The 57671-nt window shown below is 39.6% G+C and carries 47 protein-coding genes (1 of these 47 running past the window's edge); 11 read left to right on the forward strand and 36 right to left on the reverse strand.

Annotation, left to right across the window (positions count from 1 at the left end; genetic code table 11):
- Positions 1–388 precede the first annotated feature (388 nt).
- From yycI to GF867_RS07315, 8 genes are all read right to left on the reverse strand, one after another.
- Positions 389–1237, reverse strand: a complete 849-nt coding sequence (yycI, locus tag GF867_RS07280; RefSeq protein ID WP_153832447.1) for a two-component system regulatory protein YycI — start codon at positions 1235–1237, stop codon at positions 389–391.
- Positions 1227–2885: a two-component system activity regulator YycH gene (locus GF867_RS07285; RefSeq protein WP_153832448.1), complete on the reverse strand. Its 1659-nt coding sequence runs from the start codon at positions 2883–2885 to the stop codon at positions 1227–1229. The genes yycI and GF867_RS07285 overlap by 11 nt, the downstream gene beginning before the upstream one ends.
- Positions 2882–4744, reverse strand: a complete 1863-nt coding sequence (gene walK / locus GF867_RS07290) for a cell wall metabolism sensor histidine kinase WalK (protein ID WP_153832449.1) — start codon at positions 4742–4744, stop codon at positions 2882–2884. Before walK ends, GF867_RS07285 begins: the two co-directional genes overlap by 4 nt.
- 116 nt (positions 4745–4860) lie before the next feature.
- Entirely contained in the window at positions 4861–5562 is a 702-nt protein-coding gene (gene yycF / locus GF867_RS07295) for a response regulator YycF (RefSeq protein WP_153832450.1), read from the reverse strand.
- Positions 5563–6010: 448 nt separating this feature from the next.
- Positions 6011–7399 carry a L,D-transpeptidase family protein gene (locus tag GF867_RS07300; protein ID WP_153832451.1) on the reverse strand — a complete coding sequence of 463 codons (1389 nt, stop codon included), beginning with the start codon at positions 7397–7399 and terminating at the stop codon, positions 6011–6013.
- Between the two features lie 80 nt (positions 7400–7479).
- Positions 7480–8331 (reverse strand): Cof-type HAD-IIB family hydrolase, encoded by an 852-nt coding sequence (locus GF867_RS07305; RefSeq protein ID WP_153832452.1) that lies wholly within the window; start codon positions 8329–8331, stop codon positions 7480–7482.
- Positions 8331–9005, reverse strand: a complete 675-nt coding sequence (locus tag GF867_RS07310) for an O-methyltransferase (RefSeq protein ID WP_153832453.1) — start codon at positions 9003–9005, stop codon at positions 8331–8333. The genes GF867_RS07305 and GF867_RS07310 overlap by 1 nt, the downstream gene beginning before the upstream one ends.
- A 163-nt stretch (positions 9006–9168) precedes the next feature.
- Positions 9169–10563 carry a hemolysin family protein gene (locus GF867_RS07315; protein WP_153832454.1) on the reverse strand — a complete coding sequence of 465 codons (1395 nt, stop codon included), beginning with the start codon at positions 10561–10563 and terminating at the stop codon, positions 9169–9171.
- A gap of 260 nt (positions 10564–10823) precedes the next feature.
- On the opposite strand from GF867_RS07315, the gene cbpA reads away from it, so the two are divergent.
- Positions 10824–11459 (forward strand): cyclic di-AMP binding protein CbpA, encoded by a 636-nt coding sequence (gene cbpA, locus GF867_RS07320; protein ID WP_153832455.1) that lies wholly within the window; start codon positions 10824–10826, stop codon positions 11457–11459.
- A gap of 389 nt (positions 11460–11848) precedes the next feature.
- Here the strand turns inward: cbpA and GF867_RS07325 are convergent, their stop codons facing one another.
- The 10 genes from GF867_RS07325 to GF867_RS07370 form a co-directional block, all read right to left on the reverse strand.
- Positions 11849–12499, reverse strand: coding sequence for an MBL fold metallo-hydrolase (locus GF867_RS07325; protein ID WP_153832456.1), 651 nt, complete (start codon positions 12497–12499; stop codon positions 11849–11851).
- 198 nt (positions 12500–12697) lie between these two features.
- Positions 12698–13855: an alanine racemase gene (gene alr / locus GF867_RS07330; protein WP_153832457.1), complete on the reverse strand. Its 1158-nt coding sequence runs from the start codon at positions 13853–13855 to the stop codon at positions 12698–12700.
- A gap of 114 nt (positions 13856–13969) precedes the next feature.
- Positions 13970–14368 carry a holo-ACP synthase gene (gene acpS / locus GF867_RS07335; RefSeq protein WP_153832458.1) on the reverse strand — a complete coding sequence of 133 codons (399 nt, stop codon included), beginning with the start codon at positions 14366–14368 and terminating at the stop codon, positions 13970–13972.
- Between the two features lie 27 nt (positions 14369–14395).
- The gene (gene cshA / locus GF867_RS07340; protein ID WP_153832459.1) at positions 14396–16018 is read right to left on the reverse strand and encodes a degradosome RNA helicase CshA; all 1623 of its coding nucleotides are present in this window, start codon (positions 16016–16018) and stop codon (positions 14396–14398) included.
- A 408-nt stretch (positions 16019–16426) separates the two neighbouring features.
- Complete coding sequence (locus tag GF867_RS07345) at positions 16427–17830, reverse strand: UDP-N-acetylmuramoyl-tripeptide--D-alanyl-D-alanine ligase (protein ID WP_153832460.1); 1404 nt, start codon at positions 17828–17830, stop codon at positions 16427–16429.
- Positions 17831–17928: 98 nt separating this feature from the next.
- Complete coding sequence (locus GF867_RS07350; protein WP_153832461.1) at positions 17929–19011, reverse strand: D-alanine--D-alanine ligase; 1083 nt, start codon at positions 19009–19011, stop codon at positions 17929–17931.
- A gap of 18 nt (positions 19012–19029) precedes the next feature.
- Positions 19030–19791: a hypothetical protein gene (locus GF867_RS07355; RefSeq protein ID WP_153832462.1), complete on the reverse strand. Its 762-nt coding sequence runs from the start codon at positions 19789–19791 to the stop codon at positions 19030–19032.
- 595 nt (positions 19792–20386) lie between these two features.
- Positions 20387–20539: a hypothetical protein gene (locus tag GF867_RS07360; protein WP_153832463.1), complete on the reverse strand. Its 153-nt coding sequence runs from the start codon at positions 20537–20539 to the stop codon at positions 20387–20389.
- 644 nt (positions 20540–21183) lie between these two features.
- Complete coding sequence (locus GF867_RS07365; protein WP_153832464.1) at positions 21184–21744, reverse strand: LemA family protein; 561 nt, start codon at positions 21742–21744, stop codon at positions 21184–21186.
- Positions 21745–21814: 70 nt separating this feature from the next.
- Positions 21815–23296, reverse strand: a complete 1482-nt coding sequence (locus GF867_RS07370; protein ID WP_153832465.1) for an FAD/NAD(P)-binding protein — start codon at positions 23294–23296, stop codon at positions 21815–21817.
- A 261-nt stretch (positions 23297–23557) separates the two neighbouring features.
- Here GF867_RS07370 and GF867_RS07375 point away from each other — a divergent pair, with 261 nt between their 5' ends.
- Positions 23558–24877, forward strand: coding sequence for an IS1380 family transposase (locus tag GF867_RS07375; RefSeq protein WP_153832466.1), 1320 nt, complete (start codon positions 23558–23560; stop codon positions 24875–24877).
- Between the two features lie 282 nt (positions 24878–25159).
- Entirely contained in the window at positions 25160–26029 is an 870-nt protein-coding gene (locus tag GF867_RS07380; protein ID WP_153832467.1) for a hypothetical protein, read from the forward strand.
- Positions 26030–26077: 48 nt separating this feature from the next.
- On the opposite strand, the gene abc-f is transcribed toward GF867_RS07380, so the two are convergent.
- Positions 26078–27550, reverse strand: a complete 1473-nt coding sequence (gene abc-f / locus GF867_RS07385) for a ribosomal protection-like ABC-F family protein (RefSeq protein WP_153832468.1) — start codon at positions 27548–27550, stop codon at positions 26078–26080.
- Positions 27551–28320: 770 nt separating this feature from the next.
- Here abc-f and GF867_RS07390 point away from each other — a divergent pair.
- Together GF867_RS07390 and GF867_RS07395 are read left to right on the forward strand one after the other, a co-directional pair.
- A complete protein-coding gene (locus GF867_RS07390) occupies positions 28321–29181 on the forward strand; it encodes a VOC family protein (protein ID WP_153832469.1) in 861 nt (286 codons plus the stop codon).
- A gap of 239 nt (positions 29182–29420) precedes the next feature.
- Positions 29421–30248, forward strand: coding sequence for a VOC family protein (locus tag GF867_RS07395; protein ID WP_172973982.1), 828 nt, complete (start codon positions 29421–29423; stop codon positions 30246–30248).
- Positions 30249–31338: 1090 nt separating this feature from the next.
- Here GF867_RS07395 and GF867_RS07400 read toward each other — a convergent pair.
- Genes GF867_RS07400 through GF867_RS07410 form a run of 3 tightly spaced genes read right to left on the reverse strand, consistent with a single transcriptional unit; the run spans position 31339 to position 33440 of the window.
- Complete coding sequence (locus GF867_RS07400) at positions 31339–32088, reverse strand: SDR family NAD(P)-dependent oxidoreductase (RefSeq protein WP_153832471.1); 750 nt, start codon at positions 32086–32088, stop codon at positions 31339–31341.
- A gap of 5 nt (positions 32089–32093) precedes the next feature.
- Complete coding sequence (locus tag GF867_RS07405; RefSeq protein ID WP_153832472.1) at positions 32094–32933, reverse strand: MetQ/NlpA family ABC transporter substrate-binding protein; 840 nt, start codon at positions 32931–32933, stop codon at positions 32094–32096.
- 33 nt (positions 32934–32966) lie between these two features.
- Positions 32967–33440, reverse strand: coding sequence for an S-ribosylhomocysteine lyase (locus GF867_RS07410; RefSeq protein WP_153832473.1), 474 nt, complete (start codon positions 33438–33440; stop codon positions 32967–32969).
- 448 nt (positions 33441–33888) lie between these two features.
- On the opposite strand from GF867_RS07410, the gene GF867_RS07415 reads away from it, so the two are divergent.
- The gene (locus GF867_RS07415) at positions 33889–34671 is read left to right on the forward strand and encodes a thermonuclease family protein (RefSeq protein ID WP_153832474.1); all 783 of its coding nucleotides are present in this window, start codon (positions 33889–33891) and stop codon (positions 34669–34671) included.
- A gap of 310 nt (positions 34672–34981) precedes the next feature.
- On the opposite strand, the gene GF867_RS07420 is transcribed toward GF867_RS07415, so the two are convergent.
- The 3 genes from GF867_RS07420 to GF867_RS07430 all read right to left on the reverse strand — a co-directional run bounded on the left by GF867_RS07420 (position 34982) and on the right by GF867_RS07430 (position 38072).
- Positions 34982–35605, reverse strand: coding sequence for an ABC transporter ATP-binding protein (locus tag GF867_RS07420; protein WP_153832475.1), 624 nt, complete (start codon positions 35603–35605; stop codon positions 34982–34984).
- Entirely contained in the window at positions 35599–37602 is a 2004-nt protein-coding gene (locus GF867_RS07425; RefSeq protein WP_153832476.1) for a bacteriocin-associated integral membrane family protein, read from the reverse strand. Before GF867_RS07425 ends, GF867_RS07420 begins: the two co-directional genes overlap by 7 nt.
- Positions 37603–37676: 74 nt before the next feature.
- On the reverse strand, positions 37677–38072 hold the full coding sequence (locus GF867_RS07430) for a lactococcin 972 family bacteriocin (protein ID WP_153832477.1): 396 nt from the start codon (positions 38070–38072) through the stop codon (positions 37677–37679).
- A gap of 684 nt (positions 38073–38756) precedes the next feature.
- Here GF867_RS07430 and GF867_RS07435 point away from each other — a divergent pair.
- Entirely contained in the window at positions 38757–39269 is a 513-nt protein-coding gene (locus GF867_RS07435) for a helix-turn-helix transcriptional regulator (protein ID WP_172973983.1), read from the forward strand.
- A gap of 1397 nt (positions 39270–40666) precedes the next feature.
- Here GF867_RS07435 and GF867_RS14365 read toward each other — a convergent pair.
- Both GF867_RS14365 and GF867_RS07445 read right to left on the reverse strand, forming a co-directional pair.
- Entirely contained in the window at positions 40667–41656 is a 990-nt protein-coding gene (locus tag GF867_RS14365; protein ID WP_153832479.1) for an aromatic acid exporter family protein, read from the reverse strand.
- The gene (locus tag GF867_RS07445) at positions 41656–42486 is read right to left on the reverse strand and encodes an NRDE family protein (protein ID WP_172973984.1); all 831 of its coding nucleotides are present in this window, start codon (positions 42484–42486) and stop codon (positions 41656–41658) included. The genes GF867_RS14365 and GF867_RS07445 overlap by 1 nt, the downstream gene beginning before the upstream one ends.
- A gap of 202 nt (positions 42487–42688) precedes the next feature.
- Here GF867_RS07445 and GF867_RS07450 point away from each other — a divergent pair, with 202 nt between their 5' ends.
- Entirely contained in the window at positions 42689–43600 is a 912-nt protein-coding gene (locus GF867_RS07450) for an acyl-CoA thioesterase (protein ID WP_153832481.1), read from the forward strand.
- 62 nt (positions 43601–43662) lie between these two features.
- Here the strand turns inward: GF867_RS07450 and GF867_RS07455 are convergent, their stop codons facing one another.
- Positions 43663–44652, reverse strand: coding sequence for an NADPH:quinone reductase (locus GF867_RS07455; RefSeq protein ID WP_153832482.1), 990 nt, complete (start codon positions 44650–44652; stop codon positions 43663–43665).
- Positions 44653–45531: 879 nt separating this feature from the next.
- Positions 45532–46257, reverse strand: coding sequence for a purine nucleoside phosphorylase YfiH/LACC1 family protein (locus GF867_RS07460; RefSeq protein ID WP_153832483.1), 726 nt, complete (start codon positions 46255–46257; stop codon positions 45532–45534).
- 154 nt (positions 46258–46411) lie between these two features.
- Here GF867_RS07460 and GF867_RS07465 point away from each other — a divergent pair, with 154 nt between their 5' ends.
- On the forward strand, positions 46412–47029 hold the full coding sequence (locus GF867_RS07465) for an NUDIX hydrolase (RefSeq protein WP_153832484.1): 618 nt from the start codon (positions 46412–46414) through the stop codon (positions 47027–47029).
- A gap of 56 nt (positions 47030–47085) precedes the next feature.
- Entirely contained in the window at positions 47086–48165 is a 1080-nt protein-coding gene (locus GF867_RS07470; protein ID WP_153832485.1) for an AbrB family transcriptional regulator, read from the forward strand.
- A gap of 62 nt (positions 48166–48227) precedes the next feature.
- Here the strand turns inward: GF867_RS07470 and epsC are convergent, their stop codons facing one another.
- Together epsC and cysK are read right to left on the reverse strand one after the other, a co-directional pair.
- On the reverse strand, positions 48228–48806 hold the full coding sequence (epsC, locus tag GF867_RS07475) for a serine O-acetyltransferase EpsC (protein ID WP_153832486.1): 579 nt from the start codon (positions 48804–48806) through the stop codon (positions 48228–48230).
- A complete protein-coding gene (gene cysK / locus GF867_RS07480) occupies positions 48793–49710 on the reverse strand; it encodes a cysteine synthase A (RefSeq protein WP_153832487.1) in 918 nt (305 codons plus the stop codon). The genes epsC and cysK overlap by 14 nt, the downstream gene beginning before the upstream one ends.
- A 531-nt stretch (positions 49711–50241) precedes the next feature.
- Between cysK and GF867_RS07485 the strand changes: the two genes are divergently transcribed.
- Entirely contained in the window at positions 50242–50754 is a 513-nt protein-coding gene (locus tag GF867_RS07485) for a hypothetical protein (protein ID WP_153832488.1), read from the forward strand.
- Between the two features lie 563 nt (positions 50755–51317).
- Here GF867_RS07485 and GF867_RS07490 read toward each other — a convergent pair.
- From GF867_RS07490 to murA, 5 genes are all read right to left on the reverse strand, one after another.
- A complete protein-coding gene (locus tag GF867_RS07490; RefSeq protein ID WP_153832489.1) occupies positions 51318–51581 on the reverse strand; it encodes a type B 50S ribosomal protein L31 in 264 nt (87 codons plus the stop codon).
- 121 nt (positions 51582–51702) lie between these two features.
- Positions 51703–54141, reverse strand: coding sequence for a zinc ribbon domain-containing protein (locus tag GF867_RS07495; protein WP_153832490.1), 2439 nt, complete (start codon positions 54139–54141; stop codon positions 51703–51705).
- Between the two features lie 67 nt (positions 54142–54208).
- On the reverse strand, positions 54209–54685 hold the full coding sequence (ybaK, locus tag GF867_RS07500; protein ID WP_366927790.1) for a Cys-tRNA(Pro) deacylase: 477 nt from the start codon (positions 54683–54685) through the stop codon (positions 54209–54211).
- 620 nt (positions 54686–55305) lie between these two features.
- Complete coding sequence (gene rho, locus GF867_RS07505; RefSeq protein ID WP_153832492.1) at positions 55306–56571, reverse strand: transcription termination factor Rho; 1266 nt, start codon at positions 56569–56571, stop codon at positions 55306–55308.
- Between the two features lie 78 nt (positions 56572–56649).
- Positions 56650–57671: the 3' portion of a UDP-N-acetylglucosamine 1-carboxyvinyltransferase gene (gene murA, locus GF867_RS07510; protein ID WP_153832493.1), read on the reverse strand. It continues 250 nt past the right edge of the window; 1022 of the gene's 1272 nt are visible here — the last part of the coding sequence; the start codon falls outside the window, past its right edge; the stop codon is at positions 56650–56652.

The raw sequence follows: 57671 nt of genomic DNA on the forward strand, positions 1-57671 counted from the left end.
TAAAACAATCAAGCGAAGTGGTTTTGGTTATCGAAACTTTGAACATTTACGTGCGCGTGTCTTTCTAAGTCAAAAGTTACTCGCTAGATCTAACAAACCGATTCGCCCCTTATACTTTTCAGATGAAGTAACCGCAGCTTAATATCTAATGATTATTCGACTATAAGACTCCATGAAAAAAAGCCAAAGTGATGACTCACTTTGACTTTTTAGGTCACCAACACTCAAAATTTTACAGCCCTTATAGTTAGCACAGTTGCTGCTCAATCCATCGCACATAAACAGATACCAGCTCACCTTCCCAATGGGCAAGCGACCTGGTATCTATCTAATTATTAATTTTCTTTTAATTTCATCTACTCGGCTGACTAAAGCTTACTAGCAAACTTTACTGGCTGGTTTTAGAATCTGCCACAAAGCCTCGCACCGCATCCACAATAACGGACTGGGTGATGGTGCCTTCATGACGATAGTAAATGATTTCCCAAGCTGGCGTGTATACATTAAAATAGTCCGTGCTCAATGATTGGTAATAGCTCAAGTTGGCCGACACGATTTCAGAATCACTCGGCAAGTAAGTTTCAATCCGACGTTCCAGAATATTGATGGCTTCCTGTGAAGAAATCAACGCTTTCGGTTCTTCCAACACAGTATAATCCGATTGGAACGTTTGCGTATAGCCAATCATGTTGAAATTTTCATCAAAGACAATCCGTATTTCAGCACTACCGTCAACAATTGGTGTACCATCAACCGCCGTCATACGACAGAATAGGATCCCCTCTTGATTGGAGTACCAATAATTACTATAAGCTTCTCCATTAATAAACATGGTTTCATCTAATAAGTATTTATTACGAAAAATTTGGGCATTTTCTTTACTTAAGCCTTTTGTCGAATCGTCAATATCAAACTCAAGCGTTACTGGTTCAATAAACGTACTTGTCAACAATCCTTCACGGTTCAGACTATAACGTTGATTTTTCAACTGTGTTTGATTTTCACGTAAAAAATTATTCGGTTCGGTTTTAATCAGCGGTAACTCTTCTGATTCCGCACTCAAATCGGGGCGAATAATCACACCACGGTTTTTCATATCTTGGACTACACTAACCGCTGATGAATTTTTAGGCTGAGTCGAGTGAATCGGCATTCGATCAATTAATAAGAATATTAAGTAAACGTTGAAGGTCAAGAAGAATACAATTAACAACTTTTGAATGCGATTAAAGTCCATTTGACCAACCTCCTAACTTAAAGCGACTGGCTTGTTCTAACTCAACCTCTACTTGTACGAGACTCTCCCATTGCGTTGTACGAGAACGGTAATTTTGATGCTTAAAGTCACCAACGCTTAGCCCTTCAAGGACTCCAGCATCAACCACTGCTACAATATTCAAGTTCTCTGACAACTGAGCGTTTTCCGTTTCGATTTGCACAGAAGCTTGCGAAATACTATTCTCAGACACATCTGTAGCCTGAGTTTGTCCTGAATTCTGGACGATTAGATTTGTGACCGTTCCATCACGCACTTGATCGATTGAATAATACGTGTTGTTCACATGGAAAAACCACTTAGGTACTAACGTCGCTGTCTTAAAGTTTTCCATTTCACTTTGCCATTCATAACCTAATACAATATTCGTGAAGTGTTCGAAACTTAGACCTTGTTCAGTTAATAAAGCAGCGATTTGTGCTCCTGACTCAATATCATAGACACGACTCATATCATGAATATGTGTGCCAATTGTAATTAAAGGCATCTGATAACGCGACACTTCAATATTTGGATTTGTTCGCAACGTCACACGTGTCGCACCGTAATCCGCTAAGCCTGGTGCAGAATAAATTGGCAAGCCATTTAAGAAACGTCGGTAAGTAATTGTATTATTATTCTCTGAATATAAGCGAATGTCGCTTGGCCAATACTCATATGTTTGAACATAGGGATAGCTGTAACGCACCTTTTCTTCAGGCAAGACCATATCACGAATAATATTATTGCTGCCGGTTGTTGATGAAATCGAATGGTTAATCGACATAATATTCGTTAAATCATTAATTTGGAAAGTCGTTAATAAGGTATGGTAGCTACGTACCGAATTCGCATCTGGCTCCGCAATATCATAATTATTACTTGGGAAAATATCATCCAAGAAAAGACTGTCCGGTAATTTCTCCAATGTATAAATTTGTGATAATGAAATAGTTTCGTAAGTCGGTAAATATACTGCGCCACCCTCCACTTCAAAACGCGTCACAGGTAACCACTGGTCGTCACGCACCGCATCAACTACCGCAAAAATCTCTTTGGCAATCGTAGGATCCGTCAATTCCGCTTCCATATAAGCTTGACTCTTCGTGTCAACTAAATAAACAGTCCCTTCCAAATGGCGCGGAAATACAAGACGGCTCATTTCAAACTGAGTAGAGAGTTCTGCAGGCGTTGCAATCAAGCCTCTCAATGATGGCACCGAAAAACTAGTCGGATACAACAACTGTAAATATTCTCCTGAAGTGAGCGCTTCATACATATCCGGATGTGTCTCGACACTGTTTGTGTTCAACTCAATCGTCTGACTCCCCAACAACTCAAGCACCGACTGCAACGTTGCATAATTATTGACGTCATACATATCACTTGATTCATTAATAATCAATTTTGTTGGTGTAATGAGTTGATCAAGCGTCAAAGTCGTTACTTCATAGTAATCTTCCACATCTTCAATCGGCTCGCTAGTTGAGGTCGTAATGACCGTTTCACCTTCAAATTGGTTCAACCAACGGTTCAATAAGTTGGTATCAAATAACAGTAAATAAACTAAAAACAAATTAATTGTCAGTAAAATAAACACAATAATTGAAGTTAAGGATAGCTTTTTCATTCGAAATCATCCCACCCTTCATCATCTAAGTCAAAGACTGTAAAAGGCAATTCAAAACTAAAGGTTGAGCCTTTGCCTTCGATACTATCGACCCAAATCCGGCCGCCATGCATCTCAATGACTTCCTTCGAAATTGCCAAACCAAGTCCAGTCCCGCCCTGTTCACGCGAACGCGCTTTATCTACACGGTAGAAACGTTCAAACAAATGCGGTAAATCCTTTTGCGGAATCCCCAACCCTTGATCTGTGACACTTAAAATAACGCTATTCTGCGTATCAATCAAGCGTACCGTCACGAGGCCACCATCTGGTGAATATTTAATCGCATTATTCATTAAGTTATCAATCACTTGCGTCATACGGTCCTGATCAATCTCTACATAAATATCCCGCGTCGTTAATTCACGCTTAATCGTATATTTCTTCGGCACATCACCACTGGCTAACGTAAAGTCAAACCTATCCAAAATATGATTCACAATCCGCTTGAAATCAATATACTCACGATTCGTTTGCAATTGCCCGCCATCCATTTTAGATAAGTCCAACAAGTTCGCAATCATACGAATCATACGGTTACTTTCAGATTGAATCACTTCTAAAAATTGAGGGGCAATATTAGGATCTTGCCAAGCACCATCAGCTAAAGCTTCTGAATAAGACTTAATCGAAGTTAAAGGTGTACGCAATTCATGCGAAACATTCGACACAAAATCGCGACGCTCTTGATCCGTTTTTTCTTGTTCTGTAACGTCGGTTAAGACGGCTACTAGACCTGTGACAAAACCAGTTTCACGACGAATAACTGAAAACTCTACTTTAAGAATCGTATCAATATCATCTTCGTAGCGTGTGATCATAATCTCTTTATCCCCGCCCAATAAATTCTTGAGCGTATAAGTATCTTCAATTTCCAAAAGTTTCAAGAGCGACATACCAACCGCTGCTTCTTGAGGAATCCCTAGTAAATATAGCGCGCGCTCATTGACTAACAGGACGTTTCCTCTTTGGTCCGTTCCGATAACCCCGTCCGTCATGTGGCGCAAGACCCCATCCAAACGTTGTCTTTCTGATTCGGTTAATTCTTGGGCATCTTTAACTTTAATCGCTAAGTCATTTAACGTTAAAGCAAGTTCCCCTAACTCATCTTGTCCATAAACTTTAGCGGGATAATTGTAAATCCCGTCGGATATTCGAATGGCCTGTTGGCGCATGTCCTCAATTGGACGCGTTAAGCCCGAAGACAAGACGATGGAAACGACAAAGGATCCAATAACCGCAAAGACCGCGGCTCTTAAGAACAATTCCATGACATTGTCGCGTTGTTCATAAATACGCATCATATCCGCTTCAACTGCTACCGCACCTAAAAGCTTAGGCGTTTCCTCAAAAGACATAATGGGTTTATAAATATTATAGTTACGTTGTGATGTTTCTTGATTTAAAGTCTCGTTGTCAAAGGACCGCTGATTAATCAGTACATTCATCACAAACTCGTTATTGGTACGTGTTCCAACTAAGCCTCTTTGCGACACATCACTGGTCGCCAGCACATAGTCTTGTGGGTTAACGATTTGAATTGACGCTGGGTAAGTAGAACTGAAAGAATCCAGCGCTTGATTTAAGCGCCGGTCCCTTTCGCCATCGCTCTGATCCGTATCGGATAAAATCGGGCTTACGTTATTAATTAAGAAGTCTACTTGCGTATTAATCTGATCTTTCAAGGTCGTCACGGATTGAGTTTCTAATTGGTCAATAAAGAAGACGCCTATAAATTGAAAAGATATCGTTAAAATGAAGATGATTAATAGGGGTATTTTGATATAGATCGATTGAAAAATGTTAAATGATCGTTTCATGATACGCTCCTAAGTTTTATCGCCCGCTTGTGGGCTGGATTTGTTATGTGTTGAGTTAAAAGACAAACTGCACCTTTCCGGAGAAACTCCATCTGTGTGCAGTTATCATCAAGTTATTAATCTTGTTCAGGGTTTTTCAGGAAGTAACCTACCCCGCGACGTGTCACAATATACGTTGGATGGCTTGGTTGATCTTCAATTTTTTCACGTAGACGACGAATCGTTACGTCAACCGTACGTACATCACCGAAATAATCGTAGCCCCATACGGTTTCAAGTAAATGTTCGCGGGTCATTACTTGGCCAATGTGTTTCGCTAAGTAATGGATTAATTCAAATTCACGGTGTGTTAATTCAACTTCTTCGCCACGTTTCGATACAACATACGCATCTTGGTGAACAATTAAGTCACCAACGACAATCTCGTTAGGTGTTTCATCTTGGCTCGTATCGCGTAAGGCATTGCGACGCAAGTTGGCTTTCACACGTGCAACTAATTCACGGTTTGAGAATGGTTTCGTAACATAGTCATCGGCACCTAATTCTAAACCTAATACTTTATCGATTTCTGAATCTTTGGCTGTTAACATAATAATGGGAACAGCGCTTGTTTTACGGATTTCACGACAAACTTCTAAGCCGTCCATTTTCGGTAACATCAAGTCAAGAATCACTAAATCTGGTTCTACCTTTGTATATTGCTCGATGGCTTCTTCACCATCAAAAGCTGTTGTTACTTCGTAACCTTCATTTTTTAAGTTAAAGACAATAATATCTGAGATTGGTTTTTCATCATCCACCACTAAAATGTGTTTCATTCTTAAATCTCTCCTTTTCGCTCGAATGCGAGCAAACTCGCTAGCTGTTTAATTTGCTAGCAGACTATTTTCACAATAAATTTATTCATTATTGACAGCTAGGCTGCCTCCTGAACAAGTCATCACGTGCTTGTTCTTTCGTCTAGTAATTGGAGCGCGGTTTGAAAGCGACATGCTCTCATTTCGCATCATAATATAAGGACTTTAGCTGCTTGTTCAATAATAATATCTATATCATTCATATTATACCGTTTACAAGCCAATAGTCAAAGTCTCCCTTTATTTTAATCTTTTCTTTAAGAGATGGCTAGCCAAATCTTGCGACTCGCTTCTCGAAATTTATGGGCTTTAATACTTAAAAACAGAGGTCGGCTAAGTCTGTTTGAGACTTAGCTCGGACCTCTGTCACGTTTTCAATGTATTTACTTACTTTTAAGTTCATATTTTGTTAAGCGAAAACTATTACCGGCATGCCAAGTTGTACATGTTCGAACACTTGAGGCATAATGCCTGGCGGTGTATTAATACAACCTAATGAACCGTTTGTTAAGTAAGTATCGCCACCAAATGATGGTTGCCAGTTGGCATCATGGATACCTTGGCCTGTATCATCAAATGGAATCCAATAAGAAACTGGTTGAACATAGTCAACACCTGTATGTTGGTTGTAACCTTTTAAGTCTGTATCGGTTTCTTTGTTCCAAACTGAGTAGGCACCTGTTACGGTCGCTGTCCCAATTTGACCCGTTACGATATCTGTATCAATCACTTTTACACCATCAACGTAAACAAACATCTTCTGGTTCGTCACATCAACCTCAACATAACTATTCCCAATGTCGCTTTCGCCCGCTAAAGAGTTTTGATAGCCTGTTCCGACAATTGCAGGTTCGCGCGTTACATCCACGCCCGCATATAAATCATCAGCGATATTCTGAGTTTCTGTATCACGGTCGATTGACCAACCTAGCGTTCCAGCAGGCACTTCAACAGTTCCTTGCATAGTACTTGAGAATTGACGTACGTCATCATAGGTTGCGTACTTCTCATTCATTGTGCCTAACCATTCATAAATCAAGTTTTGATCAAAGACCACTTGATTATTATCATCAAAATACATCCACTCAAGCACAGTTTCCTTTGGAATAACTTCCTCATTCCCTGCAATTGTTAACGTAATTTGAGTGTTTGAGACTGTTTCAATTTGATTCATCACACTTGTGATTTTTTCATCTTCTGTGGTAACTTCTGGCGCTAAGTAAGCCTGGTTCACTTCAATCGATGATGTGCCGTTTTGAATTCCGGCCACGACTAATTCTTTGACTTTTTCTACATCTAACTGAGTACCATTCTCTTCAGGCACTACGAAGTAACCGCGCCCCTCACCGTAATCGATGTAAGCATCTTTTGCTTGGATTCGGCCTTCATTTGAAATGTTAATACTTGCAAGTGCATTCTCAATGGCTTGGTCATCAATTTGGATATGATTCATCAAGACATTATCGTATTCTACTGAATCAAAGAAGCCAATTAACCATTGAGTTGGATCTTGATTATTATAAGATGCTTCTAAAAATGCTTGTGTATTTACTTGTGCATTCAAGTCAGCCATTGTAAAAGTGCCGAGTTCTTGTCCGTTTTCTGTAATTGTGACTGTTTGTTGGTTGATGTCAGCTTCGATTTTTTCTTGAGCTTCCTCTAAAGATAAATTACTAATATCAATATTTCCGAAACTTGTGTTCGCTTGGAATTTCTCAGCATAATAGCCGATTCCTGCGCCATAAGCCAATCCTAGGACGATAAACGTGATCAATCCTATAATGATTGTTTTTTTCATTTTTCCACCACCATGTGTAAATTTTTCCTATTCAAATAAGCATTTTAGCATAAAAATATGAAGAATCTATAAATATTCTATTAAAGTTTCTTCTCAGACAGAATATAACGTTCGATTGCATGCGCAACCCCCGCTTCATCATTGTGTGTTGTCACCGCATCGGCAACTGCTTTAATCGCCTCAACTGCATTTCCCATCGCCACACCTAAACCGGCCCATTTAATCATTTCTAGGTCATTCATTTCGTCACCTATCGCCATCACATTCGCAGCTTCAAGGCCTAAATGTTTCGTTAAAGCCTTCAAGCCACTGGCTTTTGAAACACCTTTAACTAAAAATTCTGCAATAATTGGTTGGCTACGTACGGGCGAATAATGCGTTAATAAACTTTCGGATAAGCGTTCACGAATACCATCTAGTACATGTGGCTCACCTAGTACCATCGCTTTATTGAAGGCTTCATAGGCTAAAAACTCTTCATTAGAGAATACCGTAATCGGCGTGCTCAATACTTTAGAATCATTTTCAACAATGGGACTAGCTGGCAGCTGACTCATCAGCATCATGTTTTCTTGATCAAAGGCAACTAATTGTGCACCTTCTTCGTCGAAATCACGGGCAAAGTCTAATAAAACTTCACGGGCTTCGCGCGTTAAAACCGTCTGGCTCACAATGCTTAAATCATGTAAGCGATGTGTTACCGCTCCGTTTTGTAAAATAAGAAACTCATCCTCACCTTCAAACGGTAATTGAGCAATCACATCACGCACACCTGGTAAAGTACGTCCTGTACAAATGACCACTTGGACACCTGCTTGAATTGCTTGATGAACCGCATCAATATTCGCTTGTGGTAAGGTCTTTTCATTCGTTAACATCGTACCGTCTAAATCGATTGCGACTAACTTAATCTCTGCATGTCTATTCGTCATTATTCCGCTTCCTTTCTAACCATTAGAATTCCATCACCCAAAGGTACTAAACATGAACGATGAATTGGATCATTTAAAACAGTATCCATTAATTCATTTAATTTACGATGAATTTTACGAACGCGCTTAGGAATGTTGGCTTCATCTTCTAATATCGTGCCCGCTTGGAAGACGTCATCAATTATTAAAACGCCACCTTTTCTTAATACACGCATACATTCTGGGTAAAATTCGATATATTTGGCTTTAGCGCTATCCATAAAAACTAAATCATACGCATTCGCTTCTAATGTTGGCAACACATTAGCTGCATCCCCTTCGATGAGTGTCACTCGCTCTTCTAAGCCCATTTTCTTGAAATTTTCTTTCGCACGGTCATACATTAAAGCATAGCGGTCAATTGTCGTTAAGTGACCATCGGTTTGAAGATGTTGCGCCATTAAACTCGCTGAAAAACCGATCGCTGTTCCAATTTCGAGAATGTCTGTTGGTTGAACGCTGGCACAAAAAAAGTCAATAAATTTAGCTGTTTCGTGTGGGACAACTGGAATTCCTCGTTCATTGGCATAGGCTTCAATTTCACCTAGCACTCCTGGAAAGCCTTGTTGAGCTTTACGCATGAATTCAACTATTTCTGGCATAACAACGGGACGATGCATCATTTCATTTAACATAATACTGGATTCTCCTTTAATCTCTGGTTTTCGCCAAGTCTAGCGCAGTTCAATTTGAATCTGCTTTATTTCAGCAAAAAAGTGAACATTAGAGACTATGCTACTGATGTTCACTCTATCATTCTTCTATTAAATTACGGTGTAGGAATGATTACAATTCTCTTCAATCTTCTGCTTCTTCCAACAAATTGTTCAGTTGATCATAGATTGTCGAGTCCTCTTCATTGAAATCAAACGCTGTTTCAACATGACGTTCTGCATCTAATTGGACATGAATACCACGGATACGTCCATTTTCAACATGGCTCGTCGTTAAAACATAGTCTTCCGCACGAACCGATACTTTCTCGTCATCATCTGGCATATAACCGATTCGTTCAATAATCAGGCCGGCCATTGTATCGACTTCGTCTGATGCCAATTCAACTTGGAAATATTGGCTAAACTTATCGATGGGTGTACCACCTTTAATATAGTAGTTATTATCGTCAATCTTACGAACTGAGCTTGAGGAATTAATGTCTGTTTCGTCTTCAATATCTCCGACGATTTCTTCAATTAAGTCTTCTAACGTTACGATTCCTTCCACTCCACCATATTCATCACGCAGGATGGCCATATGGGTTTGTTCACGTTTAAACTCGACTAGTAAGTCGTCAATATAAATCGTTGAGGGCACGAATAGCGGTTCGCTCGAAATACCTAATAAGTCAATATTCTCAAAGCCTTGTTCACGGGCTGCTTTTAATAAGCTTTTAACATGAATCACGCTAATAACATTATCTTTGTCTTCTTTATAAATCGGAATACGTGAGAATGGACTAGATAATAATTCCTGCATAATATCTTCATAGTCATCTTCGATATCCACCATTTGGGTATCGGTACGTGGCACCATTACTTCACGGGCTAATTTTGAATCTAGCGATAGAACACCTTGTAACATCGTAAATTCTGCGACATCAATCGCACCACTTTTGCGAGTTTCTGCTAATAACACTTTCATTTCATCACGTGTAAAGCTTTCTTCTCTCGCTGTAAAATCAATCGGTGTGGCTTTCTTTAATAGGCCGGTTGAAAATGATAACAAGCTAACAAACGGTTTAAATAACTTTTGTACAATTGTGATAACACCACTTGTTGCCATCGCGATTTCATCTGGCATTTGTAGAGCTAATTGTTTTGGGTATAACTCCCCAAAAACTAGTGTAACGTAAGATAGGATTAACGTTACAATAACAATCGCAGCTTGTTGAGCTCCTGGAAAGGTCGGTAACCAGTCTGCAATTAAACTAGCGAAACTTGCTGAAGCAGAAGCACTTGATAAGAAACCAGCCAAAGTAATCGCTACTTGGATCGTTGATAAGAAATCGTCTGATTTTCCAAGTAGTCTCAATACTCTGTTAGCTTTTTTATTGCCTTCTTCAGCTAAACCGCGCATCTTAGATTGATTGACAGAAACAAACGCCATCTCCGCCGCTGCGAAAAACGCGTTAATTAAGGTTAGTATAATAATAATTAATAATTGACCAAATAATGAATTCCCCGAGGAGTCCATAATATTTTTCTCTCCCTTGTGTATATAGTTCTAGTTAAAAAAAGTTACTACTCTAAATATAAAAAATATATGTTAAAAAAGCAATAAGATTGTGCAAATTCTTTCAATTTATTCTGACTTTAATTGGTTTCGTATTTTGGCTGATGGATTCGGCTGAGTTTTTCATTAAAATTAAATGAGAAAACATTGCTTATCGGTGAAGAGTCTGTTAAAATAGGTTAGCTAGAAGAATAGAGAGATTAAAGGAGCAGTTTTATTAAATGATTAATGAACTCTTAATCCATAAGAATCATTTAACATGCATCCCAGAAACAATGAATTGTGAAGAAGCTTTAACAATTCTTGAAGGAGATGGTGCACGTTTAGCACCGGTTCTTGATGGGAGCAATACATTATTCCGCGGAAATATTTACCGCTATCACATTTATCAGTACAAATCTAAACATCCTGAGGCAGACTTGAGTCAAATTCCTGTGACGCGTTTTTTAAAGAACACGACAAAAATTGTTCACGACACAGATTCACTTTATCGTCTGTTTTTTGCCATGTCGGATTTACCTTATATTGCCGTATTAAACGAACAAAATTCTTTCCTAGGAATTGTTCGTCATAATACAATGACCCGTTATTTTGCTCAAGCTTGGGCGATGCAAACTGCCGGTTTTGTATTAAATGTGCGCATCATTGGTAAAAAAGGTGAATACGAACGGTTGATTAAAATCATCCATCGTTATTCAGAAATCAATTCGATGATGACTCTGGAAGAAGCCGATACTAACACGTTTGCAAGTATCAACTTTGTGTTACCTGCAGGCTTAGATCAAATCAAACTCAATGCCTTAGTGCGTGACTTAGAAAAGCGTGGCTATCAAACCCGTTCCTATAAAGTCAAATAATTCATGCATTTCACCCTACTCCGCTATTCGGCGTGGCTCTCTGAGCGACAACGAGTCGCGGTTTTTGTGTTAGTGGATGGGATTGGGATTTCCTGTATTGTTCCTTAGCTTATTTTATGTGTCATTTAAATCGTCGTGCTGATTTGGCACGACTCCTTTGGGTTTTCTTGCGAACTAAGATTGGCGTTGATTGCTGATTGTGCGAGTTTGATGGCAGGTGAGTACCAGGGAGCTTCCGATGAAGTCTATCGGAAGCTAGTGGAGGAAACACGTGCCATTGAACTCCCAGTAGTACAAAGCTTGATAAATCAACATAAAACTTATAAACCCTTATATGATCAAAAAGCCCCAATCCTACACGCAAGCAGAATTGGGGGGAATATTTTGGCTTAACGACGGAATACGTCAAAGAATGGATTGCTGGCCATTTCGGCACCGACCGTTGTTGCGCCACCATGTCCTGGATATAATTGATACTCAGCAGGTAGTACCAAGATTTCACGTGCAATTGCACCCATTAAAGTCGCATAGTCGCCAGCTGGTAAATCTGTACGTCCAATTGAGCCTTGGAAGACCGCATCGCCTACTACGACAAATTGCGCATCGTCAAAGATATAAATGACATGACCTGGGCTATGGCCTGGGACATGCGCTAAACGGAAAGTAAAGTCACCGACCGTCTGCTCACCTAAATCATCAGTTGTCCAAATATGCTCCGCCTCACGTAAACTCACCAGCCCGAAAGGTTGCATAGCCGATAAATTTTTATTCGGGTCCACTAACCAATCAGCCTCTAATTCATGGACATAAACCTCAATATCAAAGGCATCGCGTACTTCATCAACTGCACCGATATGATCAGAATGTGTGTGCGTTAACAAGATAGCCTGTGGTTCCCAGCCATTCTCTTTAATCCAATTGATAAAACGCGCCCCTTCTTCGCCCGGATCAAAAATCAAGGCTTTGCGCGTTTCACTATTTACCACTACATAGCCATTTTCCTGAATCGGCCCTAGCGTCATTCCATAAATCTCTAACATAAATTGCACCTCATTTATTTTCTCTCGTCTTTCCAACTATTATACACCACTTTACAAAATATGACCCCAATCGCAAGCGTTTTAGAAAATTAGATCCTTACTGTTCGGCTACAACATCTTGTCAAAAATCAGGATGATACGTCGTATTTTGGAATAAGAAAAGCACTGGCCAGTGGATGCTGACTCAGTGCTTAGCGTTTAGATGTCGTCTGTTAGGTAGATGCGAGGCACGCGCTTGCCGATGCCACATAGGATTTCATAACCAATTGTGTCAGTGCTAGCCGCAATCATCGAAACGTGGTTTTCTAATTGACCATCTTGGCCGAGCAGTGTCACAGTCGTACCCACTGGATATTCTTGAGGTAATTGAATCATCAGTTGATCCATGTTAATCGTCCCCACAATCGGACAAGCATTCCCATCAACTAGGACAGGAATTTCGTTGAAACGGCGTAACCAACCGTCCGCATAACCGATTGGAACAGTCGCAATCCATTGGTCGTCAGCGGCTTCATAAGTTGCGCCATAGCTAATGTGAGTACCTGCTGGTACGTGTTTAACATGCACAATTTCTGAAACAATGGACATTGCTGGTTTTAAAGGCGATTTCGTTGCAGATGGCAATTGGTCTTTAGGATCCACACCGTATAAAGCAATTCCGTAACGAACGATATCTGACTTAGGCTCACGTGGATACCATAGCCCCATCGCTGAGTTCGCATAATGACGGAGGCGAACACTTTCTGGTACAGCGGTTGTCAATTCCAACCAATTGTTCCATTGGTAATCAATGTAGCTTTCCGGACCGCCACCTGCCGTCGAGAAGTGAGTGAATACACCTTCCCAGTCAACCCAATTGAAGTCTTCAACAGCTTTCGCAAATTCAGCTACTTCGGCAGCACTCGTTAGGCCTATGCGTCCCATACCTGTATCTAATTTCAAGTGGAATCGTAATTTAGCATCCTCTAGAATTGCTAGGTGATGCGTATCTTCTAATTGTTGGTAAGCTTTAGCGAAGAAATCCAAACCACTTACTGTAATCGTTAAGTTGTAGTAGATAATCTCAGCAATACCACGTGGGTCCGTTAAGCCTAACACTAAAATCGGCACAAAACGGTGACCGCTCTGACGTAATTCAATCGCTTCGTCAACAGTAGAAACAGCTAAACCTTTAGCTCCTGCCGCAAGGGCTGCTTCAGCAACTTGGACCGCTCCGTGACCGTACCCATCTGCTTTTATCACTGCATATAATTTTTGTTCATCGTCCATTTGTTCTAACATAACACGGACATTATGTTGAATGGCATTTAAATCGACAATCGCCTCTGTTGGGCGGTGTTCACTAGGTTCAAACATGAAAAATCTCCTTATCGTTCCATCTATGATGTTTACAAGTTTACAGTTTTCATTCTACAACTTTTGGACAAAATAATAAAGCAGTCACCGTTAAGTGACTGCTTTAAAAATAGTTTAACCATATTTACGTTCGAAAAACTGAGCTAAACCAGCTGCCAATTCTTCATCCGTTAAATTGACGATGACTGTCGCAGTCGCATATTCACGACTATGACTGATGGATAAATGCACATTGTCAACAATTGGGGCAACTGTTAGAACAGGCACTCCCATGTCACCAGGTAAAATTGAAATATCAGTGAAGCTAATGCGACCAATTCCGGTTCCCATAGCTTTACCATAAGCTTCTTTCACACTAAAGCGACCTGCCAGAAAACTCATGCGGCGTTCTTCGTTGTAGCCATGATAAATGACTAACTCAGCTGCCGACAAGACTTTTTCCGGAAAACGCGGTTGACGTTCAACCGCTTGACGAATGCGATCAATTTCAATAATATCCGTTCCTACACGCATGGACTGTCACCTTCCTTGAATGGTTAATTAGTTACTTTTATTTTTTTTGATTGAAAAGTTTTTGTTCGTTTTTCCTGCGTTTCCGCCTTTAGAGCGGTTGTCACGATTTGAACGTTCGCCACGTTTCTCACGGTCTGGACGTCCATCTTGGCGATCTTGACGATCACGGCCACCACGACGTTCGCCATCGCGACCTTCACGTTTTCCACGTCCATCGCGTCCGCCACGGCCTTCACGATCACCGTAACGTTTGCCGCCACTGAACTTACCGCCACCTTTACCGCGGTTGTTACGACCACGAGAACGGTTTTGGTTGCCGCCTTTAGCGTTTGGTAAAGGACGTTGTGGTGAAATTTGAACATCAACTGTTGAGTTGTCTGTAATAATCTCGCTTAATAAAGCAGCTACTAAGTCGTTTACTTCGTAATGTTGTAATAATAATTTAGCAGAGTTACGGTATGTATCGATATCGTCAGCTTCTAATTTATCATTTAATTGGCTAATTAATTGTTCTAATTGACCTTGACGCGCTTCTTTATCAGTTGGTGGCGCTAATGGTGTCATTTGTTTTGTTGTCATTGTTTCGATTGAACGTAAGTATGACATTTCATTTGGTGTGACGAAAGTAACTGACATACCTTCTTTACCAGCACGACCAGTACGACCAATACGGTGAACATAGCTCTCTGGATCTTGAGTAATATCATAGTTATAAACGTGAGTTACACCTGAAATATCTAATCCACGCGCTGCAACGTCAGTCGCCACTAAGATTTCAACTTCACCACGACGGAATGCGTTAATAACACTTGTACGTTTTTGTTGTGTAATGTCACCGTGAATCAATTCAGCATTGAAACCACGTAATGATAATCCATGTCCAACTTCGTCAACACGTTTTTTCGTACGACAGAATACAATCGCTTGAGTTGGGTTTTGAACATCTAAAAAGCGCGTGAAGATATCGAATTTTTCGTCATCACGACATTTTACAAAATACTGTTCAATCAATTCAGCAGTCATTGTTTTCGCTTCAATTTTAACATGTGTTGGTTCTTTTAAGAATTGTTTACCTAAAGCTTTAATTGCTGGAGGCATTGTTGCTGAGAATAGTAAAGTTTGACGTGTCTCAGGCGTTTCTTCAACAATTGCTTTGATGTCATCGATGAAGCCCATGTTTAACATTTCGTCAGCTTCGTCTAATACTAATGTTTGTAGTTGGTCTAATTTCAACACTTTACGTTTGATTAAGTCTAAGATACGACCTGGTGTTCCTACAATAATTTGGGGTTGGTTACGTTTAATACGTTCAATTTGTTTACCGATTGGTGATCCACCGTAAACAACATATACACGAGCTCTTTGCTCTTTACCAATACGGAATAGTTCTTCTTGAACTTGAATGGCTAATTCACGTGTTGGTGCAACAACTAAACCTTGAACAGTTTTCACGCTGTTGTCTAATTTGTTCAACATTGGTAAACCAAAGGCTGCTGTTTTACCAGTACCTGTTTGTGCTTGACCAATTAAGTCTTTACCTTCTAAAGCTACAGGTACAGATTGTTGTTGGATAGGGGTTGGCTCTTCAAAGCCCATGTCTGTTAATGACTTTAGTAACTCTTTGTTTAAATCTAATTCTGAAAATTTCAATATATTATTCTTCCTCTTCTGTTTTTTCTTTGATTTCCGACATAAAAGTTATTAGAAGTGTAATTCAGTCCGACTATATCTCTCACAAGGAAAGTGATGCATCGTGTCGTGATTATGCTCTGGCATAATTCAGTGTACTAGATGCAGCCTCAACCCCTGTGCGCTTCTAATACAAATATCATCCCGCTAGAATACTTCCTCAAAACACTCGAGGCAAGCTTTAGTGGGCAATCGTTCTCAACGAAAAAACCGCGATGACAGTAACCTACTTAGCGAATAGCTAGGTAGCGTGTCATGCGGTCAAAGTGCAATTTTAATAATTGGATGACTAAATGATACTTTGTTAACTTCTATAGTAGTGTAACATGTTTGAAAACTTGCTTCAAACATAGAACTCTATCTTAACAATTATTTAGTCACTTGTCCAGTCAAAGCTGTAACAACTTGTAGTAAATCAACACCAAAGCTTGATTTCACTAATAAAACATCGGTCGCAAGAATATCTGCTTGTAAAGTCGCAATTAATTCTGCGTGGTCCGCTTCGATATGTACTAAATCTTCTGCAGCAAACTTTCCTTTTAATTCATCATATAAATAAGTCATTTGTGAACCGAATAAGTAAACTTTATCAATGATAGTCGGGTCAATTGAATGACTTAACTCTCGGTGTAATTGTTCACTCATATTACCTAATTCGCGAATATCACCTAGTACCGCAATTTTTCTATCCACGCCTTCTAATTCAATGTTAGATAACGTTGTTAAAACAGCATTCATTGAAGTTGGGCTAGCATTATACGCATCATTTAATAAACGCGCTCCTTGATGTGTTTTCAACCATTGTAGTCGGTTGGCAGTTAATTTAAATTGTGCTAATTGGAAAATTGCTTGTTCACTTGGCACATCTAACACTTCAGCAATACTCAAAGCAACTAATGCATTCGACACATTGTAAGCGCCGATAACAGGAATCATGCTAATGACATTGTCATCAATATTCGTTTTGAAGTATGTCTTATCAGGTTCTTCGGCTAAGTCATAAGCGAAAACATCAGCTTGATCATCAAAGCCAAAACTACGCATATAAATTGGATAGTTAATTTCAGGCATTTCAGTCTCAATTAATGGTTCATTAGCTGGATAAATGAAGATACCATTTTCTTTCAAACCTTTTAAAATTTCTAATTTAGCTTGCGCAATGCCTGCACGGCTACCTAAAAATTCTAAATGGCTTTCACCAATTAAAGTAATGACCGCAATATCCGGACGCGCAATTTTAGACAATTGTTCAATTTCACCAAAGCCACTCATACCCATTTCAACCACACATACTTGCGTGTCTTCTGGCATATGTAACAATGTATAAGGTAAGCCGATTTCATTATTGTAATTACCTTCTGTTTTATGCACATTATATTTGGCCTTTAATGTAGAAGCTGTCATATCTTTAGCGGTTGTTTTACCATTACTTCCAGTAATCCCTATAACGACTGGATTAATTTCATTGCGGTAAAAGTGAGCTAATTTCTGGAAAGCTTCTAATGTATCATCTACAAAAACTACCGCTAGTTGATCTGAGGGTGCTTCAGATTGATCGCGTGACCATAAAGTTGCTGTTGCACCATTATCAATGGCTTGTTGAATATAGCTATGCCCATCCGTTGAGCCGCCGACTAACGGAATAAATAAGCCGCCAGGTTGAATTTTACGCGCATCGAATTCAACATTCGTCACTGAAATTGTGCGGTCAATTGCTGTGTAGTCAATTGCGTTAACATGTTTAACCACGTCCATTAATTTGATTGCTTTCATTTTTCCACCTTATTTCTTTCTGTATTTCGCCAAAAGCGCCCGTCGTTCAAGGACAGGCGCCGGATCTTTGAAGTTCGATTGTTAAATCGCTTAACTAATTAATTCAGTTCTTGCTTGGCATTGAAACGACGTAATGCTAATTGTAAAAGTTCTTCAATTAAATCGCGCGTATTTAATCCAGTGGCTTTCCATAAATTTGGATACATACTGTAAGGTGTGAAGCCTGGCATTGTATTAATTTCGTTGATATATACGTCGTAACTGCTTGTCACGAAAAAGTCAACACGTGATAAGCCACTACCATCAATCGCACGATAAGCTTTCAAGGCATAATCTTGAATTTTCTCAGAAACTGCTTCTGGTAAGTCAGCTGGAATTTGCATTATAACTTGATTGTTAATGTATTTCTCATCATAATCATAAAACTCTGATTCTTTTAAGAGTTTTCCAACTTCACTGACATGTGCATCGTCATTCCCAAGAACTGCCACTTCACACTCATCTGCAGTAATACCTTGTTCAACAACAATCCGACGGTCGTATTTCAACGCGACTTCAATTGCTTCAGCTAGTTCTTGACGATCAGAAACTTTACTAATCCCAACACTTGAACCCATGTTAGCGGGTTTAACAAATAATGGGTAAAGTAAACTCCCTTCACATTTCTGAATAAGCTCTTCTGAACTTTCACGCCATTCGCGCTTATCAAAAGCCTCATAAGGTACTTGAGGAATATTGCTATTATCAAATAGACGTTTACTAATAATCTTATCCATGCCGTTCGCACTCGCAGTCACGCCCGCACCGACATACGGTAAACCAAGCACTTCTAAGAAGCCTTGAATCGTTCCATCTTCACCATTCGGACCGTGTAATACTGGAAAGACAATCGTTTCTTCGCCTTCGACTTTTATTTCGCCCGGATTAATAACGACTCCGCTCGATACTTCGTCAGGTACTGAGGCCCAATGAGCTGTATCGCCAGCTGTTAGTGTTAATTGTTCTGGACTTGTGCTGGGCCCTTCAAGTAAAGGTGCTTTTAACCATTGCCCTGTTTTCGTAATATAAATCGGTTGTACTTGATAGTAATTGTACATAATGGCTTGGCAAATACTGTGTGCAGATATAATTGATATATCATGTTCTGCACTTTGCCCTCCGTATAATAGCGTGATTTTCATTCTGTAATCCTCCCGGTTCTAACTTTCCAAATCTATTAATAGTTCTAATTGCCAAGTTTGTCCTTGTGTGTCATATATTAACACACCTACAGACTCATTTAAGGCTTGATTTTGCGACAATAACGTCAATTCATCTTCAATAATCATCAGCGGAATGCGCCAAGTATGTTCGCGCTGTTCTGCCTGTGAATAGTTAATTTTAATGCCACTCGCAAATAAAGGACTTAGTTGTTCCACAATTACTGTTGGTAAACTTGCTACGACAAGTTTCTTACCAAAGAAACGTGATTTACCTTCATTAACAAGTTTCGATGTTTCTTCTTGAATCACTCGTTGGAAACGAAGATAGAAATGAGTCACATGACGATAATACATCTTATTTAAGCCATTCGGCAAAGTTAAAAAGACATAGTTATTCTGTAACTTGTAGAAAAATGCCGATCTTAAGGTTTTATGCGCATGAAATAAATACAATAATTCCGAAATTTCTGTCGGCGATAACTGATGCATTAACTCGATACTTTCAAAGTCAATCCAATTTGACATTCGAATATTTTCTTTACGACACATTTCCATATAATCGTAAACTTCTGTATGACCACGTAAAATTTTAAAGTTCGTCTGAGCATCAAAGCGTCCAAACTCAGGGGGCGCTTCGCCTAGAATCAAGTTCGTCGGCATATACTGTTCATTAAAATCTGAACTTCGCAACGAAATCGCACGTGTCATAATGTGGTTCGTTACCGAATCGTAGTGGACATACAAATTAATTCGACCCATTTCTTTCCTCCTTTCATCAAATCATTGTGCTGACTGCTAACCAAATATTCGATTAATAAATTATGTCAACACTTATACTTAAAAAATAAAAAAATTCAGTGTACTTTTTATCATTAGACCCCATTTTACTCTTTTTAAGTCTTAATTTAAAGACTTAGCTGATTGAAATTTATTACATTTCTACTACAGATTTTAGGACGTTAATTTTAGCTAACTTTACGCCAACTGTGTCCTTTAAAATCTAGACACTAAAAATCACGATGCTTGGTACTTATAAATGGTTGGTAGCATATTGTAGTCTAGTCTTTACGTTCTCTAATCCTATTATACGCTAGTTTAGACTGCTTGGGGGAATTATCGGACATTGTTACACAAATTAAGATAATGCCACAATATTATTCAACAAATCAGCGCCTAGCAGATTGACAGGAAAAATCTAAGAGATAATCACAAGACAATCGTGCTCCACTTCTTCAAACTGGAACATGATTAACACTGAATCGTGCTCCACTTTTCCATACTGGGACATGATTACCACTGAATCGTGCTCCACTTTTTCAAACTAGAACATGATTACCACTGAATCGTGCTCCACTTATTCTAACTGGAACATGATTAACACTGAATCGTGCTCCACTTTTTCAAACTGGGACATGATTACCACTGAATCGTGCTCCACTTTTTCAAACTGGGACATGATTACCACTGAATCGTGCTCCACTTTTCCATACTGAGACATGATTACCACTGAATCGTGCTCCACTTTTTCTAACTAGAACACGATACCGTAAAATAACTAGCATCCAACTCATCCTTTTACAAAAAAAACCAGGCAGTGGCGTATCTCACGGTCCACGACGATTATATTAGAACCTCAAGACATTTAAAGCGTGTTGGTCGGTTAGCCGACACTCCTTTTACTCTCCTCCTTAGTTCAAGCAAGAACTTAAACCCAAGACCGCTAATAACACACTCTCTAGCTATATCAAGCCTAACAATTAGGCATTTAAGATTTGCTTTCTTCTATAATATTTCAAGACTTTTATTTACACCAACTAGTTTCGCTCACAGAGTAGGTTTGCCCATAGCGGTACAAAGGGCAATCCATCGCTACTAATAGAATGGCTTGCTCTGACTATGAGCAAAGCGCAGTAGACAGAGCCTAGCCGATTGAGCTGTAAAGGCCTGAGCAACAGCGAAGGCTTCGGAAGCGACCACCGACATGGCAAAACCACACGGCGAACGAAGCCCTATGCCAATTAAACCATCTATAAGCAGACAATTGCTTATAACAACACAAAAACTCCAGCCCACTCGCAAGATGCGCGTAGACTGGAGCCTTGACAAAATTTCTCATTCAATCAATCGACCTTTGACAATAGTGTCAAAGAATTAAAACTGAACTTGTGGTGCTTGGCGAGCCGTTTCTGGCGTTTCCAAGTAAGGTTTAACCGTAAAACCATGGACACCCGCCACAATGTTAGTTGGGATTGTTTGAACACGTTGGTTGTATTGTTGAATACTTGAGTTGTACAACTGACGTGCTGTTGCGATTTTATTCTCAGTGTCTTCCAACGTACGTTGTAATTCTTGGAAGTTTGTATTAGCTTTTAAATCTGGGTAAGCTTCCGCCACTGCTAATAAGCGTGACAAAGCACCAGATAACTGGTTTGACATTGCATTGATTTGTTCAGGCGTAGCATCTGCCGGTAAATTCATAATTTGTTGGCGTGCTGCTGTTACAGCTTCGAGTGTTTCACGTTCATGACTCGCATAACCTTTGACAGTCTCAACAATATTAGGGATTAAATCATTACGTCTTTGCAATTGTACGTCAATTTGGCTAAAACTTCCTTCAGCCCATGTGCGTAACTTAATTAAACTGTTATAAATCGAAATCCATACAAATGCGATTACCACAAGGACTCCAAGAATGATAAGTGCAGTTAACATGATATTTCACCTTCCTTACATTTAGTTACTTCAATTATAAGCTATTGCCTGCCAGATGTGAAATATAACGCTATTGGTCCGCTAACAATCGTTTGACCAAGCGATGCGCTTGGGCTTGTATTTTGAAAGTGGAATTGTTTTGATAAATGGCTCCACCGACCAGCACACCATGCCCATGCAAGGTCGGCCACTCACCGAAACGCGGTGACAGCAGGTTCAGCGTCTCGAAGTTCAGACTCAAGCCACCTGCCGAATCCACTTGCACCATACGCTGATAGAGTAAATGCTGCAACAAAGGAGATTCACTGACATCGCGCAAACTCATATCCATCCCAGTCGCATTGACCACCCAATCAACCATTACTTCCAAACCTTCACCCCTCAGGACAAAATACGGCCCCACACCAGCTGGCGATGGCTCCAGCGCTTCAATCTCCTCCACGCCATCCAAGACGCGAATTTCTGATTGTTTGACTCCCTTCAATAGTTCAACGGCGGAATCATTGGGCATTGGATTGCGTAAATTGACTAATAATTTATGGTAAGTTTCATTAAATTCACGGCGATCCGGTTCATTCATGGCTGGCCAAGCTTCAGTCAAAATAGACGAGGCCTGTAACATGACATGCTGCATCAACGTCACAAGATCTGGATTATGATAAGAAACCAGCACACCTTTAATGCCCGGTTGAAAAAACCGTTCCTTATATAACTGAAAATCTATCCCTACTTCTGCTAATTCCTTTGACAACATCTCGTCGAAATTGTCCAAAGTAAAATTACCGTTTTGTTGCGCCATTAGCTGTTTGGCACTTTCTTTCGTCAGATGTTGACACTTGTAAGCTTGGTCTTCTTGACCGCGGACCGTTGGAAAATAATTTGAACGTGAAAACAGCTCCAGCTCGCGTACCCCACATTCATCGTAGAGATATTTATAAACGTCTAAGGCTGACAAACCAGTTCCGATGACCGCCACATGGTCGCCGGCCTTGGGGCCTTGCTCTGAAAACTGCTGCAAAGGATACGGTTCATGAATATAACGTACGTGTCCTTTTAGATTATATATATCCGTCGATGGTAACTCGCCACAGCATAAATGCACGCGATCATAGTAATAAAAAGCTACCTCACCGTTGGACTCTTTAATTTGAACCTGCCATTGCTGGAGATCCTGCAGCCAGTCGAGTGCCACTACACTCGTTTCAATAACTTGTACTTGTAACTCTTTCACTAGAGCTTGCGTTCGGTCGTACAAGTAATCACCGAATAGACGGCGACTCGCATATTCGGGAACCATCAGTCCTTGTGCTTGTAGCCATTCCACAAAATCTTCTTCATGAGAATAATCATAACTAATCGTGTGACTACGCGAATTATTTAAGGCATGTTCAGATTTTTCCCGAAAAGGTTTGCCGCGCCCAAAACTTTCCGGCACGTCAAAGCAAGTAATTTCAATTTGTACCTCTGGATGCTGAGGCAGTTCTTTTTGATAAGCGAGCAATACGCCAGCCCCACTAACCCCCATCCCAATTACCGCAACTTTTTCTTTCATATGGTAGCTCCTTTAATAAATATCCATGGATATATTTAAGCAAAAGTTCTTGCTTACTTCAGGATAATCATACCCTTTTTTAAGATTATTTACACAATAAATTAATACCTGAATAATTCATAGTTCTTCTAAAAATCTTTGTCAACGTTGACTTTATCGCTTTTACATTTATTTGCTTCATCACCCATTAGGTGATGAAAAAAGAACCCCTTTCTGATATGGTTACTTCACTACAAACAACCACAGAAAGGGGCTCTCTCAATGGTTACTTTACAAGAAAATACCATAAAATTCAACAATAGTTTAATCGTTTCTCATGATGGTGGTCAGTTATCCAGTGATTCTGGTTTAACCCTCATGGATGAGTTGATGGATGCTTTCCATTTTACTCAGCTCTCTGAAGAAATAATTACTTTTAATGATGATCGAAAATACTGTACACATACGAATCCTAAAATCCTAAAACAGCTCATTCTTCAACTAAATGCAGGTTATAAAGCAGACACCTCTGCAGATATTTTACAGTATGATCCCGTTCTATTAACGTTCGCCTCAGACGAGCCTTTGGCTTCACAACCGACGATCTCTCGATTCTGGAATCGGATATTTGAAGAGACAATTGAAGATTTACAGAAATTCAATCAAGTTTTAATTGATCAAGCCCGTTTAGTTCGCAACGATACAAATCTGATCATTGATTTAGACTCAACGCATTCAGATACCTTCGGTAACCAAGAGCTATCCGATTATAATGCCCACTATGGAACAACGGGTTACCATCCTATAGTCGCATTTGATGGCTTAACGGGTGATTTCTTAAAAGCTAAGCTTCGTCCAGGCAATCAATATACTTCGAATGGCGTTAAAGAATTTCTTGAACCGTTGTTAGATCACTATAGCCAAGCGGTTCCAACGACTGATATTTTAGTTCGTGGCGATAGTGGCTTCGCCACTCCTGATATTTATGAATTGTGTGAGAAGTCTAATAATCAGTATGTCATTCGTTTGAAAATCAATCGAAATTTAGCTCGTTTAGCCGAAGAATTTTTATTTTATGACGATAACCATCCTTGGGAAGAAAAAGAAGTTTATTTTCATTCTGTTTCATACCAAGCCGCTTCTTGGTCTAAACCGCGTCGAGTGTGTATTCGTTCAACTCGAGAAGCAGGTGAATTACTTTTCAGTCACGCTTTTATTGTCACAAGTTTTTCAGAAAGTATCTCCGCAAAAAGAGTATTTGAAACGTACAAGAAACGCGGCACAATGGAGAACTATATTAAAGAAGCAAAAAATAGCTTCTTCTTTGATAAAACAGATAGTCCACATTTCATTGAGAATTACGCTCGTATGATGGTAAGTGTTCTAGCGTATAATCTTTTCAACTTCCTAAAGACTTGTTGTTTTGATAAAAAGTGGCGAGGACTCCAAGTGAATACCATTCGATTTCGATTATTTAAAGTCGCTGGTAAATTAGTACGAACCGCCAGACAAATGTATTTAAAGTTGTCTAGCTCCCATGTTTATCAAGAAGAGTTCTATAATATCTTTAGGCGAATCCGACGGATTCGACAATATATTTAACAACTTCTAATATTTTGAAAAGTTATACGTACCTAGGGAGAAGTGTGCGCAAAATTAGGAATCATAAAGTAAAAAGTCACATTTGAAATAACTAGATTGTAAAAATTGAACGAATTAAGTTACAAAGTTAAAAAAATACTCAACACACAGATTAATTTTGTAAAATAGCCTCTTAAATTAGAGGTATGAGTTATTCAGGTTCTTTAGGCTGATGTAAAAAAGCGCTTCCTGTGAGATAATAAAGTATACATAAAAACGGATAAAAATTATTGGAGGGATCATATGCTACAAAAGTACGAACAATTGGATATCGAACTCAAAAGTTTATTAAAGAAAAGGTTAACTGCAGCTGATCACCTTTTGGAAAAATACCGCAACTATGAGTTTGCGCTAGACCAATTTCACAAAGAAAAGAAAGATGTTGCTCGGTTAGAAAAGCAGTCTCTTTCGACATTTGTTCAAAATATTTTAGGTACATATGATGAGAAGTTGGAAAAAGAAAAGAAAGAAGAAGTCAACGCAAAAGTTGAATTGGATAGAGCTGCGACTCTATTAGAGTCTGCACATGAGCTGCTTGATATACTGGATGAAGAAGTTTTTCGTCGTGAGGAAGAGTTAAACCTATTACGTGAAGACTTAATGCAATCGAATCCGTCTTTCAGAGAACAAGTGACGAAGCAAGAGAAAGAAAAGCTTGAGTTAGAGCAAGAAGAAAAAGAAATCAATGAAGCGATTGAAGCTGGTGAACGAGTTCTTGATGAAATTAACGGTGTTTTAAAAGAATTAGATTCCGCGAACTCAATGGCTACTTGGGATATGTTTACAGATAGCTTTTTTATTGACTTGATGAAATATGACAAAATCGATAAAGCAGAAAAAGAGTTGGCTTATTTAGAACGTGCTTTGGAGCGTTATCAAAAAGAGTTAAAAGATGTTGATTTAGAGACATCTCTCGCTTATGAAGAATTAAGCCAAATGTCGCGTGCATTTGATATTTTCTTCGATAATATTTTTTCTGATTGGAATACTCGCGATACCATCCGTAGAAATATTGCCATGCTCGAAGACATGAATAATGAAGTAGATGACGTTCAAAATATATTACGTAAACGTAAAAGTGAAACCATTAAAAAAATTCAATTATTAGGTTAATACTAACCTCTAAAAAAGTCTCCCTCGATACGAAGGAGACTTCTTTGTTTAATATTCGATTAATTCTAATTTCTGATTGTTAATTTCCCATATCTGTTCAGCGATATTTTTCGTAAAGTATTGATCATGTGACGTAAATAAAATTGTTCCATTATAGCTCTTCATTAGGTTTTCTAGAGCTTCAATTGTTTGCACATCTATAAAATTGGTTGGCTCATCCAAGATCATGACATTACTTGGATCCGTGAAGAGTTTTGCGATAACTAAACGGGTCGCTTCCCCACCACTTAAATCGCTAATCGCTTTTGTGGATACTTCCCCTTGATTAAATCCTAAATTATTTAATACACTCCGAACAATTGGTTCTGTAAACTCGGTATCCTCCATCAAATAATCTACCATTGATTTTTCTCCACTCAATTGATAAGCCATCTGTTTATAAGTTGAAAAGACGACTTTCTTAGAGAGCGTTATCCCACTACCTTCTTCTAGAATATGTTGAAGCAGTGTCGATTTCCCAGATCCATTTGGTCCCACGATACCAATTCGTTTTCCAAGCGGAAACTGGAAATTCATTTCATGAAAGAGAACTTTGTCACTTTTTTTAATGGTCACATCCTGCCCCATAATCGGAAAGTCATTATGGATTTCAAGTAGTTTAGGTGTTGGAAACTGAATTATTTTGTCCGTTTGTAGCTGATCGACCTCATCTAATTGCTCAACTCTTTTTTCAATTGCTTTTGCGGCTTTATGTGCTGCCTTTTGTACCGTATCTTTTTGTTTGGAAGAGCCTAGTCTACCTGGGTTGACGGCTTTGTTTTTCTGTTTTGTACTGACTTGATTCAGCTTATCCGCTTGAGCCTGTTTAACTTTCGCGGCTTTTTCTAAGCGGTTCTTTTCTTTTAAAAAATTCTCATAGGCATTTTCTTGCTCAATTCGTTCTTGTTCTTTCTGTACCTGATAATCTGAATAATTACCGTTATACACTGTGATTTTACCCTCATGAATTTCCCAAATTATATCAACAACTTCATCTAAAAAGTAGCGGTCGTGACTCACTACGATTAAGGTGCCATAGTAGTATTTCAACTGGTCCACCAGAAACTGAATCCCTTCTCGATCCAAATGTGTTGTTGGCTCATCCATCATCAAGCCAAAGTGATAGATAGAGAAATACTCGGCTAACCGCATTCTTGTCTGTTCGCCTCCACTAAAATGTTGAATATTATGTTCCGGCACATTCAGTCGTGAAAGATATTCCGCATCTATTTTTGTGAAATCTGGTTGGATTTCGGATTCGATTTGACGGTAATATTGAAAATCTATTTTGGTGTTTATTTCACCGATATCTGGTTTTATTTCACCTGAAATTAGTTTTAATAAGGTGCTCTTGCCTTCACCATTTCGACCGACTATTCCGATTTTTTGATTTTCATATACTTTTAGATTCTCTATTTGTAAAATGTCTTTATTCTGATAACTTTTTTCTATATTTTTGAGTTCAATAACTAATTGGTTCATTTACTCATCTCCTGTATTTTATTTGTCCATTTGTATTAACTTGATTTTGGGCAATAAAAAATACAGGTCGAAGTCTAGCCGGCTTCAATCTGCATGGTTTGTCTTATTTTAAGCGTACTGAAAAGAGACCCCTCCTGTGTTCAGATGGGTATTCTTTTATAGGTTTCGCACGATAAGATTGTTACGCATGACAAAGAAGCCAATTTCATTTAGAAAATTGAGCCTGTTTTCTATTGCCATTTATTTGCGTAATTTCATGGATGCTATCACCTGTACACTTCCTTTTGTATCTATAGCTTTAAAATAACATGCATAAAAGTCATTGTCAATTTTTATGAAAATTATCTTGTTGAAGCAGATAGTATGGAAAGTATAACTGATAATCATAATTTTATTAAAAATTTCTTTATTGTTTTTTGTGGTGTCTAGCTTAAGTTTGAGCGGTAATTAGTATAAATTTCGTTTTTTGGATCTATATCTATACTTTATGTAAGTTTCAATAATACGATCCAAAATTGAAAAATAACGACTAAAATAACTCAATATTTAAAAGTATGAATTATTCAGGTAATAAATAATTGATAAAGGCGATTATTCAAATTTTCGCTAGAATAATATTCCAATAGAATGAAACCTGATATTCCAAAATCAAATAGACTTAATTTGGAATAAAGTGTTGACACTCATTCAAATTCACGTTATTATTATGATATTCATTTGAATGATAACTCAAATTAAAAAAATAATCATACTATTTGGAGGAATTTATTATGACAGTCAATCCTATTACACAATCAAAAACAAACTTAGTGACTTCAGCAGTCCAAATCAACGCGCTAGATTCAGCAAACTTAGCGGGCTACTACCAAGACGTGATCGGTTTAACTTTAATCAGCGAGGATAATGGCCATTACGTATTAGGAACACCTAACCAAAAAGTGTTATTAGAAATCTTCCCAACAACAACACGCGAAGAAGTACGCTCTACTGGACTTTACCACATGGCTTTCTTGCTACCAACTAAAGCAGACTTAGGCACCATCCTATTACACTTCGTTCGTAACCAAGTTCCTTTAACGGGTGCATCAAACCACGGTTACAGTAACGCATTGTACATGGACGACCCTGAAGGAAACGGAATCGAAATCTACGCTGACAAAGACCAAAGCGAGTGGGATATCCACGAAGACGGCCTAATCGGTGGCATCGTTGAACAAATGGACGTTGAAGACGTTGTTAAAAACGCTAGCCAAACATTCGACGGCATGCCAAATGGTACAACAATGGAGCATTTACACTTACACGTTGGTAACCTAGACGAAACACGCGACTTCTATTTAGACGTATTAGGCTTAGGCTTCAAATACCCAATGGGACAAGCAATCTTTATGGCATCTGGCGACTACCACCATCACTTAGGCGCAAACCTATGGAAAGGTAGCAACTTACCAGGACCCGCATCATTAGACCAACAAGGCTTACGCGCATCAGTATGGGAAGGTAACCAAACAGACTACGACTATGTAGTAGAACGCCTAACAGCACACAACATCCCGTTCGAAAATTCAGGTTCACAATTAGTCTTCAAGGACAACTCAGGCCTACAAACAATCGTAAACCTGACAAAATAGGACCTCAAAACTCCACGCATTTAGCCGACCTATAAACTAGGCCGGCTATGTGCCTTTTAATATAGAAAGGAACCCACATGACTAATCTCAAAAAAGTACTGCTTAGCCTACTCGTGCTAGCAGCTCTACCGATGATGCCCGCCTCTGTCTCGGCGCAAAGTAGCGACGCCGCTGAAGCGTCAACGCTACTCGACTTAAGTCCTGAAGAACACGCCCAGCGACAAGCCCAAGAAACAGGCTTGACGCCTGTCGGCTACCAACTGAACGCACTCGATCCGACAAGCTTAGCTGATTTCTACATGGATTTAATGGGCATGAGCTTGATTGACAGTAACGAGGACGATGGTTATTACGCTTTAGGTACACCAGATGGCGACATTCTCTTGGAGCTCTTCCAGGCGACGAGCCCGCGCCGCGAATCGACGACCGGCTTGTACCACGGTGCTTTCCTTTATGATTCTGAAGTTGAATTCGGTACAGTGCTCGCTCATTTATTGGAAAATCGCGCTCCAATGCAAGGTTACTCGCACCATAACTATAGTCAAGCGGCCTATCTTGGTGACACAGAAGGCAATAATATCGAAATCTATCTCGACACGGCCCCTACCATCTGGCGCGTAGACGAAAATGGCTATAAAAATGGCGGTAGCGAACCTTTAGATATCACGAAATTTTTATTACAACGCGAGAGCGAATTCAGTGGCATGAGCGATAGTGTCAAAATGGGACACTTCCATTTGAGCGTTAACAACATTACCGATACGGAATGGTTTTATGGCGAAGTGTTAGGTCTCGGCCAAACTGCCGCACCCGCTACCGATACAGCTTTCTTTGCGACAGGCGACTACCATCACTATCTTGGTACGAACATCTGGGTCAGTGAAGGTGCCCTTGCACCAACAGAAGAACAACAAGGCTTGCGCGCGACTATTTGGCAAGCAGCTAGTCCTGAAGATATTTCTTACATTACCGAGCAACTCGATAGCTACGAACTCGCGTATGAAGAAACAGACGACGCATTGACCATGTATGACAATTCTGGTCTTAAAGTGATTGTCTTAAAATAAGCCTATACTATCACGCAAAAATGCGAAAGCCCAGTCACTTAATTGATGACTGGGCTTATTTCTGTTTGCTGAAAATTATGCAAGCAGCATTTGTGTGATTCAAGGCCTATAATCGTGCCGACTCTTGGGCGGCACACCTTACGTGTTTGGATGCTGTGTGACTTTAGATGATAGATTGCGCTAAGATTGTAGCTCCTTAAATATTTCGGTCAGTGGGCTTCTGCTGCTTGGCAGAAGCCGACAAACATTAAAGGCTAGTGGAGGCTAGATGCTTGTTTGATTTAAACAGTCTAATGTGCCAACTCAAACTTTGAGTCGACTGGTTAGACTGCCAATGTGTCGACTCAATTCGCCAGTTGACACATTGGCGCAGTAATCATAGCTAATCATTAGATTTTTCAGTAAATACAGGCATATTTTGTAATTATTCTGAGCGTTAACCATCATTTTTATGCTTTTTCAAGTCTAATGTGCCAACTCAATATTTGAGTCGACTGGTTAGACTGCCAATGTGTCGACTCAATTCGCCAGTTGACACATTGACGCAGTAATCATAGCTAATCATTAGAATTCCTGGTAAATACAGGCATATTTTGTAATTATTCTGAGCGTTAACCATCATTTTTATGCTTTTTCAAGTCTAATGTGCCAACTCAATATTTGAGTCGACTGGTTAGACTGCCAATGTGTCGACTCAATTCGCCAGTTGACACATTGACGCAGTAATCATAGCTAATCATTAGAATTCCTGGTAAATACAGGCATATTTTGTAATTATTCTGAGCGTTAACCATCATTTTTATGCTTTTTCAAGTCTAATGTGCCAACTCAATATTTGAGTCGACTGGTTAGACTGCCAATGTGTCGACTCAATTCGCCAGTTGACACATTGGGACAGTGATCATAGCTAATCATTAGAATTCCTAGTAAATACAGGCATATTTTGTAATTATTCTAATTGTTAACCATCATTTTTATGCTTTTCCAAGTCCAATGTGCCAACTCAATATTTGAGTCGACTGGTTAGACTGCCAATGTGTCGACTCAATTCGCCAGTCGACACATTGGAGCCTCCAGCCTCTCGATTAAGTTAATGCATGGTCATGCCGCCTGTAACATTGATGGCTTGGCCAGTCATGTAGTCAGCAGCTTGGGACGCCAGGAAATGCACAACGTTGGCAACATCACTTGGTTGGGCTGTACGGCCCAGTGGGACTTGAGAAATATCCTCAGCTAGGATTTCGTCAGCCGTCAAGCCACGCAAAGCCCCGCCATCAATACGTTCGCGATGCTTCATGGGCGTTTCAACAATACCTGGGCAAACGGCATTGACCAGAATATTATGATGTGCCAATTCAACTGCTGCTGTTTTCGTGAGCCCGATTACCGCATGCTTAGAGGCCACATAAGCTCCCAAGCCACGGTAACCATTCTTGCCTGCCTGAGAAGCAATGTTGATAATACGGCCAGGTGAACCGATCCCCAGCCAAGCGTTCGCAAATGCACGGCTCAGTTGCGCTACCGCAAACACATTTAGCTTAAAGATCGCCTCCCATTCATCGACTGGACTATCGATGAGAAAATTCATGCGCGAGATACCTGCACTATTGACAATCACATCCGGCAAGCCATAACGCTCGACTAGCGAAGACACCCAAGATACTATTTCATCCAATTGTGTCAAATCAAAGACTTCTTGAAAGACTTGCGGATTTACTGAAGTCATTTCATGCTGCAAATCTACACTAATTACGTGGTCACCGTCCGCTGAAAAACGCTCTACACATGCTTTCCCAATTCCTGAAGCACCACCTGTTACAAGAATTAATCGTTGAGTCATGGCGCTCACTCTTTCACTTCGAAAACAGGAATATTGACTTGTTCGTAATGTTCAAGAATGAAGTCCGCCACATTCTGCTGGTGATAAGCCGCTACGATTTCTTGATAGACTGCATTATCCTGATCTTCTGTACGTGCTACAATAATGTTCACGTAAGGTAAAATGTCTTCCGATTGAGGATCTAATTCTAAAGAGAAAATCGCATCTTCAACCGGATTCAAACCAAAGTCTAAAGCTAAGTTACTATTGGTGATTCCCGCCGCTACATCAGGTAAAGCCTGTAGTATAATCGCTGGATCTGATTCAACAATTTCCAGTCCTAGTGGATTATCAATAATATCCGTTACATCCGGAGAATTGCCTTTTTCCGGATCAACCGTCAGTAAACCGGCACGGTCCAACACAATTAAAGCTCGCCCACGATTGGTCGCGTTGTCTGGAATTAGAATGGTGTCGCCTGCTTTCAACTCTGAAATATCCGTAATATTCTCTGAGTAAATATTGAGCGGACTTACATAAGTATCCGCAATGGCTTCGAACGCATAACCTTTATCTGAAATTTCTTGTTGTAGAAAAGCGTTATGTTGAAAGGCTGTCAAATCTAAATCACCATCTGCCAAAGCACTATTGGCAAAGATGCCATCTGAAAAACTGACCAATTCAATCTCGATCTCTTCACCTAAGTTTTCTTGCACAACGTCCCAGATAACATTCTCAGAATCGCCTACAACACCAATCTTTACCAACGTTTGAGCAGCCGCACTTGTCGCACCTACACCTATACTAATGACCGCCGATAAACTCACACTCGCTAGAACAACTTTCTTGAACCATTTTTTCAACATGATCACTCCTCATATTTTGTCAATTTGTGTCGTTTACTCATAACTAAAACTCAAATCCTCGATTTTGCTTAAGACACGGTGATAACGCTTCGCGAAATACTTGGCCATCGGTAAATTCTGATCCAAATAATTGCCACAATCACGCGCTGTTGCCCCAGGAATCTCACCTTCGTAATCCGCAATAAACGCAAAGGTTCTCTCAAGCAAAGCTAAGAAATCCTCAGCTGGAATCCCATCTTTAACGATTAAGTAAAACCCAGTACGACAGCCCATCGGTCCGAAATAGATAATGTCATCTTTAAACTCAGGGTCATTGCGTAAAAATGTTGCCCCAAGATGTTCAATTGTATGCATCTCAGATGTGTTCATGACCGGTTCAATGTTCGGTGCTGTAAAACGCAAATCATAAGAAATTAACTCACGATCCCCCACCTGATCACGGCGCGATATGTACACCCCCGGATTTAATGTTAAATGATTAATTGTAAAACTTGGTATCTTTTCCATTTGCTTAAACTCCTTCTACTATTAATTTTCAACTCGCAGCAACACAAAAAGCCCCTCCGTCATATTCCATTGAATACAACAAAGGGACGATTCATTCGTGTTACCACCCTAGTTTAGACTGCTCTCACAAACAGTCACTCACTTACTTCACAAGAAGTATGCAATATATCGGTTGCTACCGTCTAGAAAGCGTGAACCTTCTAGAGCGCATGAGTTCATCTTCAGCAAGCTCCCTTGACCTCTTTTCACCAACCGAGGCTCTCTACTCAATTTCGCTTGCATCTCTTCTCATCACTATGCAATATTTAACTCTCTCACCAAATTCATTATAACTCAATGAGAATAAATGAGAAGTTTCTCATTCCGAATGCCCGCATTGAGTTTTTCCCAATACCCACTTTGCCATTCGAACTGAAAAAGGTTAGGATAGTTCTATAGGAGGAGATCCATGAAACATTTATTCACCACTCTCATTATCAGTTTTTTCATTGGGCCATTCAGCACCGTCCAAGCCCACCCCAGCCAAAATACGACCCCACCCGCAGTTGGTGATTACACTTGGCTCGCCCAACCACTCACAGCTTCCGACCTAATCGAAGTAGAACTCAGCAAAGTCGTCGACGGCGATACCGCCTACTTTATAAATCCAGAGGGGAGCGACCAAGAAATAAAAGGCCGCTTCTTGTTAATCGATACACCCGAATTGCGTCACCCACAAACTGGAAAGCAACCTTTTGCGGATGAAGCTAAAGAAAGACTGGCCGAAATTTTAGACGAAGCCGACCAACTTTACATCGAATATGATATCGGCTCCCGTAAAGATAAATACCAACGCGATCTAATTTATATTTGGGCAGACGACATCCTCGTCCAAGAAATATTAGTCGCAGAAGGCTTAGCCGACGTTGCCTATGTCTACCCGCCCAATACCCGTTATCTCGATAGCCTTGAAAAAGCACGTGACTATGCGTTAAGCGAAGGCTTAGGAATTTGGAGTTTACCGAGCGCCTTTGAAACAGCTAATGAAACTGAACAGAATGTTACAACAGAGGCTGGTCAAGCTGATACTAAGATTAATGCTGAAGCCACAGTCTATATCGCACCCTTATCTGGTAGCAAGTACCACCTCGATGACGATTGTCGTGGCTTACGAAAAGCCAATCATATCGAGTCAATGACACTTAAAGCCGCTATCAAACAAGGCTACGAACTCTGCGGTTATGAAAAATAATCAAGCTTTATCCCACCTGCATTTGTGTAGGTGGGGGGTATAGTATAAGAGATTATAAATTGTATGTTGATTTATCAAGCTTTGTGCTTCGCTCAGCTTAGTGTTTTTCAAGGCGGCGGTCGCTTTCAAAGCCTCACGTTTTTGAGGGCTTCTCCAGCTCAATCGGCTAGAGTGTCCACCAACCAAAACGCGGTAGTTCACAAACACAGAATATGACGTCATATCAGAAGTTATCGAACTTAAAAGAATTTTTCTAAAAGTGTTGCGAAATCAAATAATTCAAAACTCACATCCATTCAAATCAAGTTTTCTACGCTAATTGAATATGCTTGGTCGCAAATTCGATAAAATCCTTATTATGGGTAACTAGAACAACGGAATTATCTTTTTCTAAACTCCACTCTTTCAGCACTTTTATTATTAAAAGTGCATTTTCATCATCTAAATTCCCAGTCGGTTCGTCAGCAAATATTATTTCATTATTTTTCAATAGCGTTCTAGCTAAAGCCACTTTTTGCTGTTGACCTGCACTTAAAGAAAATACCTTTTGATCTAAAAATATTTCTGAAAGTCCCACTCTTTTCAAAGCCTTCACGTAAGATTCTATGGAATTGTTTTTACTTAAAATAAATGAGAAGTTTTCCTTTACTGTCTTTTCATCAATTAGCAAATTATTTTGAAATATATAACCAATAATATTTCTTCTCGCAAATTGAATATCTTTTTTCTTTTTTAAAACAGTGTTGTTATAGGCGATTGATCCTTTATCTGGGGTATCTAATAATCCAAGAATATTTAATAAGCTTGTCTTGCCCGATCCACTTTTCCCTGTTATTACAATAAAATCATTTGGATTTATTGTGATAGAAAAGTTTGAACATATTATCTTCTCACCTATTGTTTTATATAAACCATTTGCTGATAGTTTCACCATGATTTTCTTCCCTCCAAAATGAAATTTTTGCTTAAAAAGTAATATTCAACAATAGATAGTATTACCATCAATAGAAGAATAAAATTGTTTACAGTTCTGTATCTTAAAATTTGAACGGACAAATAAACTGTAAATATTATAAAAACTGGAGTGAAAGCCACATCAAGAAAAATATCAAGATACGAGTAACCGAAGGTATATTTTATATAAATCTTTTTCGAATTCCTCTCAAACATAACCGCTATGATATGATTTAATGTGTATGCAATTAAGCATGTTAAAAACAATATAATTAATAAATTATTAACAGTTTCCATCTCTATACCATTTATTAACATTCCTCTTTCGTCATATACCGAAATAGAGAAATTTAAAATTCCTGACAAACCTGATAAGTTTAATTCTTCGCTAATAGCTTCATAGGCTGAAAATTTTTCATTTTCGTTAACTTTATAAAAAAAACCACCATCAGAAACAAAAATATTTCCCCAGAATAAATTAGTTGTAGTATTTTCATTTAATACTACAACTATAGGATCCGTAATCTTATTTCCGTTTGAAGGATCTCCAGTAAGAGAGTTATAAGTAAAATATTCTTGATTATTTTTTGAATGAATTACTTTGAATTCTGGAGTTATAGAATTACCATCGTCCTCCAATCTCCACTTTAAATCATAAGTATAATTTTTAATGATTTCATTTTCTAATGCAATATACTTTTCTGGTATTATTAAATAGATTGTACCTTCGTAACTTTCTTCACTAAAGTTCATTGACTCAATTGTTTTAATCGGATTTAACTCTAAGTAATTTTTGTCAACAGTGATTGAATTTCCTGAGGGACTTGTAATATAATTCTGATCATTTTTTTCAGTTACCAAAGACCCAACGTAAAGTGGTTTGTTTTCAGATGGATCATTTATATACATGAAATTGTATGAATCAACAATAAATGTCTCTTTCTTCTTGGAGACTAAATCATAAAATTTCTTGGCTTTTTTCTGATAATTCAACTCCTCAATTTCATTACTTCTATCTAATTGATTCGTAATATTTGTTTTAAATATATTTTCGGTGTTATTCCATGTTTCCAAATAGTCACTGTTCTCCGTCAAATAAATAATCCTTTGGTTTATATCTTGAATATATACAAAATAAGCAAATAAACTAATTGTAAGTAGGCTTACGTGGATAATCGGATAAAACTTCTTTCTACTTTTCTCCTTATACTTTACGTTTTTATATTCGAACAAAACGAATGAAAAATATAAAAATATGATTACACCTATTAAAAGAAATAGGGTTAGAAAAATGTTGGTAGTATAGCTCCACTTAATCGAGTAACCAATAAAAGATGATAAGAACATACCTAATGATCCACCGAATAAGCTCAATATAGCTAGAAAAAGTATTCTTCGAAAATAATATTTTATTAAGGTCCATTTTTCAACACCAAATAGCTGCTGTACCAATAATTGTCTACTCAACGTTTTAACATGCAGGCGTAATAAATATACAAACAGCCCAAAAGACAATAAGAAAATAATCATGTAGCCTTTACTCGACTTATAAATATTACCTTTATTAATATCCGTAAAAAAAACATCGCCATACTCATTCAAAATACTTATGAGTTTTTTATTATCCCCTTTTGTATATAATGTCGTTGATACACCAGAATTTACTAAATACTCAAATTTTTTAACGGTAATATTAAGGTACGTATCAGGAATTTCTTTGAACTCTTCTGGCTTTGTCGTGTAAATTATTAAACTATCTTCACTTGTATAGTTGTATTGAGAAATAATTTCTCCAGTGCCATTAATTTTGTCAATGTAATCATTCACGTTAAAATCATTAGTATCATAAATGTAATGTAATTCTTGAGAACCTTTGTATAAATAATCATCTAGGGTCTCTCCAGTAAAATAGACAGCCAATATTAAAGCTAACGTACCTGCAGTAAAAAAAACGATTAGATTTCTAAGTATATTCATCTTCGCACCTCTCACATAAAATAATAAAAGACTAGAAGTTTAATTCTAACCTTTTATTGAAAAGATAATTGGTTCTACCAAGCGTCCCAGTATGCCTTATTTCCTGTGAGCGTAGCATTCACATATGAGGTTGCCCAAACGCCAAGTTCTTGAATATCACGTTTACCTACTCCATTCCCATTTTTCGCAGTAGCACTATGTTTCTTTCCATTGTGCAGATATTCAGAATATACTTTAGTTCCATTGACACCATGATACCACTGGCCACCCCCAACACTCTCATAAGCAAAAGGTTTAATCTGAATCAAATTGTTTTCTCCTGGTTCATAGATGACATCTACAGAACCTCCTTCGTAAGTGGCTTCATAAGCTTCTTCGGGAACCTCTGCAAATATAGAACTTTCATGTAAAAATGTTTGACCAATTGTTCCAATAGCTATCAGCGACAGTAACATTTTTTTCAATGACATCACTTCCTTTAATTTGATACTTTAATTATTAAACATTGCGAAAAATAATAAAGAAAAAAATAGTAGCATTATGTTAACTTTGGTTTACAAAGCGAAAAAACAATCGCAATTTTGATTAACACCACTAAATTAGCCTAATAGTTATCAGAGATTGAGACGTGAGAAGGGTGAAGGGTGAAGGGTGAAAAACTGCTTGGATGGTCTCTGGTTTGAGTTTGGCACGTTTCGGATTAAGGTAAAATTCTATAGGAACAGCCTCTCCCACACAAAAAATCCATCTGCTTACTCTTGGTTGAGATGGCAACTTTTGTGTTCAAAAACGAAATGGATTTATCCAGTGGAATTTTTTGACTTTATCAAAAACACATCTTCAATTAACTCCTTAAATGGGAAGAAATGATTTGCTAATTCAAAGGACCTATTTCACTTATTGAATTTGGCTGCGCATCCTAGATGTTTCATCAAGCATTTTCTACACAATGAAAAGCTTATTAAAACTTTGACATTTAGTTTTCTCCTCACAAAGAAACAAACTGAATATCAAGGTAATTCTTTAACTAGATGATATTAGCACGTTACTAATCTTACAAAACCAAACTTTGAAATTTTGGATCTCTATCAGTAATGAAAATAAAACTGAACCATGTTATAATAATGTTACAAAATAGGAGAGGAGAAATGTCGATGGATGAATTTGGTTTTCACTTAATAATTAAAAAAATCAGAAGTGAAGAAAATCTTACCCAACAAGATTTAGCAGAATTGCTCCTTGTATCGAGACAAACTATTTCTAAGTGGGAGCGCAATTTGGCAACCCCAGATTTTAATTCTATAAAAGTTCTATCTCAAAAATTTCCGACATACTTCTCATCATTTCCACCAGTTCGTCATAAAGACTCGACTTCTCAAAAAAAGGAACACGTAAATCAATTCATTAATATTGCTAGTGTGCTATTTTTATTCTTTATTTTACTTTTCATCAGCTTAATCGCTCTAATTCAAAAGGGTTTTTTTGAAGCCGAGCACGGATATTTAACTTGGATTTTGCTGGTTTTAATTAGTGTTTCTGGATTTCACACAGTATATGGAATCATAAAAATAATCCAAAAGAAAGAAAATTCATTCAATATTTATGTATCATTATTTATTGTATTGATCTTATTCATGATTGTTTTATATTCAGAAGGATTTATCTGAGTAAACTTTTGATATAGGGGCGATAATCCTATTAAACACGCTAAAATTTGTAGTACTAATACACATTTATGACGCGAGGCGTTTTCTATGCATGCTAAGAGTACCTAAATCTCCTTATCAATCAAAAATTTGTCACATATTTGCAGGCTTCTACCCCCTTCGCAGTAAGGTCACGCAACTGATTATCATGATTTTATTCAGCACGTCGAACGAAAAAACGTTAACGGTCCTCTTGATTGTCCTCTCTATTCAAATAGTCTAGCAATAAATATCCAGAAACTGCCAACGTTTAAAATATACAAACTCTCCTGGTGACGGTCGAAAGCTTTCCGAATACCCTTGGTACTAGCAGCAGAAACCAGTAATACCACTAACTTAAGCCTGGCTTTCTTGGCGTCAGCCTCACCACCCCACCAGCTACGTTCAACATACAGTTTTGCTGAGCGCGGTACAAAGAGCAAACGACGCACAGCCAAGGACTTCACAGGCGACAAACACAACCGGACAGTCAGATCAAATGCTAATCTTAGCGATAATATTATCGTGTTGAAATTTTGCAGTAAGTAACTTACACAAATGCGTTCATCCGTCATTTCGTTTCATGAATGATCAACATGAGCAGTAAGAGTGCAACGAATGTATAGGCTACATTTTGTACTGATCCCCAAAAGTTAGAGTGAAAAATCTAACCTTTGGGGATTATTTTGTATATCGAAAAATATTCAGTTGATTTCAAACTTATGATAGCCCAAGAGTATCTACAAGGAACTATGGGTGCTCGAGTATTAGCTAGAAAATATGATATATCAAGTAAGTATTTGGTAACTAATTGATCAATCAATACAAGCTGAATATTGTGGACCAAAAGCTCAAAAGTATGGGTTTTAGCTATATTCAAAACGAATATAAACAGACAAGAGAACGGAACATGATCCCAACTAATCTTGATGAACGTTTCTTTATCTCATTAAAATATAATAGTGACTAGTCCACTTCTACCTTCATTGATTCATCTGATACAGAATAATTAGAAACCCTCAGTCTATTCCGAGGCCATGAAATTATATTTAGCAATTCTAACTTGATAATACAACTTTATTTTTGTTGGAATACTTGACGTAGCTCAGCGACTTGTTTTCCAAAGCGGTACAAAGGGCAATCGGCGTAGCTTGCTCTGACTTTGAGCACAGCGAAGTAGACAGAGCCTAGCCGATTGAGCTGGAAAAGCACGAACGTCAGTGAGGTTTTGAAAGCGACCACCGCCTTGGATAAACAACAAGCTGAGCGCAGCATAAACACTCTTAAATCGCCCCTTACCTTATAAACCCATACACGAAAAAAGTCACACAACCGACTGCAAAATAAAAGCAGTAAGCTGTGTGACCTATTTCAATTTATTAACGAGGAGAAAAACGATTCTGATACGTTGATGGATCCATATGCACAAAGAAATTGCGTTTGACCTCCAAGAAACGTTCGAAATCCGTTAACATCTGGAATAATAAAGCACGACTTTCAAACTCATCACGACTCTTAGGTAAGTCTGAATCTCGGAAAATACGATACAGTTGCGAAATATTATCCAACAACTCTGTCCCCGTATTCAATTCGTGAAACTCATCAGCAGTCAAATGGAATAACTGTGCCATAATCGCATTCGATTCAGTAGCTAAATGAATGTCTGGTAGAATATCCATCATATGTTGCATAATACGGATTTGTTCACGACGCATCGTAATATAATTCAAGAAATAATCCGAATTACGGAACAACTGATTATCATATTCCGTCAAAGCAATCTCGTTCATTTGTGTTAACAAATGATTTAACCAACGACAGCCTTGATGAATTTCATTAAAATGATCAGGCTTTTCAGTTAAGGCGTCACCCATCATCTTCAATATATCACGCATTTGACTCTCGATTTCTTCTTTTAGCTGTTCCAACTGTTTAGCATAAGACGGCATCCACAAATGAAACACTAAGGCCATCATCGCGCCAATCGTCATCAACAATAAGCCATTGAGTTGCCATTGCCAAGCAATGCTTTCCGCCAACATAAAATGCGTGACCAGAACGGAACACGGCGCAATCCCATCTTGCAAACGTAGACGATACGCCAAGGGAACATACAGCGCCAAGTAACTACCAAAGCCTAGCAAATTAAAGCCAACGAAATAAAAGATTGCACTCGCAATCGCAAACGCCAATAAAGTTGATAAAAAGCGTGCAATCGCCGTATTGAATGATGCTTTACGCGTATCCAAGACACTCAATATCGCCACTATTCCAGCCGCCAAGGGATTCTGCAAATTCAATACCTGAGCCAGCAAAATTGAAGCTAAAGCCGCTAATACAATCTTGATCGTTCTCTGGACAATATTCACTACTCTGTCACCTCATTTGTTGGAAAATCGACCGGTAAGATATTTTGCTCACACGATCCTAATTTAAATTTCTTTTCAGTCACTTCGATCACCATTTCTTGATTATAACGCAATTCCTTTGTTGTCACCCAACCATCATGCCCGACTAAAATGACTGTCGTACCAACCGTCCCGAAATAATCACCTTTAATAAATATCGACGAATTCTGTCGCGCTACCTCTAACGATAACTCCGTTGGTACAATCGTCAAATTGTCCGACGGCACACCATCTTGGAATAAAGCCACTAAATCATCCACCTCAAGCGATGACGCTGCAGCCCCCTCATTAGTCGCCTCCAAATAATTCGTCAGCAAGGCCATTGACCGCATCTCTTTATGCTTGGTCAAATCATCGTACGTATTCCCAACACTGTGCACAGACTGTTGATAACGCTCAACACGATCCTCCACATTCGAATACACCCATAATTCCCCCGTCAAAGACCCGAAAATTAAATGATATCCCTCATAAGACGAACGCGACTCACGCAACATTTCTAAATACTCCTCCGCCGAAGCCGAACCATTTAGAAAATCACTCACTAAACGCCCCCGCGACACCGGAGCCACAGGCTGCCACTGCGTGAACGGATGATTCGTCAACGTCGCAAAACGCCCCGAACGCGTCAGACCTAACCAAGTCCCACCATACTCTAAATCACGCCCAGCTAACAATTCCGGATAATCATCCCAGAAATGCATCGCAGCACTCGGACGCGCATAACGCTCATCCCGATTCGCCAACAAAACCAACGCATAATCCGAATGAAATCCCTGCGCAAACGTCACTAAACACATCCCACACACCCCTCTCTCAATTCAATCAAACTAAATTATACACTATAACTCAGCCCCCCGTCCAAAACATGTTATAATCAACTCATATCAAAATATGCAACCACATCTGCTGGCGCGACACAACCCTTCCTAAACAAGCGCCCAATGTGAAAAAATAGCTATAAATAAACACGATTTATCGGAGGAACAGTCTATGACAAGCAATTGGCAACACTTAGTACAATATTACGAAACCGATGCCGCTGGCATCGTCCACCATTCCAACTATGTGCGTTGGTTTGAAGAAGCTCGCACTTGGTTAATGAGTGACTTAGGCTATGACTACGCACAAATGGAAGCTGACGGCGTCGTCGTACCCGTACTTGCGATTGACGCAAACTTTAAACGCATGACGAAATTTGGAGAAAAAGTGAATATCGCTGCACATGTCTCGCAATTTAACGGCGTTACGATGACACTAGCTTACGAAATAACCGACACCGAGACTGATAAAGTCAAAGCCTTCGGAACCAGCCGTCATGCTTTCTTAAGCAAAGATACTTACCGCCCTATTTCTTTACGCCGTCAATTACCGTCCGTTTATGACTTGTTCAAAACAAATTTTGAAGCCAACTTATCCGAAGACACAGACACGACGAACCATCGCAAGCGCCAAGCAACGGATTCTTACGACTTTACAACAGCATCTACTTTAACGTTACAAAGAAAAGTTCAATTATACGAAACTGATCAAATGGCGATTGTTCACCATTCAAACTTCTTCCGTATGTTTGAAGAAGCACGTACTGAGCTAATGGCACAAATTGACTTTTCTGAGAAACAACAACTTGAAATGGGCTTATTAGCTCCCATGACTCAAGCTGTCGCTGACTACAAAACCATGATGCGCTTTGGTGAATCGATTAAAATTAGTGCTAAAGTTGGTAAAGTGGAAGGTAATCAGATTATCATTGCCTACCAAATTCTTGATGTCGAAACCGGTGACCTACGCTCTGTCGGTCATACTAAGATGCAAGTAATTGCCTTAAACGGTGACCGCACTTTCCAATTAACAGATGCTTTACCTGATTTATACGCACGCTTAGTAGCTTTAACTGAAAACTAACTAAAACTCCCGCTCTCATGCGATTGAATGAGAGCGGGAGTTTTAGTTTTAACTTAATTAAATTAGTTCGTATTTTGGATTCTTAAAACGAGTTTACCGTTGCCTTTTTTCGTTAGAATAATTTCGTGTGCATGGCGCGCTTCTTCTAATGGTAAGACATCACCAACCAGTGGTAGAATTTCACCTTCATTGACCAGTTCAGTTAAGGCTTGATAGGCAGCGTAAGTCGCGTCTGCATCCAGATTAATGGCGCTCATCCCCAAGATATCTAGACCTTTGGTCATCGTATGGCGAGGGTCAATTTCAATTTTCCCGCGCGAACCCAGAATAACAATACGACCTTCATTGCGAGCAATTTCCATATCCGTATCTAAGTTGTGATTGGCTAACATTTCGACAATCACTGTTGGACCCAAGCCGTCGGTTGCCGCCATAATTTCATCGTGTTGGCCGTCGCGCACATGATTAATGGCAGCATCCGCTCCTAAAGCACGAATCAATTTGCGACCTTCTTCAGTACTGGACGAAGCCACCACTTTAGCACCGATTGCTTTAGCAATTTGGATGGCGGTCAGCCCTACCGCGCCACTACCTCCGTGAATAAAGACCGTATCCTGTTCTGTCACTTGTCCTCTTAAGACAATTGCTTGGTAAGCGGCTAGTCCTGGAATACCCAAGGCCGCTCCTTGTTCAAAACTCAACTCGTCAGTCAGTGGATGCACTGAAGCCGCATCAACGACCACTTTCTCAGCATAAGTTCCGGTATTGCGAACGGCCATAAAGCCACCAATATACACGCGGTCGCCCACTTTAATATGCGTCACGTCTTCACCTAATGCATCAACCACCCCTGCTCCATCAAAGCCAGGTGTATAAGGAAGTTCTGGAATATAGGCGCCATAAGTGCCTGTACGGGCATACGCTTCGTTCGGGTTAACGCCTGCTGCATGCACACTTACACGTACTTCGCGCGCTCCAGGTACTGGTTCTGGAATCTCCACTACTTGTAACACTTCGGGTCCACCAAATTTATTTACTTGAATTGCTTTCATCTTGCCTCCACCTTTCTGTCTCGCTTAGCTATATTGTAACCGATTTTACAACATAATAGGTGATTTAAAGATTGCTCTTTTTCAAAAGAAATTTATCGTTTATGTTTTTATCTGTTATCGTTGCTTTTCTTTCTTCAGACAAACATTAAAGTAGCTAATTATCATTATATTTTTGATTTCTATCACAATATTGATTAGGACGTATTCTATCGTGTCAACTCAGAATTGCAGTCGACACATTGAGTAGGTTAACGTGCTAACTCAGTCGACCAGTCGACACATTAGATTCAGATGTTCACTATTTATGCACATTTTTATCCGAAACTTCTCATTTTCCACAAGAAAATCCCCACATTACCAACTGAAAAACCGCCAATATTTTATATTTTTTCTTATCGTGCCAACTCAGAATTCCAGTCGACACATTGAGTAGGTTAATGTGCTAACTCAGTCGACCAGTCGACACATTAGAAATAATTTTCTCAAAGCAAGTGCGTTAAGAAGTTCCTTTTCACCTTCCACCCCATTGGAACACTCGAAAGTAGTCCGAGGACTTTGAATTCCGTTTAGCAGTTTTACCTTGATTATATCGCTTTACTTTTGTTGGAATATTTAACGTAGATCAGCGATTTGTTTTCCACAACGGTATCGGCGTAGCTTGCTCTGACTATGAGCCTAGCCGATTGAGCTGGAAAAGCACGAACGTCACAATCATCAATAGAGCGTTGAAAGCGACCACCGCCTTGGAAAATAATCAGCTGAGCGAAGTACAAAGCTTGGTAATTCAACGTTAAACTTATACAAGCTTCCAATACATAAAAAAAACTACTCACATTCAATGATTTGAGTGCGAGTAGTTTCGAATAGTATTTTGGCTAATTAAATCATGGTGATTAAGGCATTGAGGCCGTAAGTTGGGCCTTCGCCACGTGCTGAATGGAGGGCTGGACTTTCAATGGTTGATTGACGTGAAACGTCGATTTGATGGTCTTTGAGGCCATTCGTTAATAATAAAAAGCGGTTAGCATCCAGCATGCTAAGTTTAAATTTATCGCTTTTAGGTTGCGGTTGGAAAAACTGGTCACGGTCCGGGAAAGCTGAGAAGGCTGCATAAACTTCAGGGCCGACTTCATAATTAGCTTGGTCAATCGAAGGACCTAAGTAGGCTACCAAGTGTTCACGTTGGCAATGGAAATCTGTTTCCATACGTTCAATCGCATGCGACGCAATTTCTTGCACCGTTCCACGCCAGCCAGAATGTAAAAGTGCTTGAACTTTCTTAAAGGGATCAAAGAGCACAATGGGTGTACAATCCGCATATTTAATCAATAATGCAATTTCTGGACGATCGGTAATCAAACCATCTGTGTCAGGGAAGGTTTTACCGTATAGGCCATCTTGGCCTGTTTGACCGTCACAATATTCAATGTTAACGCCATGAACTTGCGTACCGGAATATAAAGCTTGTGGCTGAATCCCCATCGTCGCTAGGGCACGATTTGCATCTTGAATGACTTGCTCCCCTACTTCTGCTTGTCTAAAATTATAGGCTGAACCCGCCACATAATGCGACAAGCCTGCTTGAGTCAATTTAATTGAGTGCATTCTTCTATCATCCATCCTTTCAATTCTGCCTGAAGCTTCACTAACCTCTTCAGGTTATTCACCGTTTAATTATAATAAAAGACACGAATAGATACAAATCCCCATCAGATATCTGATATAATAGGACTTATTATCCAAGAAGGGCTTGAATGATATGGATCAACACATTAAACACATTATTGAAAATTACCATGCAGAACCATACGGTGACCAACGCTATTACTCTGTTTTACTACCTTTAATTGACGTAGACGGTGAGACACATGTCTTATACGAAGTCAGAAGCCATAAAGTTTCTCAACCGGGCGAAACTTCATTTCCAGGTGGACGCGTTGAAGAAAACGAGTCTTTCGAGACAGCCGCGGTAAGAGAAACGGTTGAAGAATTGAATGTCGACCCTGCTGAGATCGAAATCTTTGGCGAAATCGATTATGTTGTGAGCGACTGGGCGGTCATCCATTGCTTTGTCGGACGCTTGAATGTCAAACTAGAAGACATTCAACACAATGAAGAAGTCGAACGCTTATTTACTGTGCCACTAGCTTACTTACTTGAAAACGAACCAAAATATTACACGATTCGCGCTAAGTCTTTATTCGAAGACGAGTTTCCTTTCCATATGTTACCCAATGGACCGAATTATAAATTTAAACACAGTGTCCATAAAACACCTTTTTACAATTTGCCGAACGAAAATTTATGGGGTTATACTGCTAACCTTACGCATCGTTTCTCACGAATTCTCTTGGCAGATGGTTTTAACTTAAAGTAATAAGATCCTCACTACGTCTACACTGAGGTCAAGTTTAAGATAGAGGAGGATATTGTGTGACAATCGAAAGTTATTTAATGGTCGCTACCACTTTAGTCTTCGCGATACTCGTCGGGCGTGGCTTTATGAAAGCCAATATTCCCGGCGGTTTATTGGTAGGTGTCATGTTGGTTTTTGCGACCATGCAGGTCCTTACCGATCGTATCTGGGCGCCTGTTGGAACGAAAGAAATCGCGCAAGTTATTGCCGGCAGTTTCATTGGCGCTTCCTTGTCGGCGGCTGACTTGAAACGCCTACCGAAATTATGGAAGGCCTTCGTGACGATCATCAGTGGTCTGATTGTATTGAATATCGTCATTGGTTTTGTCTTAACGAAAGTCAGTGATCTTTCTTTGGTGACAGCACTTTTTGCTTCCATTCCAGGTGGGATGGGCACCATCCCAATTATTAGTGAAGATTACGGCGCCGAACCCGTTGTGGTGACCGTGATGCAATTTATGCGCATGGTGATGGGGATTGGTGTATTTCCTTCACTGGTCGTTAAACTTAATCAACACCTCAACACCGATAAAGACCAAACATCACATCTAACTAACGGGCAAAATACGCTAATAAACGCAACTCGCAGTAGTCAGCGCCCAGCCTTAAATAGCTTATTTGCTTTAATCATCGCCAGTCTATTCGCTTGGTTAATTAGCCAAGTAGTCACCAGTTTAAACTTAATGGTCCTAGCCTTAATCGGCATGGCGATTCTCAATTTAACGGTTGGTGTAAAGCCACTTCCGGTCGCTTACCGACGCGTAGCACAAGTGCTATCTGGTTGGTATGTCGGAACAAGTTTTCACAGTGAACAATTGAGTGTCTTGATGGACTTGTTGATACCAGTCTTAGTGCTCATCCCGATGTTCTTACTAGGTTGTCTGATTTTAGGCTACCTCGTTCATAAGTTCCAAAAGATGCCCCTGACCGATTCGATGTTATCCGCTATTCCAGCCGGTGCTTCCGATGTCGTCTTAATTCTCGGTGACTTGAATATTAAAAATTCTGACATTGTCGTCCTGCAAGTATTACGTGTCATTGTGGTGACGAGTCTCTTTCCGCAAATTGCAGCTATTGTGGCTTATTGGTTTGGTTAGAGTTTAGGATGAGAAAATTATAAAGGACCTCACAGCTGTGAGGTCCTTTTTTACTATTCGTACTATATTTGATATTCGCCAATTCGATTCCAATTTTTATCATGAAGAATAATACGCGCTGGAACACCTACTGCAGTCGCATAAGGTGGTACATCGTGTAAGACCACAGCACCCGCACCGACTTTCGCATGGTGCCCGACTGTAATGTTACCTAATAAAGTCGCATTCGCTCCAATTTCTGCATCGGGATGAATACTTGGATGACGCTTCAAGCCTTTCTCACTACCCGTACCACCTAAAGTCACTCCGTGATAAAGCTTCACACGATCTCCTACAATCGCCGTCTCACCGATTACGACACCCATGCCGTGGTCAATGAAAATATCTTCACCTAATTGTGCGCCAGGATGAATTTCGATCCCCGTCTCTTTCCGAGACAACTCAGACAATTTACGCGCTTCATATAACTCTCCCGCTTGATACAAACGGTGAGCTTCATGATGATCCATTACCGCTTTAAAACCTGGGTATAAGTCGTAAACTTCTTGCCAACTTGTGGCTGCTGGATCTTTTTCATAAATAAATTTCGCTAAAGAAATAGCTTTTTCTTCTAATTCGGCGGGATACTTACGCTTGTCCATCGCCAAAGAACCCTGTTGATAAATAACGCTCACCACTATCTGGTAATACTACCACTACTTTTTTACCTGCGCCTAGTTCCTTCGCCAAACGTAAAGCCACTGCGTAATTCGCACCTGAAGAAATTCCAGCTAGAATTCCTTGCGTTTTAGCTAAGTCCACTGCAGTCGCAATCGCTTCTTCGTTAGACACTGTATCAATTTTATCAATGACTGATTGATCTAATATTTCTGGAATAAAGTTAGCGCCTAAACCTTGAATCTTGTGAGAACCTGCTGTTCCTTCAGTTAATAAAGGTGAACCTTCTGGTTCAACTGCCCAAACAACTGCTCCTTCTTTTTCAGCTTTCAAGACTTGACCCACACCTGAAACTGTACCACCTGTTCCGATTCCAGCTACAAAACCATCAACATCTGGTAAGTCAGCTAAAATTTCACGTGCAGTTGTTTCAGCATGTGCCACCACATTCGCATCATTTGTAAACTGGCCAAAGACTACTGCACCACGTTCTTTCGCAATTTCTTCGGCTTTTTCACCTGCTAACTTCATACCACCTGAAGCAGGCGTTAAAACTAATTCAGCACCATAAGCTTGAATAATTGTACGACGTTCAATACTCATTGAATCAGGCATGACAATCACAATGTTAATCCCTAAAGCTGCACCAATCATCGCTAAACCAACACCCGTGTTTCCACTTGTTGATTCCACAATCGTGCCGCCTACTTCAACTTCCCCTCGATCTAACAGATCTTGCACAATATATTTAACCGGACGGTCTTTAACCGAACCGCTTGGATTATTCTTTTCTAATTTCACATAAACATCTGCATACTCTGCATCTAAACCATTAATTTTAACCAGGGGTGTATAGCCAATTGCGTCGACAATATTTTCAAATAACATACTAAAATTCCTCCTAATAGATTAATTTACATACAAAAGATTATTAGAATGTTAACCTTTTAAAATCCTAAAGTCAATATGTTTGCTCATAATAATTTAATTTATTTCCCAAAATAGGCGTACAAATCTTGACGATTCACGGAAAAACAGCTTTAAAAATATTTTCGCTTCGTCATACACAAGTGGTTGTATAAAAGTCGTTTTGCGATGAATTATTCGACACTAAGACGCTTTTTATTTTCCTAAAAGCATTTCGTGAGTATCTTTATTTTCTAAGATAATCCATGTTGACATAAAGAATTCTTTACAACTAGTAACATCAGAGTTAAGAAAAAAAACATACAAAATATCCACCATTACTGAAAGTGTAAATAGAGGTGAAATAAGATTCCTAAAACTCAAGTTTTTACTCATCGCAATTGGGATTATCTCTTCACATGTTTCTGTAAAATATTCTTTTTTAACTTTTTGCTTACATTTTCAATATTATTTTAACAATTTGTACGTACTTTCTAGGCGTTTGCGTTTGGATTGGGGTACAGATACGCAAAAACTTGCTACTTCAAGTTTCTAGACGATTGTTTTGGACCTTCGGCTAGATTAGCACTTATTCTGGTCGATTCTCTTGGACCTTCGGCTAGATTAGCACTTATTCTGGTCGATTGGCTTGGACTATCGGCTAGATTAGCCTGTATTCTAGTCGATTCTCTTGGACCTTCGGCTAGATTAGCACTTATTCTGGTCGATTGGCTTGGACTATCGGCTAGATTAGCCTGTATTCTAGTCGATTCTCTTGGACCTTTGGCTAGATTAGCCTGTATTCTAGTCGATTCTCTTGGACCTTTGGCTAGATTAGCCTGTATTCTAGTCGATTCTCTTGGACCTTCGGCTAGATTAGCACTTATTCTGGTCGATTCTCTTGGACTATCGGCTAGATTAGCCTGTATTCTAGTCGATTCTCTTGGACCTTTGGCTAGATTAGCCTGTATTCTAGTCGATTCTCTTGGACCTTCGGCTAGATTAGCACTTATTCTGGTCGATTGACTTGGACTATCGGCTAGATTAGCACTTATTCTGGTCGATTGGCTTGGACCTTCGGCTAGATTAGCGCTTATTCTGGTCGATTGGCTTAGACCATCGGCTAGATTAGCGCCGTTCTTACGCCATGCCCATTTCCATAATGAACACTCACCCTTTTAGCGCAAGAAAGCCTTGAACTAGCCTAAATCCATTAAGTTCCACTTAGCCGTTTCAACTTGATTATTAAGCGTAGCTCTACACCTTGTTGTCCAAAAGCGGTATCAAGGGCAATCAGCTCGGAATCATGTCTCAGTTGCGAAAACTGGCGCACGATAGACAATGAGTCGTGTCTCATGGTGCACGACGATTGTATTAGATCCACAAGAAGTTTAAATTGTGTCGGCCTGCAGGTCGACACACCTTTTGCTCTTCGATTTTATTTATTAAAGCAATAAGTATAATCAATTTCCATAACAGTGTACCTTGGATAAACAATAAGCTGAGTGAAGCAAAAAGCTTGGTAAATCAACTCTAAACAAAAAAACAACCTATCACCGATTGGCGATAGGTTGTTTGAAAGCCTAAAATTATTTCGCAGCGTTTGCGTCTTTGAGACCGTATTTTTTGTTGAATTTGTCCACACGTCCGTCTGCTTGTGTAAACTTTTGACGTCCTGTATAGAATGGATGTGAATCAGAAGATGTTTCAACACGGATTAATGGGTAAGAGTTTCCGTCTTCCCATTCTACTGTCTCGTTAGAGTTTTTAGTAGAACCTGTGATGAATTTGAATCCTGTTGATGTATCCATAAAAACAACTTTACGGTATTCTGGATGAATTCCTTGTTTCATTATGTGTACTTCCTTTCTGCCCTAAACTATTTGCTAGTATAGAGTTAATTCATTTGCTACTGTGCAACACTAGAATAATACCATGATTAGACTAGAAATGCAAAGGAATTTTTTGATTTTTTTAGTTAGCGATTTCTTGGCTTTCAACCGAAACAATCGTATACTGGCCACCGTCTTCTGTCAATACATAAACGCGACTCTGAGCTGAAATAGCTTCAACCCCTGCTAAAGTATAAGTGTATTCTTCGGTAGTCAGCAAAACAAGCTGTCCACTCTCGTTTACTTCTGCACTCAAGATTTCGTATGTCGCGGTATTATAATAAATGCTGTTTGACGCTACGTCATTTAAAATCCAAGTTGCAGTCGTGTTGTACCATTCGGAATCAGTTCCATAGTTATTCAACATTTCAGGCGCACGGAAATTCACGGCATCTATAAACGTATTTTGGAAAGATTGTAACCAGATTTCGGCACTTTCTACTGGTGTGCGGCTCGCGATACTCGCTCCTTGACTTGCTTCGATTTCAGTTAATTCAGTTAACAAAGCTGTGTCTTCAGCAAGTGATACTTGAATATCTTGACCGTCCACTAAATTCACTTGTTGATCTGCACTAGTAAAGGCTTGGCCTAAGTATTCCCCTTGAACAGAGACGGTAAAGCTTTGACCGACATAACCGTTTAAGGTAATAATATCCGAGTTATACGTTTGGCCATCGATGGTAAAACTCGTTGCCTTCATTTCTTGTGGATAGGCTAAGCCTAAATTATCCGTTGCTAACATTAGGCGGTTCTCAACTTGTTTTAAAGAAATCGAGAGTGCACTACCTGATAATTTTGAATAATCTAAATCAATGCCAATTTCGCGCGCTTCACCATTTTCGCTAATACTAATAATAATAAATTCTTCACGGGGTTCAATTACAATGGGATCTCCAGCCGTAATGGGTTGAGCAGCATGTGATAACGTTGTAATTGCGATATCACGGTAATCGTTCGGAACTGATAAGGCAACCGTCAAAGGTTGCACATACAGTTGATACTGAGGGAATAAACCGAGAAAACTCGGTTCAGTATCCACCTCAAGTAATAGGCGACCCTCATGACTGAGCTCTGTTTCGTCAGGATTGGCACTTAACAAGGCTGGCAGGTCTATCTGTGCCTCTGCATAATTTGTGACCATCCCTTCAACATCGTCAGCCGTCCAGGCGTAACCATTTGTATTAGCTGTTAAACTGGCTGCTTCTGCGTAATTTTGACTAAGAATTGCCTCACTATAAGACTGATAAACGGCTGATGCTGAAGGCCCACCGAATAAATATTGATAACCAAGAAAGGCTGCTGCAGCAATTATCAGAATAATTAAAATCGTCACGATCCAACCAAACCAGCTACCGCCCGATGAGTGTTCTTTTTTCTTTTTATTTTTCTTAGATGAATGTTTTTGCGTCGTATCTTGCATGACTGGGTCCACCTCAATATAAGCTGGCACAAAGACTTCATCATCTAAGTCTGTTTGCTCTGGCCGATCACCGCTAACACCACTACTATTAGTCACATTCGTTGATGATCCAGCAATGGGTGCAGTAGCCTCTGATTCTGAAATGAATTGATAATCATACAAACGATGGTTACAGTTCTGACAGAATGAATAATAATCCGGATTCTTATGTCCACAATTTGGACAATCGATGGTTGAAACAACCGCGGCTAGTTCAACATCTAAGCTACGACGCGCTTCTCTCTCGCTAGGTCCAAATGTTTCTGGCGCTATATAGACAGGTTCACGTTTGAAAATCGGATTGTCATGGTAAGACACACTGTTTCCATCATTAGGTGGTGTGCTTGCGTCAGGATGCTCTACTGCTTTTTTGGCTGAACGTCCTTCCCGTGAGCCAATAGCTGAATTAACATCAGGCGCTGCTTTTGCAGTCTGATCCGCCCCATGCTGTGGCTGAGCTGGACTAATTAAATCTGTTTCATTTGTTGTCGCTGCCTGACTTGTCTCATCTACTGCAGAAGTAACTGTTGTTGGAACTTCAGCGCTTGGCGGTTTGCCTTCTACTGCTACCCAACTACTCGCTCGTTTTGGTGGTGCCAGTTCTACCTTTTGCTCAACAAACTGAGCTAATAGCTTATCTTTTTTGGCCGCTCGCCAATTCGTTCTGTCAGCGTCTAAGTCGATATCTGAACTAATATTCGCCAAAGTATCTGCCATATAGACTTCCCCTGTGTCTGCTCGGCTAATATCTTTATCAGCAGATTGACGCGGATGGGGTGTGGCATCAATAAAAGCTTCACTCGGATAATCGCTTGTCTTTGCCAGAGTGTCGGACGCTCCCTCATTCAAGCTGACCTTGTCTTTCATTTTCAATGTGCGAGGATTTTCGGTTGTCAAATCAGTTTGAACAAACTCCAAATCTTCCAAGGATGGGCGCTGACTATTAGCTGCTGGGCTAACAGTTGACGGTATCTCTCGTCCCAAATCCATCAAGGCACCACACTGATGGCAGAATTTTGCTTTGTCTAAATTCGCCGCCTCACAATTTGAACACTTCTTCATTGCTTCATTCACCTCATTGTAATAGTATCAATATTCAATCTTTATTATTGCTTGTTTTTTAGATCATTTAATGACTAACTTCTGTAATAATTAAAGGTATGGCCTGCTCCAAGTCTTGTGGTGCTACTTGTACAGAAAAGCCACGTTTGCCCGCACTAAAGGTGATGGTTTCAAAGTTCAACGCACTCGCGTCCAGAACCGTTTGAAATTGCTTCTTCATCCCAATAGGCGAACAACCACCATGCACATAACCAGTCAAAGGCAATAACTCCTTCTCTTTAATCATCGCAATGCTTTTCTCACCAACCGCTTGAGCCGCCTTTTTCAAATCCAATTCAGCCTCTACTGGCACCATAAACACATAATGCGCGCCAGATTTAGCTTGAGTGACTAACGTTTTAAACATCTGTTGAGGTGCAATGCCCATCTTCGTTGCAACATCCACACTGTTATGCACATCAGACCCCAAATATTGATGAATGTCATAGGAAATTTTGTGCTGCGTTAGAATTCGCATTACATTCGTTTTCGTTACCTTGGCCACGCGACTCCCCTCCATTTACACTTTCCCCAGACGGGTTATAAACTAATTTTATCATATCGCATGCTATAAAGATAACTAAGAACGCAAGTTTCTCAGCAAATTTTCATCTTGTCAGAATATTTCCCCACACCACTTCCGCCAATTAGCCTCCCCCCTAACAAGACTTACGCCAGTAGCTTTAGTGTGAATGATGCTACTTTGGTGGAAATTTACCGAGCGATTCCTATTAGCTTAGGCGAGTGAGGATGTATTTGGGCAGGGAGTTAGTTGTGGATCAGAAAACCTCGAACGAGGCCGAGGACTTTAAATTCCGATTAGCAGTTTTAATTTGATTATATCGCTTTGCTTTTGTTGGAATACTCAACGTAGCTCAGCGATTTGTTTTCCAAAGCGGTACAAAGGGCAATCGGAGTAGCTTGGTGTGACTTTGAGCGTAGCGAATTAGACACACCCTAGCCGATTGAGCTGGAAAAGCCCTCACAACCGCGAGGCTTTGAAAGCGACCACCGCCTTGGAAAACAATTAGCTGAGCAAAGTACAAAGCTTGGTAAATCAACATACAACTTATAAAACCTTATAGGATAATAAAAACACGAGCTGCTAGGCCCGTGTTAGGTTGATTATTTAAGGACAATCTTCTCGAATTGTGTAAAGAAGTCATCGTTGTTTTTCGTTTTACGTAAGAGTTGAATCAATTGATCCGTGTATTCAAGTGCATCGCCTTGCATCATTTTGCGTAGGCGCCAAACTTGTTCAAGTTTATTGGCTTCAATCAATAATTCTTCTTTACGTGTACCTGAACGTTTGATGTCAATAGCTGGGAATATACGACGCTCAGCCAATTGGCGAGATAAGTGTAATTCCATGTTACCCGTTCCTTTGAACTCTTCGTAAATCATGTCATCCATACGGCTACCAGTGTCAACCAAAGCTGTCGCTAGAATCGTTAATGATCCACCACCCTCGATATTACGGGCTGCTCCGAAGAAACGTTTCGGGAAGTAGAAAGCTGCTGGGTCTAGTCCACCACTTAACGTACGACCTGAAGGACGTACAACCAAGTTATAAGCGCGAGCTAAACGTGTGATACTGTCCATTAAGACGACGACATCACGACCATCTTCCACTAGACGCATTGCACGGTCCAAGACTAATTCCGCAATTCTTACATGATTTTCGGGCTGTTGATCGAATGTTGAAGATACGACGTCTGCTTTGACGCTACGTTCGATATCTGTTACTTCTTCTGGTCGTTCGTCAATCAATAGAACGATCAATTCAACTTCTGGATGGTTGTGCTTAATGCCATTGGCAATTTCTTTTAGAATAGTTGTCTTACCAGCTTTCGGTGGCGACACAATCAGTCCACGTTGACCGAAACCAACGGGTGACACAACATCAATCAGACGGTTTGATAAACCTTCTTTTTTATATTCGAGTTTGATTTGTTCGTCAGGATATAAAGCTGTTAAACCTGGGAAGTGATCACGTTGCTTCGCAGCTTCAGGGTCTTTGCCATTGACCGTTGAAATTTGCATTAAACCGTAATAACGTTCGTTGGCTTTCGGTGGACGCGCTGGTCCTGCAACCTTATCCCCGTTTCGTAAATCAAAACGACGAATTTGTGAATTTGAAATATAAATATCTTCTTGACTCGGTGAATAGTTAATCGGTCTTAAATAACCGAAAGAATCGTCTGAACGAATGTCCAAAACTCCTTCTACTTGGAAGAAGCCTTGTTTTTCCTCTTGAGTTCTCATTACCGCCAAGGCCAATTCTTTTTTACTTAATTGGCTATAGTTCGGAATATCTAGCTCACGTGCGTAAGCATATAATTCCTTTACTTCTTTTTCTAATAATGTTTCTAACGAAAAAGCGTCCGCCATGCGATGCCTACTTTCTTTCTTTTTTTCTACTTTAGTGATTGTTTGAGTGATTATTTAGCTAAACTTACTCGTGTATGATTAAGCTTCTTCTTGACCATCATCAAACATTTCAATATCGGCACCCAATGCACGTAATTTACCTACGATATCTGTGTAACCACGTAGAATGTTTTCAACCCCTGTAATTTCAGTTTCACCATCAGCCATTAAGCCAGCAATGACTAAACTTGCGCCTGCTCTTAAGTCGCTCGCTTTAACTGGAGCACCTGATAATTCAGAAGGTCCTTCTACGCGAATGATGTCGCCATCAACACGAATGTTCGCGCCCATGCGGTTCAATTCAGGAATATGTTTGACACGTTGCGGGTAGATTGTGTCCATGATTGTTCCTTTACCCATTGCTTTAACTAATAAAGGTGTAATCGGTTGTTGTAAGTCTGTCGCAAAACCTGGATAAGGTAATGTTTTCAAGCTAACCATTTGTAGGTTATCAGATTTATGAACTAAGATGCTATCTTCACCGATTTCCATCTTCGCGCCCATCTCATCTAACTTCGCAATATAACTTTCAATGTGTTCATAGATCACGTTATTCACACGAACTTCGTCACCCATTGCGACAGCTGCTGTTAAATAAGTTCCCGCTTCAATACGGTCTGGAATAAGTGTATGACTTGTTCCATGTAACTTCTCAACACCTTCGATACGAATAACACTCGTACCTGCACCACGAATTTTCGCACCCATTTTAGTTAATAAAGAAACTACATCAATAATTTCTGGTTCACGTGCTGCGTTTTCAATCGTTGTTTTACCTTCAGCTTTTACAGCTGCTAGAATCGCATTAATCGTTGCACCAATTGATACAACGTCCATATAAATACGCGTTCCTTGTAGACCTTTTGGTGAAGTCAGTGTAATCACACCAAAATCATCATCCACTTGTGCACCTAATGAACGGAAAGCTTTAATATGTTGGTCAATTGGACGCGGTCCTAAGAAACATCCTCCAGGTAAACCAATCACACCTTCACCAAACTTAGATAAAGTTGCGCCCATGAAATAATAAGAAGCACGTAAACTTTGGATTTTACCAGTTG

Origin of the sequence: Fundicoccus ignavus (assembly GCF_009659375.1) — a bacterium.
GTDB classification, from domain to species: domain Bacteria; phylum Bacillota; class Bacilli; order Lactobacillales; family Aerococcaceae; genus Fundicoccus; species Fundicoccus ignavus.

Excerpts from the sequence above, each read along its gene's own strand:
- GF867_RS07400 (WP_153832471.1), bottom strand. The coding sequence starts at position 32,088 with ATGACTCAACGATTAATTCTTGTAACAGGTGGTGCTTCAGGAATTGGG.
- GF867_RS07285 (WP_153832448.1), bottom strand. The coding sequence starts at position 2,885 with ATGAAAAAGCTATCCTTAACTTCAATTATTGTGTTTATTTTACTGACA.
- GF867_RS07490 (WP_153832489.1), bottom strand. The coding sequence starts at position 51,581 with ATGAAACAAGGAATTCATCCAGAATACCGTAAAGTTGTTTTTATGGAT.
- cbpA (WP_153832455.1), top strand. The coding sequence starts at position 10,824 with ATGATTAATGAACTCTTAATCCATAAGAATCATTTAACATGCATCCCA.
- GF867_RS07430 (WP_153832477.1), bottom strand. The coding sequence starts at position 38,072 with ATGTCATTGAAAAAAATGTTACTGTCGCTGATAGCTATTGGAACAATT.
- GF867_RS07365 (WP_153832464.1), bottom strand. The coding sequence starts at position 21,744 with ATGTTAACTGCACTTATCATTCTTGGAGTCCTTGTGGTAATCGCATTT.
- walK (WP_153832449.1), bottom strand. The coding sequence starts at position 4,744 with ATGAAACGATCATTTAACATTTTTCAATCGATCTATATCAAAATACCC.
- GF867_RS07425 (WP_153832476.1), bottom strand. The coding sequence starts at position 37,602 with ATGAATATACTTAGAAATCTAATCGTTTTTTTTACTGCAGGTACGTTA.
- epsC (WP_153832486.1), bottom strand. The coding sequence starts at position 48,806 with ATGGACAAGCGTAAGTATCCCGCCGAATTAGAAGAAAAAGCTATTTCT.
- abc-f (WP_153832468.1), bottom strand. The coding sequence starts at position 27,550 with ATGAACCAATTAGTTATTGAACTCAAAAATATAGAAAAAAGTTATCAG.
- GF867_RS07410 (WP_153832473.1), bottom strand. The coding sequence starts at position 33,440 with ATGGAAAAGATACCAAGTTTTACAATTAATCATTTAACATTAAATCCG.
- GF867_RS07375 (WP_153832466.1), top strand. The coding sequence starts at position 23,558 with ATGGTTACTTTACAAGAAAATACCATAAAATTCAACAATAGTTTAATC.
- yycI (WP_153832447.1), bottom strand. The coding sequence starts at position 1,237 with ATGGACTTTAATCGCATTCAAAAGTTGTTAATTGTATTCTTCTTGACC.
- GF867_RS07405 (WP_153832472.1), bottom strand. The coding sequence starts at position 32,933 with ATGTTGAAAAAATGGTTCAAGAAAGTTGTTCTAGCGAGTGTGAGTTTA.
- GF867_RS07355 (WP_153832462.1), bottom strand. The coding sequence starts at position 19,791 with ATGGGTCGAATTAATTTGTATGTCCACTACGATTCGGTAACGAACCAC.
- GF867_RS07460 (WP_153832483.1), bottom strand. The coding sequence starts at position 46,257 with ATGCACTCAATTAAATTGACTCAAGCAGGCTTGTCGCATTATGTGGCG.
- GF867_RS07380 (WP_153832467.1), top strand. The coding sequence starts at position 25,160 with ATGCTACAAAAGTACGAACAATTGGATATCGAACTCAAAAGTTTATTA.
- yycF (WP_153832450.1), bottom strand. The coding sequence starts at position 5,562 with ATGAAACACATTTTAGTGGTGGATGATGAAAAACCAATCTCAGATATT.
- GF867_RS07315 (WP_153832454.1), bottom strand. The coding sequence starts at position 10,563 with ATGGACTCCTCGGGGAATTCATTATTTGGTCAATTATTAATTATTATT.
- alr (WP_153832457.1), bottom strand. The coding sequence starts at position 13,855 with ATGTTTGAACCTAGTGAACACCGCCCAACAGAGGCGATTGTCGATTTA.
- GF867_RS07455 (WP_153832482.1), bottom strand. The coding sequence starts at position 44,652 with ATGAAAGCAATTCAAGTAAATAAATTTGGTGGACCCGAAGTGTTACAA.
- GF867_RS07495 (WP_153832490.1), bottom strand. The coding sequence starts at position 54,141 with ATGAAGAAGTGTTCAAATTGTGAGGCGGCGAATTTAGACAAAGCAAAA.
- GF867_RS07435 (WP_172973983.1), top strand. The coding sequence starts at position 38,757 with ATGGATGAATTTGGTTTTCACTTAATAATTAAAAAAATCAGAAGTGAA.
- GF867_RS07450 (WP_153832481.1), top strand. The coding sequence starts at position 42,689 with ATGACAAGCAATTGGCAACACTTAGTACAATATTACGAAACCGATGCC.
- GF867_RS07350 (WP_153832461.1), bottom strand. The coding sequence starts at position 19,011 with ATGAAAATCACGCTATTATACGGAGGGCAAAGTGCAGAACATGATATA.
- GF867_RS07420 (WP_153832475.1), bottom strand. The coding sequence starts at position 35,605 with ATGGTGAAACTATCAGCAAATGGTTTATATAAAACAATAGGTGAGAAG.
- GF867_RS07325 (WP_153832456.1), bottom strand. The coding sequence starts at position 12,499 with ATGTTAGAGATTTATGGAATGACGCTAGGGCCGATTCAGGAAAATGGC.
- GF867_RS07415 (WP_153832474.1), top strand. The coding sequence starts at position 33,889 with ATGAAACATTTATTCACCACTCTCATTATCAGTTTTTTCATTGGGCCA.
- GF867_RS07345 (WP_153832460.1), bottom strand. The coding sequence starts at position 17,830 with ATGAAAGCAATCAAATTAATGGACGTGGTTAAACATGTTAACGCAATT.
- cysK (WP_153832487.1), bottom strand. The coding sequence starts at position 49,710 with ATGTTATTTGAAAATATTGTCGACGCAATTGGCTATACACCCCTGGTT.
- GF867_RS07305 (WP_153832452.1), bottom strand. The coding sequence starts at position 8,331 with ATGACGAATAGACATGCAGAGATTAAGTTAGTCGCAATCGATTTAGAC.
- rho (WP_153832492.1), bottom strand. The coding sequence starts at position 56,571 with ATGGCGGACGCTTTTTCGTTAGAAACATTATTAGAAAAAGAAGTAAAG.
- GF867_RS07390 (WP_153832469.1), top strand. The coding sequence starts at position 28,321 with ATGACAGTCAATCCTATTACACAATCAAAAACAAACTTAGTGACTTCA.
- acpS (WP_153832458.1), bottom strand. The coding sequence starts at position 14,368 with ATGCGTGTAGGAACGGATATTATTGAAATTGATCGCATTCGTCAAGCG.
- GF867_RS07370 (WP_153832465.1), bottom strand. The coding sequence starts at position 23,296 with ATGAAAGAAAAAGTTGCGGTAATTGGGATGGGGGTTAGTGGGGCTGGC.
- GF867_RS07300 (WP_153832451.1), bottom strand. The coding sequence starts at position 7,399 with ATGAAAAAAACAATCATTATAGGATTGATCACGTTTATCGTCCTAGGA.
- GF867_RS07310 (WP_153832453.1), bottom strand. The coding sequence starts at position 9,005 with ATGTTAAATGAAATGATGCATCGTCCCGTTGTTATGCCAGAAATAGTT.
- GF867_RS07465 (WP_153832484.1), top strand. The coding sequence starts at position 46,412 with ATGGATCAACACATTAAACACATTATTGAAAATTACCATGCAGAACCA.